Annotated in this window: 59 protein-coding genes and 5 pseudogenes (1 of these 64 only partly in view); 25 read left to right on the top strand and 39 right to left on the bottom strand. The window is 65.8% G+C overall.

Annotated elements, in window-relative coordinates:
* Positions 1–559, bottom strand: partial view of a DNA primase DnaG gene (gene dnaG / locus Q0916_RS01060; RefSeq protein WP_299233154.1) — the start only. Its footprint begins 839 nt before the window's first position; 559 of the gene's 1,398 nt are visible here — the first part of the coding sequence; its start codon is at positions 557–559; its stop codon lies off the left edge, out of view.
* Positions 560–751: 192 nt separating this feature from the next.
* Positions 752–1,432: an HAD family hydrolase gene (locus tag Q0916_RS01055; protein ID WP_299233151.1), complete on the bottom strand. Its 681-nt coding sequence runs from the start codon at positions 1,430–1,432 to the stop codon at positions 752–754.
* Between the two features lie 212 nt (positions 1,433–1,644).
* On the opposite strand from Q0916_RS01055, the gene Q0916_RS01050 reads away from it, so the two are divergent.
* A complete protein-coding gene (locus Q0916_RS01050) occupies positions 1,645–2,421 on the top strand; it encodes an SDR family NAD(P)-dependent oxidoreductase (RefSeq protein ID WP_299233148.1) in 777 nt (258 codons plus the stop codon).
* Between the two features lie 7 nt (positions 2,422–2,428).
* Positions 2,429–3,430, top strand: a complete 1,002-nt coding sequence (locus Q0916_RS01045; RefSeq protein ID WP_299233145.1) for a TIGR04024 family LLM class F420-dependent oxidoreductase — start codon at positions 2,429–2,431, stop codon at positions 3,428–3,430.
* Positions 3,431–3,719: 289 nt separating this feature from the next.
* Here the strand turns inward: Q0916_RS01045 and Q0916_RS01040 are convergent, their stop codons facing one another.
* The 3 genes and pseudogenes from Q0916_RS01040 to Q0916_RS01030 all read right to left on the bottom strand — a co-directional run.
* On the bottom strand, positions 3,720–4,904 hold the full coding sequence (locus Q0916_RS01040; protein WP_299233142.1) for a CaiB/BaiF CoA transferase family protein: 1,185 nt from the start codon (positions 4,902–4,904) through the stop codon (positions 3,720–3,722).
* A gap of 80 nt (positions 4,905–4,984) precedes the next feature.
* A complete protein-coding gene (locus tag Q0916_RS01035; RefSeq protein WP_299233139.1) occupies positions 4,985–5,461 on the bottom strand; it encodes a redoxin domain-containing protein in 477 nt (158 codons plus the stop codon).
* Between the two features lie 141 nt (positions 5,462–5,602).
* Positions 5,603–5,851 (bottom strand): annotated as a pseudogene (locus tag Q0916_RS01030) (hypothetical protein); the annotation flags it as partial.
* A gap of 86 nt (positions 5,852–5,937) precedes the next feature.
* Here Q0916_RS01030 and Q0916_RS01025 point away from each other — a divergent pair.
* Positions 5,938–6,213: a glutaredoxin family protein gene (locus Q0916_RS01025; RefSeq protein ID WP_299233134.1), complete on the top strand. Its 276-nt coding sequence runs from the start codon at positions 5,938–5,940 to the stop codon at positions 6,211–6,213.
* Between the two features lie 47 nt (positions 6,214–6,260).
* On the opposite strand, the gene Q0916_RS01020 is transcribed toward Q0916_RS01025, so the two are convergent.
* On the bottom strand, positions 6,261–6,662 hold the full coding sequence (locus tag Q0916_RS01020) for a cupin domain-containing protein (RefSeq protein WP_299233132.1): 402 nt from the start codon (positions 6,660–6,662) through the stop codon (positions 6,261–6,263).
* A gap of 66 nt (positions 6,663–6,728) precedes the next feature.
* Positions 6,729–7,490: an SIR2 family NAD-dependent protein deacylase gene (locus tag Q0916_RS01015; RefSeq protein ID WP_299233129.1), complete on the bottom strand. Its 762-nt coding sequence runs from the start codon at positions 7,488–7,490 to the stop codon at positions 6,729–6,731.
* 160 nt (positions 7,491–7,650) lie between these two features.
* Here Q0916_RS01015 and Q0916_RS01010 point away from each other — a divergent pair, with 160 nt between their 5' ends.
* From Q0916_RS01010 to Q0916_RS01000, 3 genes are all read left to right on the top strand, one after another.
* Positions 7,651–8,322 (top strand): metal-dependent transcriptional regulator, encoded by a 672-nt coding sequence (locus tag Q0916_RS01010; RefSeq protein WP_299233126.1) that lies wholly within the window; start codon positions 7,651–7,653, stop codon positions 8,320–8,322.
* A gap of 72 nt (positions 8,323–8,394) precedes the next feature.
* Positions 8,395–9,057: a hypothetical protein gene (locus tag Q0916_RS01005; protein WP_299233123.1), complete on the top strand. Its 663-nt coding sequence runs from the start codon at positions 8,395–8,397 to the stop codon at positions 9,055–9,057.
* A complete protein-coding gene (locus Q0916_RS01000) occupies positions 9,054–9,689 on the top strand; it encodes a hypothetical protein (RefSeq protein WP_299233121.1) in 636 nt (211 codons plus the stop codon). The genes Q0916_RS01005 and Q0916_RS01000 overlap by 4 nt, the downstream gene beginning before the upstream one ends.
* Positions 9,690–9,763: 74 nt before the next feature.
* Here Q0916_RS01000 and Q0916_RS00995 read toward each other — a convergent pair whose 3' ends face one another.
* Entirely contained in the window at positions 9,764–10,402 is a 639-nt protein-coding gene (locus tag Q0916_RS00995; RefSeq protein WP_299233118.1) for a DUF6517 family protein, read from the bottom strand.
* 142 nt (positions 10,403–10,544) lie between these two features.
* Between Q0916_RS00995 and Q0916_RS00990 the strand changes: the two genes are divergently transcribed.
* Entirely contained in the window at positions 10,545–11,561 is a 1,017-nt protein-coding gene (locus Q0916_RS00990) for a TIGR04024 family LLM class F420-dependent oxidoreductase (RefSeq protein WP_299233115.1), read from the top strand.
* A 6-nt stretch (positions 11,562–11,567) separates the two neighbouring features.
* On the opposite strand, the gene Q0916_RS00985 is transcribed toward Q0916_RS00990, so the two are convergent.
* Positions 11,568–11,951, bottom strand: a complete 384-nt coding sequence (locus Q0916_RS00985; protein WP_299233112.1) for a hypothetical protein — start codon at positions 11,949–11,951, stop codon at positions 11,568–11,570.
* Between the two features lie 92 nt (positions 11,952–12,043).
* On the opposite strand from Q0916_RS00985, the gene Q0916_RS00980 reads away from it, so the two are divergent.
* Positions 12,044–12,688 (top strand): non-canonical purine NTP pyrophosphatase, encoded by a 645-nt coding sequence (locus Q0916_RS00980; RefSeq protein ID WP_299233109.1) that lies wholly within the window; start codon positions 12,044–12,046, stop codon positions 12,686–12,688.
* Between the two features lie 5 nt (positions 12,689–12,693).
* Here the strand turns inward: Q0916_RS00980 and Q0916_RS00975 are convergent, their stop codons facing one another.
* The 5 genes from Q0916_RS00975 to phoU form a co-directional block, all read right to left on the bottom strand.
* Entirely contained in the window at positions 12,694–13,176 is a 483-nt protein-coding gene (locus tag Q0916_RS00975) for a DUF7384 family protein (protein ID WP_299233106.1), read from the bottom strand.
* Positions 13,177–13,501: 325 nt separating this feature from the next.
* Positions 13,502–14,155, bottom strand: coding sequence for a potassium channel family protein (locus Q0916_RS00970; RefSeq protein WP_299233104.1), 654 nt, complete (start codon positions 14,153–14,155; stop codon positions 13,502–13,504).
* 58 nt (positions 14,156–14,213) lie between these two features.
* Entirely contained in the window at positions 14,214–14,801 is a 588-nt protein-coding gene (locus Q0916_RS00965; protein WP_299233102.1) for a DUF7411 family protein, read from the bottom strand.
* Positions 14,801–15,151, bottom strand: a complete 351-nt coding sequence (locus Q0916_RS00960; RefSeq protein ID WP_299233100.1) for a DNA-binding protein — start codon at positions 15,149–15,151, stop codon at positions 14,801–14,803. The genes Q0916_RS00965 and Q0916_RS00960 overlap by 1 nt, the downstream gene beginning before the upstream one ends.
* Before the next feature lie 59 nt (positions 15,152–15,210).
* Entirely contained in the window at positions 15,211–15,891 is a 681-nt protein-coding gene (gene phoU / locus Q0916_RS00955) for a phosphate signaling complex protein PhoU (RefSeq protein ID WP_299233096.1), read from the bottom strand.
* 352 nt (positions 15,892–16,243) lie between these two features.
* On the opposite strand from phoU, the gene Q0916_RS00950 reads away from it, so the two are divergent.
* A complete protein-coding gene (locus Q0916_RS00950; protein ID WP_299233093.1) occupies positions 16,244–17,239 on the top strand; it encodes a phosphate uptake regulator PhoU in 996 nt (331 codons plus the stop codon).
* 42 nt (positions 17,240–17,281) lie between these two features.
* Here Q0916_RS00950 and Q0916_RS00945 read toward each other — a convergent pair whose 3' ends face one another.
* The 4 genes from Q0916_RS00945 to Q0916_RS00930 all read right to left on the bottom strand — a co-directional run bounded on the left by Q0916_RS00945 (position 17,282) and on the right by Q0916_RS00930 (position 20,536).
* Positions 17,282–17,605 (bottom strand): DUF7126 family protein, encoded by a 324-nt coding sequence (locus Q0916_RS00945; RefSeq protein ID WP_299233088.1) that lies wholly within the window; start codon positions 17,603–17,605, stop codon positions 17,282–17,284.
* On the bottom strand, positions 17,598–18,515 hold the full coding sequence (gene guaA / locus Q0916_RS00940) for a glutamine-hydrolyzing GMP synthase (RefSeq protein WP_299233085.1): 918 nt from the start codon (positions 18,513–18,515) through the stop codon (positions 17,598–17,600). The genes Q0916_RS00945 and guaA overlap by 8 nt, the downstream gene beginning before the upstream one ends.
* A complete protein-coding gene (locus Q0916_RS00935) occupies positions 18,515–20,176 on the bottom strand; it encodes a CTP synthase (RefSeq protein ID WP_299233082.1) in 1,662 nt (553 codons plus the stop codon). Before Q0916_RS00935 ends, guaA begins: the two co-directional genes overlap by 1 nt.
* Positions 20,177–20,254: 78 nt before the next feature.
* A complete protein-coding gene (locus tag Q0916_RS00930; RefSeq protein ID WP_299233079.1) occupies positions 20,255–20,536 on the bottom strand; it encodes a hypothetical protein in 282 nt (93 codons plus the stop codon).
* Here Q0916_RS00930 and tnpA point away from each other — a divergent pair.
* Positions 20,526–20,881: pseudogene (tnpA, locus tag Q0916_RS00925) on the top strand (IS200/IS605 family transposase); the annotation flags it as partial. The gene Q0916_RS00930 and the pseudogene tnpA sit on opposite strands and share 11 nt — an antisense overlap.
* A gap of 554 nt (positions 20,882–21,435) precedes the next feature.
* Positions 21,436–21,525, top strand: a pseudogene (locus tag Q0916_RS00920) (CbtB domain-containing protein); the annotation flags it as partial.
* Between the two features lie 22 nt (positions 21,526–21,547).
* Here the strand turns inward: Q0916_RS00920 and Q0916_RS12120 are convergent.
* Both Q0916_RS12120 and Q0916_RS00915 read right to left on the bottom strand, forming a co-directional pair.
* Positions 21,548–21,658: pseudogene (locus Q0916_RS12120) on the bottom strand (RNA-guided endonuclease TnpB family protein); the annotation flags it as partial.
* Positions 21,659–21,722: 64 nt separating this feature from the next.
* Positions 21,723–22,040: a hypothetical protein gene (locus Q0916_RS00915; protein WP_299233077.1), complete on the bottom strand. Its 318-nt coding sequence runs from the start codon at positions 22,038–22,040 to the stop codon at positions 21,723–21,725.
* Between the two features lie 94 nt (positions 22,041–22,134).
* Between Q0916_RS00915 and Q0916_RS00910 the strand changes: the two genes are divergently transcribed.
* Both Q0916_RS00910 and Q0916_RS00905 read left to right on the top strand, forming a co-directional pair.
* A complete protein-coding gene (locus tag Q0916_RS00910; RefSeq protein ID WP_299233075.1) occupies positions 22,135–22,479 on the top strand; it encodes a winged helix-turn-helix domain-containing protein in 345 nt (114 codons plus the stop codon).
* A gap of 365 nt (positions 22,480–22,844) precedes the next feature.
* On the top strand, positions 22,845–23,222 hold the full coding sequence (locus Q0916_RS00905) for a MarR family transcriptional regulator (RefSeq protein WP_299233072.1): 378 nt from the start codon (positions 22,845–22,847) through the stop codon (positions 23,220–23,222).
* Positions 23,223–23,305: 83 nt separating this feature from the next.
* Here the strand turns inward: Q0916_RS00905 and Q0916_RS00900 are convergent, their stop codons facing one another.
* Entirely contained in the window at positions 23,306–23,527 is a 222-nt protein-coding gene (locus Q0916_RS00900; RefSeq protein ID WP_299233069.1) for a VOC family protein, read from the bottom strand.
* A gap of 248 nt (positions 23,528–23,775) precedes the next feature.
* On the opposite strand from Q0916_RS00900, the gene Q0916_RS00895 reads away from it, so the two are divergent.
* The 4 genes from Q0916_RS00895 (at position 23,776) to Q0916_RS00880 (ending at position 28,793) form a co-directional block, all read left to right on the top strand.
* Positions 23,776–24,216 (top strand): hypothetical protein, encoded by a 441-nt coding sequence (locus Q0916_RS00895; protein ID WP_299233066.1) that lies wholly within the window; start codon positions 23,776–23,778, stop codon positions 24,214–24,216.
* Positions 24,217–24,451: 235 nt separating this feature from the next.
* Positions 24,452–25,045, top strand: a complete 594-nt coding sequence (locus Q0916_RS00890; RefSeq protein ID WP_299233063.1) for a hypothetical protein — start codon at positions 24,452–24,454, stop codon at positions 25,043–25,045.
* A 321-nt stretch (positions 25,046–25,366) separates the two neighbouring features.
* Positions 25,367–27,037 carry a flavin-containing monooxygenase gene (locus Q0916_RS00885; protein WP_299233060.1) on the top strand — a complete coding sequence of 557 codons (1,671 nt, stop codon included), beginning with the start codon at positions 25,367–25,369 and terminating at the stop codon, positions 27,035–27,037.
* Between the two features lie 139 nt (positions 27,038–27,176).
* The gene (locus Q0916_RS00880) at positions 27,177–28,793 is read left to right on the top strand and encodes an acyl-CoA synthetase (RefSeq protein WP_299233057.1); all 1,617 of its coding nucleotides are present in this window, start codon (positions 27,177–27,179) and stop codon (positions 28,791–28,793) included.
* Positions 28,794–28,880: 87 nt separating this feature from the next.
* Here Q0916_RS00880 and Q0916_RS00875 read toward each other — a convergent pair whose 3' ends face one another.
* Genes Q0916_RS00875 through Q0916_RS00865 form a run of 3 tightly spaced genes read right to left on the bottom strand, consistent with a single transcriptional unit; the run spans position 28,881 to position 31,287 of the window.
* Positions 28,881–29,645 carry a phosphate ABC transporter ATP-binding protein gene (locus tag Q0916_RS00875; RefSeq protein WP_299233051.1) on the bottom strand — a complete coding sequence of 255 codons (765 nt, stop codon included), beginning with the start codon at positions 29,643–29,645 and terminating at the stop codon, positions 28,881–28,883.
* A complete protein-coding gene (locus tag Q0916_RS00870; RefSeq protein WP_299233047.1) occupies positions 29,645–30,391 on the bottom strand; it encodes an ABC transporter permease in 747 nt (248 codons plus the stop codon). Before Q0916_RS00870 ends, Q0916_RS00875 begins: the two co-directional genes overlap by 1 nt.
* Positions 30,364–31,287: a substrate-binding domain-containing protein gene (locus tag Q0916_RS00865; RefSeq protein ID WP_299233044.1), complete on the bottom strand. Its 924-nt coding sequence runs from the start codon at positions 31,285–31,287 to the stop codon at positions 30,364–30,366. The genes Q0916_RS00870 and Q0916_RS00865 overlap by 28 nt, the downstream gene beginning before the upstream one ends.
* A 491-nt stretch (positions 31,288–31,778) precedes the next feature.
* Between Q0916_RS00865 and Q0916_RS00860 the strand changes: the two genes are divergently transcribed.
* On the top strand, positions 31,779–33,872 hold the full coding sequence (locus tag Q0916_RS00860) for a hypothetical protein (protein ID WP_299233041.1): 2,094 nt from the start codon (positions 31,779–31,781) through the stop codon (positions 33,870–33,872).
* Positions 33,873–33,891: 19 nt separating this feature from the next.
* On the opposite strand, the gene Q0916_RS00855 is transcribed toward Q0916_RS00860, so the two are convergent.
* From Q0916_RS00855 to Q0916_RS00845, 3 genes are all read right to left on the bottom strand, one after another.
* Complete coding sequence (locus Q0916_RS00855; protein WP_299233038.1) at positions 33,892–34,281, bottom strand: metal-sulfur cluster assembly factor; 390 nt, start codon at positions 34,279–34,281, stop codon at positions 33,892–33,894.
* Positions 34,282–35,379 carry an amidohydrolase family protein gene (locus Q0916_RS00850; protein ID WP_299233035.1) on the bottom strand — a complete coding sequence of 366 codons (1,098 nt, stop codon included), beginning with the start codon at positions 35,377–35,379 and terminating at the stop codon, positions 34,282–34,284.
* A gap of 319 nt (positions 35,380–35,698) precedes the next feature.
* The gene (locus tag Q0916_RS00845; protein ID WP_299233032.1) at positions 35,699–36,010 is read right to left on the bottom strand and encodes a thiamine pyrophosphate-dependent enzyme; all 312 of its coding nucleotides are present in this window, start codon (positions 36,008–36,010) and stop codon (positions 35,699–35,701) included.
* On the opposite strand from Q0916_RS00845, the gene Q0916_RS00840 reads away from it, so the two are divergent.
* Positions 35,979–36,137 carry a hypothetical protein gene (locus Q0916_RS00840; protein WP_299233029.1) on the top strand — a complete coding sequence of 53 codons (159 nt, stop codon included), beginning with the start codon at positions 35,979–35,981 and terminating at the stop codon, positions 36,135–36,137. The two genes, Q0916_RS00845 and Q0916_RS00840, sit on opposite strands and share 32 nt — an antisense overlap.
* A gap of 82 nt (positions 36,138–36,219) precedes the next feature.
* Positions 36,220–36,876, top strand: a complete 657-nt coding sequence (rdfA, locus tag Q0916_RS00835; protein WP_299233026.1) for a rod-determining factor RdfA — start codon at positions 36,220–36,222, stop codon at positions 36,874–36,876.
* A 9-nt stretch (positions 36,877–36,885) separates the two neighbouring features.
* On the opposite strand, the gene Q0916_RS00830 is transcribed toward rdfA, so the two are convergent.
* Entirely contained in the window at positions 36,886–38,859 is a 1,974-nt protein-coding gene (locus Q0916_RS00830; protein ID WP_299233023.1) for an archaea-specific SMC-related protein, read from the bottom strand.
* A gap of 636 nt (positions 38,860–39,495) precedes the next feature.
* On the opposite strand from Q0916_RS00830, the gene Q0916_RS00825 reads away from it, so the two are divergent.
* Positions 39,496–39,885 carry a RidA family protein gene (locus Q0916_RS00825; RefSeq protein ID WP_299233021.1) on the top strand — a complete coding sequence of 130 codons (390 nt, stop codon included), beginning with the start codon at positions 39,496–39,498 and terminating at the stop codon, positions 39,883–39,885.
* A 269-nt stretch (positions 39,886–40,154) separates the two neighbouring features.
* Entirely contained in the window at positions 40,155–40,775 is a 621-nt protein-coding gene (locus tag Q0916_RS00820; protein WP_299233018.1) for a hypothetical protein, read from the top strand.
* Positions 40,776–41,278: 503 nt separating this feature from the next.
* Here the strand turns inward: Q0916_RS00820 and Q0916_RS00815 are convergent.
* The 8 genes and pseudogenes from Q0916_RS00815 to Q0916_RS00785 form a co-directional block, all read right to left on the bottom strand.
* Positions 41,279–42,328 carry a hypothetical protein gene (locus Q0916_RS00815; protein ID WP_299233015.1) on the bottom strand — a complete coding sequence of 350 codons (1,050 nt, stop codon included), beginning with the start codon at positions 42,326–42,328 and terminating at the stop codon, positions 41,279–41,281.
* A gap of 309 nt (positions 42,329–42,637) precedes the next feature.
* Positions 42,638–43,831, bottom strand: coding sequence for an AI-2E family transporter (locus tag Q0916_RS00810; protein WP_299233012.1), 1,194 nt, complete (start codon positions 43,829–43,831; stop codon positions 42,638–42,640).
* Between the two features lie 396 nt (positions 43,832–44,227).
* Positions 44,228–45,754, bottom strand: coding sequence for a phosphoenolpyruvate carboxykinase (ATP) (locus Q0916_RS00805; RefSeq protein ID WP_299233009.1), 1,527 nt, complete (start codon positions 45,752–45,754; stop codon positions 44,228–44,230).
* Positions 45,755–46,218: 464 nt separating this feature from the next.
* Positions 46,219–46,395, bottom strand: coding sequence for a DUF7511 domain-containing protein (locus Q0916_RS12195; RefSeq protein WP_422656516.1), 177 nt, complete (start codon positions 46,393–46,395; stop codon positions 46,219–46,221).
* A 174-nt stretch (positions 46,396–46,569) separates the two neighbouring features.
* A pseudogene (locus tag Q0916_RS00800) lies at positions 46,570–47,822 on the bottom strand (sugar phosphate nucleotidyltransferase).
* Between the two features lie 40 nt (positions 47,823–47,862).
* A complete protein-coding gene (locus Q0916_RS00795; protein ID WP_299233006.1) occupies positions 47,863–48,054 on the bottom strand; it encodes a hypothetical protein in 192 nt (63 codons plus the stop codon).
* Entirely contained in the window at positions 48,051–48,398 is a 348-nt protein-coding gene (locus Q0916_RS00790) for a HalOD1 output domain-containing protein (RefSeq protein ID WP_299233003.1), read from the bottom strand. Before Q0916_RS00790 ends, Q0916_RS00795 begins: the two co-directional genes overlap by 4 nt.
* 79 nt (positions 48,399–48,477) lie before the next feature.
* Entirely contained in the window at positions 48,478–49,119 is a 642-nt protein-coding gene (locus Q0916_RS00785; RefSeq protein WP_299233000.1) for a helix-turn-helix domain-containing protein, read from the bottom strand.
* 188 nt (positions 49,120–49,307) lie between these two features.
* Here Q0916_RS00785 and Q0916_RS00780 point away from each other — a divergent pair, with 188 nt between their 5' ends.
* Complete coding sequence (locus Q0916_RS00780; protein WP_299232997.1) at positions 49,308–49,961, top strand: helix-turn-helix domain-containing protein; 654 nt, start codon at positions 49,308–49,310, stop codon at positions 49,959–49,961.
* 39 nt (positions 49,962–50,000) lie between these two features.
* Here Q0916_RS00780 and Q0916_RS00775 read toward each other — a convergent pair whose 3' ends face one another.
* Complete coding sequence (locus Q0916_RS00775) at positions 50,001–50,444, bottom strand: hypothetical protein (protein ID WP_299233222.1); 444 nt, start codon at positions 50,442–50,444, stop codon at positions 50,001–50,003.
* On the opposite strand from Q0916_RS00775, the gene Q0916_RS00770 reads away from it, so the two are divergent.
* Complete coding sequence (locus Q0916_RS00770; protein ID WP_414689302.1) at positions 50,361–51,158, top strand: glycosyltransferase; 798 nt, start codon at positions 50,361–50,363, stop codon at positions 51,156–51,158. The genes Q0916_RS00775 and Q0916_RS00770 overlap by 84 nt on opposite strands.
* A gap of 54 nt (positions 51,159–51,212) precedes the next feature.
* Here Q0916_RS00770 and Q0916_RS00765 read toward each other — a convergent pair whose 3' ends face one another.
* Positions 51,213–51,812: a hypothetical protein gene (locus Q0916_RS00765; protein WP_299232988.1), complete on the bottom strand. Its 600-nt coding sequence runs from the start codon at positions 51,810–51,812 to the stop codon at positions 51,213–51,215.
* Between the two features lie 515 nt (positions 51,813–52,327).
* Complete coding sequence (locus Q0916_RS00760) at positions 52,328–52,561, bottom strand: hypothetical protein (RefSeq protein ID WP_299232986.1); 234 nt, start codon at positions 52,559–52,561, stop codon at positions 52,328–52,330.
* Positions 52,562–52,735: 174 nt separating this feature from the next.
* Here Q0916_RS00760 and Q0916_RS00755 point away from each other — a divergent pair, with 174 nt between their 5' ends.
* The gene (locus Q0916_RS00755; protein ID WP_299232983.1) at positions 52,736–53,185 is read left to right on the top strand and encodes an NUDIX domain-containing protein; all 450 of its coding nucleotides are present in this window, start codon (positions 52,736–52,738) and stop codon (positions 53,183–53,185) included.
* Positions 53,186–54,024: the final 839 nt, after the last annotated feature.

Raw genomic sequence — 54,024 nt, 5'->3', positions numbered from 1 at the left:
TGATCCCACAGCGCAACAGCGTGAGCACGTCGGCGCGACCCTCGACGACGACGACGGCGTCCGAACCGGCGACCCCCGGTCCCGCCGGGAGCCCCTCGAAGTCGGTGATGTCCTCGACACGAAGGGACTCTCTGACCTCCTCGACGAGGTCGCGGCTGGAACGCATCGGCTCGCCGAAGCCCTCTCGGAGCAGCGCCTTGGCCCGCTCGACGACCTCGCGTCGCTTTGCGGCCCGGACGTCCTCGATGTCCCTGATCTCGATCGTCGACCGACAGGGGCCGACGCGGTCGATCGTCTCGAGGGCCGCGCCGAGGATGGCTGTCTCGACCCGATCGAGGCTCGTCGCGATCGTGATCCGGCCGAACGACTGGCCGTTCTCGGAGTCGATCTCGACGTCGATCCGGCCGACCTTCGAGGCGTCCTGTAGCTCCCGGAGGTCCAACTCGTCGCCGAGAAGGCCCTCGGTCTGCCCGAAGACCGCCCCGACGACGTCCGAGCGCTCGACGATACCGTCGGCTGTGATGTCCGCGTGGACGAGGTATTTGGCTGTGTCTCGCATTGGTGAACTGCCCGTCGCCGGGCGGTGGTGGTGATGGTGATGGGTTCGGCGGCGGCGATCGGCCGCGCCGCCGGTGGCGTTTTAAATACCGCCGGTCGCACTGATAAATGATGCGGCGCGCCGGAGAGCCCAACCCCGCCGGCGACGCGGCGCGCTCCCGTCGGCTCGCACAGCCGGTCAGGGTCGAACGTCTCAGTGATCGACGCCGACGATACCGAGCACCTCCCGGAGGCCGTCGATCTCGTGGTCCGTCTCCGGGCCGTGGGCGTCCGGTCCGTACCCAACCGTCTCGATCCCGAGGGCGGCCGCCCCGACGACGTCGTGGTCGTACCGGTCGCCGATCATGAGCGCCTCGGAGGGGTCGGCGTCCATCGCCGCGAGCGCGTCCCGGAACATCCGCTCGTCGGGCTTCGTGAACCCGATCGCCTCGGACGTCGTGACGTGCTCGAAGCGGCTCCGGACCCCCAGAGCGCCGAGCATCCGCTCGGCTTCGGGCGTGTCGATGTCCGAGACGATCGCCAGCCCGACCCCCGACTCTGAGAGCGCCTCGATCGTCCCGAGAGCGCCGTCCTCCGGCCGGAGCGCGGCCTCGACGGCCGCCTCAAGCTCGGACTCCCACCCCTCCGGCGGATCGCCGTCGAAAAGCGACGCCGTCGCCTTCCGGTAGCCTACACGGGCGAGGCGGTAGCGATCGCCCTCCCGCGCGCGGAAGTGATCGCCGAGCGTCGACTTCCACCGCTCGAACGCGTCGTCGTCGAGCCCGTGGGTCGCGGCGAGTTCCCCGACGAACTCGGCGTACCCCGCGCGGATCGACGCGAGATCGACGATGACGCCGCCGATGTCGAAAAGCACCGTCCGGGGCGCGTCGGTCATGCGCCGACCCGGAAGCGCGCGGCGGTTCCGTGTGCGTTCATACCACGGGAGATCCCTCGGCGGGCTATAAGTCTTCGTTTCGCGCTGTGCCGCCTCGGGTTACCAATGTTCGTGTTAGCCGTCCCGTACTTACCTTTATTAATGCGGCCGCGGTAGCTCGGGGCGTACATGCGAGCCACAGACGCGAGCGTCGGACCGACGCGTGACCGCGGATGGTAGCGCGCTTCTCGGTCGAGGGACAGACGGCCGTCGTCACCGGATCGAGCCAGGGCATCGGCGCGGTGACCGCAAAACAGTTCGCCGCCGAGGGCGCGAACGTCGTCGTCACCTCGCGGTCGCCCGAGGAGATCGACGCGGTCGCGGCCGAGATAAACGACAGCGACCGCCCGGGGGAGGCGATCGCCGTCGAGTGCGACGTCCGCGACCGGGAGGCGGTCGACGCGCTCCTCGAGGCGACCGTCGAGGAGTTCGGCCGGATCGACGCGATGATCAACAACGCCGGGGCGTCGTTCATGGCGGAGTTCGACGAGATCTCGGAGAACGGATGGAAGACCATCGTCGACATCAATCTCCACGGGACCTTTCATTGCTCACAGCTCGCCGGCCAGCGGATGCAACGCCAGGACGGCGGCGGGACGATTATCAACTTCGCGTCGATCGCGGGGACGATGGGCTCGAAGTACATGAGCCACTACGGGGCCGCGAAGGCGGCCGTCGTCAACCTGACGACATCGCTGTCGGCGGCGTACGCCGACCACGACATCCGGGTGAACTGCGTCGCGCCGGGGCTCGTCGGCACCGAGGGCGTCGCCTCACAGATGGGGATCGACCCCGCCGACGTCGACCGATCCGAGGTCGCAAAGGAGATGGGCCTGCCGGCGGAGATCGCCGACATCGTACAGTTCCTCGCGAGCGACGCCTCCTCGTACGTCGTGGGCGAAACCATAACCGCACAGGGCGTCCCGCCGCTGGAAGACGCCCTGCCGTGAGCCGTCGATGACCGATCGGGACGTCTTCCTTCCGGTCGCGGCACAGCCCGGCGTCGACGCGCTCGTCGAGCAGGCCGAACTCGGCGAGGAGCTCGGCTACGACACCGCGTGGCTCCCCGAGACCTGGGGCCGAAACGCCGTCGGAACGCTGAGTTGCATCGCCGAGGGGACCGACGGGATCGGGATCGGGACGTCGATCATGCCGGTGTACTCCCGATCGCCGGCGCTCATCGGACAGACCGCGGCGACGCTACAGGAGATCTCCGGGGGCCGCTTCCGGTTGGGCCTCGGGCCCTCGGGGCCGATCGTCATCGAGAACTGGCACGGCGTCGAGTTCGGGAATCCGCTGCGGCGGACCCGCGAGACGGTCGAGATCGTCACGGAGGTCCTCTCGGGGGAGACGGTCGACTACGACGGCGAGTACTTCGACCTCGAGGGGTTCCGGCTGCGGTGTGATCCGCCGGACCCCGCGCCGCCGGTCGAGGCCGCCGGCATGGGGCCGAAGGCGGTCGAGTTGGCCGGCCGGTTCGCCGACGGGTGGCACGCCCTGCTGTTCACGCGGGCGGGGCTTCGGGACCGCCTCGCCGACTTCGATCGCGGCTCGGAGATGGGCGGTCGGGACCGTTCGAACCAGCGCGTCACCCTCTCCGTGACCTGTTGTGCCCTCGCGGACGCCGAGGCGGCGAGACGGCTCGTCAAACAGCACACGGCGTTTTATATCGGCGGGATGGGGACGTTCTACCGCGACAACCTGGCCCGTCAGGGCCACGAATCGGTCGCAAACGCCGTCTACGACGCCTGGCAGGACGGCGACACGGACGCGGCGATGGACGCGCTGCCCGAGGAACTGCTCGAGCGGATCGCGGTGTGGGGAACGCCCGAGCGGGCCCGCGAGCGTCTGGCGGCGTTCGCCGACATCGACGGCGTCGACGCGGTCGCGGTCTCGTTTCCGAGGGGCGCCGACGCCGATCAGATCGAATCGACGGTGCGTGCACTCGCACCGGCCTGACTCGGATTCGCCCCGCTCCCAGTTCGCCGTCGCTGTTCGCCCTCTACCTGCTTCCCTCGGTTTTCCGCCCGACGGTTTATGTACTCGGACGAGGCCAGCGTGCGTGTGCGCTGATACGATCGCCGACGGGCCGTCGAGGCGGGAGCGAGGCGGGCGGTCTCTCGGTCCGCGCGCCCGTGTGACCCGCGGTCCGTCGACGCGTCCGGTCACCTGCTCGGTGCGTCCACCGAGACACGTCGCCGCGGCAACGCAGCGGCTCGGCTCCGTCGGCCCTCTGTCGGATCGCGGCTCACGCGATCGTCCCCTCGGCGTATAATCGGTCGATCCGCTCCTCGTCGATGCCGGCGTCCCGGAGGATCTCCTCTGTGTGTTGACCCTGGGCCGGAACGTCCGGACGCCCGGACCCTCGCTCCGGTGAGCGGCCGGGCACGTCGGAGCCACACAGCGGGAGACCGACGCGGGGCGATCCGTCCCTCGGGCGGTCGACGTAGCCTCTGGCCTCGATCTGTGGGTGCTCGAGCGCTTCCTGAGGCGTGTAGACGCCCCCGACGGCGGCGTCTACCCCCGAGAGCGTCTCGACCCACTCGTCCCGCGTCCGTCGGGCGAAGATCCCTTCGAGTTCCTCGCGGAGGGCGGCCCGCTCGGCGGGGTCGTCGGTCATGTGGCTGTCGGCCAGTTCCGGGCGATCGACCGCCGAACAGAACGCCTCGAAGAACTTCGGTTCGAGTGCCCCGAGGGTCACGTAGCCGTCCTTCGCCTCGTACACGTCGTACCACGGGTAGCCGCCGACGAGCGGCTGCTCGCCAGGTCGGGGGTTCGCGCCGCGAAGCGCCTGCGGCGCAATGGCCTGTGAGAACGAAACGACGGCGTCGGTCATCCCCACGTCGATGTACTCCCCGCCGCTGTTGCCCAACTCCCGCGAGAGGAGCGCCGAGCAGACGGCGTACGCCGCGAACAGTCCGCCGGCCAGATCGGCGATCTGATACCCCGGCACGCGCGGCGCCTCGTCGGCGTTGGTCCGCGTCATGTCGAGGAGGCCCGCCAGGCCGATGTAGTTGATGTCGTGTCCGACCCGGTCTGCGTACGGCCCGTTCTGTCCGTAGCCGGTGAGCGAGCAGTACACGATGTCCTCGCGGTGCTCCGAGACGGCCTCGTAGTCGACGCCGAGCCGCTCTGTCACGCCGGGCCGGAAGCTCTCGATGAGCACGTCCGCCTCCCGGAGCACCGACCGAAACGCGTCGGTTCCGGCGGGCGTTTTCAGATCGATCGCGAGGCTCCGTTTCCCCCGGTTGACGGCGTCGAACACCGCCCCGATCCCGTCCTCCGTGAGCGGCGGCATCTCCCGCGCGTAGTCGCCGGCCCCGGTGTCCTCGATCTTGATCACGTCCGCGCCCGAATCGGCGAGCAACTGCGTGGCGTACGGGCCGGGGAGCAACCGTGTGAGATCGAGCACGCGAATCCCGTCGAGGCGCATACGCCCGGGTCACGCGGGGCCGACATAACGTTGGCGTCGGGTCGGCGCCGCCGACGGGCGGGCGAAACGCGATCGGGCGGTCACAACCCCCCGACGGCGGCCTCGATCTCTTCGTGAGGGACCGGGGAGATCCACTCGTCCGTCTCCCAGACGTGTCGTACGGTCGCCTCGCTGTCGAGAACGACGACGGCGCGGCGCGGCGTCTCCGTCCCCGCCATCCCGTCGCGCTCGACGAGGAGATCGTACGCGGCGGCGACATCGCCGTTGAGGTCCGAAAAGATCGAAAACGGGCTGTCGAGCCGCCTGAGAAACTCGTTGATCGAGTACGGCCCGTCCCGAACGACGCCGTACACCGGGGCCTCGTCGAACGCGTCCCACCCGTAGGCCTCGTACCGCGTCCACCAGTTCTGCGCGATCGCGGAGAACACGAACCCGTCAAACACGAGAACGCCGCCGCGCTCTCCGAGCGCCGACGCGAGCGAGCGCGACCGGAACGTCTCGCCGTCACAAAGCAGCGCTTCGAACGCCGGGGCGGCGTCGCCGATGGCGGGTCTCATACCGGTATCTCCGGCGCGTCCCACTTAGTTGCGCGGCCCGCCGAACGGTTCGGGGTCGGGATCAGGGTTAGATACGGACCTCCTCGGGTGGTCGCGTCGCTACTCGCGTCGCCCGAGCGCCTGCCCGGCGGCCGTCGTGCCGTGTCGAACGAAGGAGAGATAGAACGCCCGCCCGCAGCCGTCGGCCTCGGGGTCCCGCGTCGAGCCGTCCTCCCCGCAGACGAACCGCACGCCGTCGGCGTCGTCGGCGCCGTAGTCCTCCCGTGCCGACACGTAGTTCCACCCCTCGAGGGGGTACGGCGTCACCGACTTGTCGTCGAGATACCCCTCCCGCTGGAGTTCGACAACCGTCTCACAGTGCGGACAGTAGTACGTAACCGGATGGCTCATGACTACCGGTTGGGCGCACTGCGGTATGGGCGTATCGCTCGGGGCCTAAGCGTCGGGTTTTTGCGCTTCGGTCCGTAGACACGCGTATGTCCGTCACGCTGTATCGCCTGGAAGGGTGTCCGTTCTGTGAGTTCGTCGTCGACGCGCTGAGTGACCTCGGGATCGACTTCGACAGCGTCTGGGTCGAGGGGCTCCACTCGAAGCGCGACGCCGTCAAAGAGGTCACCGGCCAGCGGCAGGTCCCCGCGCTCGTCGATGACTCTCACGGCGTCTCGATGAGCGAGTCGGCGCGAATCACCGAGTACCTCCGGACGACCTACGGCGACGCCGACTCGCCCGCCGACGTCGAGATCAGCTTCTAACCAGAGCCGGGAGACGAGAGCAGAGAGCCGCGAGCCCCGCGCCCGGCTCACTCCTCGAGACTGTGGGGGTCTATCCCCGGATCGTCGACCGACGGCGCGCCGAACGAGAGCACGACGCCCCGCTCGTCGCCGACGTTTCTGTGCCCGTGGCCGATCTCCGGGCCGGCGGCCCAGAACGTCCCCGGGCCCGCCTCGACGAGTTCCTCCTCGCCGGACCGGCCGAGTTTCAGCGAGAACTCGCCCTCGAGAACGAAGTACAGCTCCTCCTGTTCGCTGTGGGCGTGGTACTGGATCTCCTCGCCCGGCTCGAAGTACCACACCGTTGCGCGCATCTCGGAGAGCCCGAGTTGCCGTCCGACGGGTTTGATATCGAGGTCCGGCGGCACGCTGTCGGTCTCCGAGAGGTCGGTGATCGACACGTCGTCGAGGTCGACTACGTCGTACTCCATCGTGGGTGCCCCGAGAAGGGCTGTGAACAAAAAGCTACGCGTGGCCCGCCGACCAGCGGTCGTCGATCAGCGGTCGTCGATGACGGCCTCGGCGAGCGACGGGAGCACGTCGGTCACGTCGGCGCGGAAGTCGTACTCGGCCCGCCCGGAGAGGTCGGTCCGCTCTAAGTTGACGATGACGAGCGTGCCGCCGCGATCGATCGCATACCACGGCAGCGAAGCGGCCGGTTCGACGGTCAGCGACGACCCGATCGCGAGGAACGCGTCGGCGTCTCTGGCCTCCGATTGCGCCCGCAACAGCGCCGCCTTCGGCAGCGCCTCGCCGAACAGCACCACGTCGGGTTTCAGGACGCCGCCGCAGCGCCGACAGGTCGGCGGGATCTCGCCGTCCTCGACGCGTCCGATGACGCGGTCGATACCGGAGCGGCTCCCGCAGTCGGTACAGACCGTCCGCGTCCCGTTGCCGTGGATCTCGAGGGGCGCTTCGCTCCCGGCGGCCTGATGGAGGCCGTCGACGTTCTGCGTGATGAGCGTATCGAGGTGTCCCGCCGCCTCGAGGTCGGCGAGCGCCCGGTGTGCGGCGTTGGGTTCGACGCCGTCGCCGAAGAGATCGCGAAGCAACGCGACGCGTTCGCGCCAAAACCCCTCCGGGTCGGCCCGGAACCGGGAGACGTGAAAGTCCTCGGGGTCGTACTCGGTCCAGAGGCCGTCCGCGGAGCGGAAATCCGGGATGCCGGACGCGGTCGAGACCCCCGCTCCGGTCAGTGCGACCACCGAGTCGGCGTCGCTGATCGCCCCGGCCGCAAAGGAAAGTTCCCTGCCGTCCATACCCGATCTGTGGGCGGGCGGCACAAAAATCACCGCGACGCGGGGGCGGTTACGTCCCGAGGTCGGGCTCCCGGTGGACTCGCCGAGTTCCGAGCCCCGAGTACCGTACGACGAGCGCCCGACAAAAACACTATCCCGACCGACCGCGTACCGCTCGGTAATGTTGAGCGCCGTCATGGAGGACTACATCAAGGCGATATACGCCATCGGGAACGACACCGGCGACCGCGTCGGGACCTCCGAGTTGGCGGAGCACCTGGACGTGACCTCCCCGACGGTCTCCAGTATGGTACAGAAACTCGAAGCGCAGGGCCTCGTCGACCGCGAGGAGTACCGGGGGGTGACCCTCACCGAGGAGGGCACCGTCGTCGCCCTGGAGATCCTCCGGCACCACCGCCTGCTGGAGTCGTTTCTCACGGAGCAACTCGACTACGACTGGGCGGACGTCCACGAGGAGGCCGACCGCTTAGAACACCACGTCTCCGAGGAGCTGGCCGAGCGGATCGCGGAGGTCCTCGACAACCCCGGCGTCGACCCCCACGGCGACCCGATCCCCGACGCCGATCTGAAGCTCCCCGAGGCGGAGGCGACGAACCGCCTCGCGGACACCGCCGAGGGCGACCGCGCGGTCGTCAGGCGGATCCGCCACCAGGGCGACGAGGAGCTCAGATACCTCTCCGACGCCGGCATCGAGCCGGGCGTCGAGATCGAGGTCGTCGAGGTCGCACCCTTCGGTCTGGTGACGGTCCGCACCGGCGACGACGAACAGAGCCTCCCCGAGGAGATCGCCCGCCGCATCGAGATCGCACCGGCGACCGAGGCCGAGCCCTGAATCGGAACCCGAACTGAGGGGCCGTCGAGCGCGGTGAGGGGTTTATTTTCCTCAGCATCTTACTGCCGGTAGATGTCACCGGAGAAGCGACCGTCCGAGACCGAGGCGTCCGAACAGCCCGAGGACCGCCTCGCGGCGCTGCTCCGGAGCGGGCGGGTGAACGCGCTCGTCTCGTGGCTCTTCGTCGGCGTGCTCGGGTTGGTCCTTTTCAACAGCCTGCTCGATGTCGACCTGCTTTGGATCCTGTTCGTGGCGGTCACCGGCGCGATCGTTCTGCTGCCCCCGCTTGCCTACCGGGAGTGGCGGATGATGCTCCCGTGGGAGGTGCTGGTGGTGGCGTTGTTGCCGATCCTCGTCCGCGGGCTCTTCGGCGGGGAGTTGGGGACCTTCGCGTACTACCTCTCGGTGGCCGGACTGGCGCTCGTCGTCACCGTCGAGCTACACACCTTCGGCAACGTCCGGATGACCCACTGGTTCGCCGTCGTGTTCGTCGCGATGACGACGATGGCGTCGGCGGCCGCCTGGACGGTCGTCCGCTGGAACGCCGACGCCCTGCTCGGGACGCGCTTTCTCTCCGAACCGGGAACGGGACAGATGGAGGCGAACGCGGCGTTGATGATCGAGTTCGTCTGGGTCACCCTGGCCGGTATCGCCGCCGGCGTGCTCTTCGACGCGTACTTCAAGCGCCGGGGGCGCGAACTCCGCCGCCGGGTCCGGGGGCTGATCCGGCGGTGAACCTGCTCGTTCGCCCCTCTCAGCGGACCCAACGGCGGCTCACGCGGGGCCTACAGCTCGCGTTGATCGGGATCGCCGTCTACGGGGTCGTCTACACTGAGCCGAAGGCCATCGCCAACGGGAGCATCTCGCTTCTCATCACGATGGTCCCGGCGCTGCTAGAGCGGAACTACCGCGTGCCGCTCGACCCGTGGCTCGGGCTGTGGATCACGCTCGCGGTCGTGTTGCACACGCTCGGGTCCGCCGGCCTCTACGCGCAGTTCGGCTGGTGGGACAGCCTGACGCACGCGATGTCGGCGTCGCTCGTCGCCGGCGTCGGCTACACGTTCGCCCGCGGCGTCGACCTCCACAGCGACCGGGTCAGGCTCCCGAAGCAGTTCTTTTTCGTGTACGTCCTCGTCGTCGTGCTCGCCTTCGCCGTCTTCTGGGAGCTGTTCGAGTTCGGGCTGGACCTCCTCGCCGAGGAGACCGGCGTGACGATGCCGCTCGCGCAGTTCGGCCTCGACGACACGGTCAAGGACCTGATGTTCAACTTCCTCGGGGCGGTCCTCGTTGCCGTCTTCGGGCAGGTGCACCTTTCGGGCGTCGTCGAGCGGATCCTCGAGGAGCGTCTCGCCGCCGAACGAGCGTAAGATACGGGGCCTGCGCGGTCGGCTCGCATTCGCACTCGCACGTGCACCCCGGTCGCGGTCGTGGCCGCCGTCTGTCAGGCGATCTCTTCGACGATGCCGCCGACCAGCGCGGCGATGTTGTCCGCCTCCTGTGACTCGAGTTGCACCGGGTAGACGCCCACCGTGACGAGGTGGTCGCTCGTCGTCCGGACGCTTTCGGTGATGTGGACGTTCAGATCGATCGGCACGCCGCCGACCTGTGCCTCCGCCTCGAAGAGCGCCTCCGTCGTCTCCTGGCCCAGCACCGTCGCCTCGCCCTCCGAGACGAGTTCGGCGTTGTTTATCCGGTCGAAGTCGGCCTCGATCATCCCGATGAGCTCCTCGGCGGACATCTCCGCGATCGGGTTGAACTCCCGGCCGACGAGCGTGATCTGCGGCGACGTCAGCACGATGAACGCCGCCGCCCTCGGCGAGCCGATCGGCCCGAGATCGACCGCCTTCTCGTGTTCGGTCAGGTAGTTCGTGACGGTGATGTCCTCCGAGACGGCGTCGACCGTCCGCTCGACGACGAGCTCCTCGACGTTCGTCTGTTCGTACCCGGTTTCCTCGCGCACCGCCTGCTCGACCCCCGCCGGCGACGCCTCGTGTTCGTCCATCCCGATGGCGCCGAGACAGCCGGACACGCCGAGCGCCGCGGCCGCGCCCGCCGTGGCGAGCAGTTTGCGTCGTCTCATACAACCGAGGAGGCCACCGGCGGGTATGTGTCTGTTGGCCGAGACGGCCCGTACGGACCGAGACCCGCCCGAGCCGACGATCGCGGGGGCGCTGCGCGCCGACGGGAGTCGGTTTGATGTGACAGCGCGCTCACCTCCGGGTATGGCACCCATAGTGAGCCGCGACGTCGTGTTACCCGTCGGCCGGTACGACGACCTCTCAGGGCTGTACGCGCTTGCGAACCACGCCGAGGACCGCGGGTACGGGTTCGTGACCGCGGGCGAGACGACGGGGCGGAACGTCCCGATGGTGCTCGCAACGGTCGCAGGCGAGACGGACGCGATCGGGATCACGAACGACGTCGTCTCGCCGTACTCCCGGTCGCCGGCGCTCATCGGCCAGACGGCGGTCACGCTACAGGAGATCTCCGGGGGCCGCTTTCGGCTCCGCATCGGCGCGTCCTCGCCGGCGCTGGCCGAGGACTGGCACGGCCGCTCGTTCGACAGACCCCTCCGTCGCGTCCGCGAGACGATCGAGATCGTCCGGGCGGTCCAGTCCGGCGATCGCGTCTCGTACGACGGGGAGATCTACACGCCGGACGGGCTCGCCTTGGGCTGTCCTCCGCCCGCCGAGTCGGTCCCCGTCGATGTCGCCGCGCTGGGCCCGAAGGCCACCGAGTTGGCAGGGCGGTTCGCCGACGGATGGGTCCCGCAGCTCATCCCGTACGACGGCCTCCTCGATCGGATCGAGGACCTCCGGCGGGGGGCGCAACTCGGCGACCGGAGCGTCGAGGACATCAGGGTCGCCTACACGCTCCGGTGTTGTGCCCTCGAGGACGGCGAGGCGGCCCGGTCGTACGCCCGCTCGCAGGTCGCGTTCATGATCGCGCGCTACGGCCCCTTCTACCGGAAGGCGATCGCCGAGGCCGGCTGGAAGGATGTCACCGAGACGGTCAGATCGACGTGGCTCGACGGCGACAGGGAGGCCGCGATCGCGGCCGTTCCCGACGCGCTGTTGGACGCGGTCGTCGCCGCCGGAACGCCGGCCGACGTCGAGCGCCAACTCGAACGCTTCGCCGACATCGACGCGGTCGACGCGATCCAGGTCGGGTTCTTCGAGGGCATGGACGACGCCGAGCGGCGGCAGACGCTCGACGTCCTCGCGCCCGCCGAGCCGTAGCCGGACCTACGGCCAGATCCCGTCCGAAAGCGTCGCGAGGACCTCCTCGTCGGCGAACGGCGTCTCCCCGTGTCGCACTGCTTCGAGGTCGTCGGTTCCCTCGAGGTACGCGACGAGCTCGTCCCGGTCGGCGTACTCGCACCCGGAGACGCTCCAGGGCGGCCACACCGAGAGGCGTTCGTACCGCCCGCGGCGGTCGTTCCAGCGGGCGTAGACGTCCGCCGTCCCGTCGGTCGCGGCCACGGCGAGGGCGCCGCCGGTGATGCGGGCGGTTTCGACGTAGTCGACGACGGCGGCCGAACCGGTCTCGGTCCGCTCGCCGAAGACGTTCCGGGCCGCCCGGTGATCCGAGTGCTCCAGAAGTACGTCCCGGATCTCGTCGTCCGTCATCGTCGTCACCTTCGGCGCAGATCGAAATAAGCGCCGGGGTCACCCCCGCGGCGTACCGGAGGCTCTTTTCTGATCGGCCACGAACGTCCGGCGTGCTCAGCTACGTCACGACCAACGACGGAAAGGTCCGGGAGGCCGAGTCCTACCTCGGCGAGGGCGTCTCCAGCGTCGACTACGACTACCCCGAGATACAGGCGGACTCGCTCGAACGCGTCGCGGCGCACGGCGCCAGAGACGCCCACCGGCACGTCGGCGGTCCGGTCATCGTCGACGACGCGGGGCTGTACATCGACGGCTTCGAGGGGTTTCCGGGGCCGTACTCGGCGTACGTGGAGAACACCCTCGGCGTCGAGCGCGTCGGGGCGCTCGCAAGAGAGGACGGAGCGACCCGGGCGGCGTTTCGCTGTGTGATCGCCTACTGCGACGGCGAGCCCTTCGACGCCTCCCCGGAGCCCGTCGACACCGGCGACCGGCGGGGTCGGGACACGGCCGCCGCGGCCCGCGGTTCGGCGAGCACCGACGAGACCGTCGCCGACGGCGAGCTTCCGGTAAAGCTCTTTGTGGGGGCCGTCCCCGGGCGGATCGTCGAGCCCCGCGGCGACGGCGGGTTCGGGTACGATCCGATCTTCGAACACGACGGGACGACGTTCGCGGAGATGCGCCCCGAGGAGAAAAACGCCGTCTCACACCGCGGGCGGGCGCTCTCGAAGTTCGCCGAGTGGTTCGTCGACCGGTAGCCGCCTCACGCCCGAGGGTCGCGGTCGGGGCCGGGGTACTCGTCGTCGAAGCGCAACTCGTAGGCCGTCCCGGGGTCGAACACCGAGACGAACGCCTCGGGGGACCTGACGCTTACGTCCATCGCCGCGCGGAGTTCGGCGCCCGCGGCCGCGCCCGTCAACCGCTCGTCGAGCGAGACGACGTGGGGCGCCTCGCCGCGGTAGGCGGCCGCAAGCGCCGGGTGATCCGTCTCCGGCTGTTCGACGACCGTCGCCAGCGGGTCGATCGCCTCGCGCCACTCGGCCGCGAGCGATCGGTCGGCCACCGTACCGATGACGGACTCGGCGTCGGAGAGAAGCGGCTCGGTCGCGACGAGACCGAGCCACGAGTGCGCCCGGACGACGTCGAGCGCCGCGCGCGAGGGGCCGCCGACGAGGACGTCCGCGGCGAGGACGTCGGCGTCCGCGACGATCCGATCGACGTTCGGGAGCGGGTCCTCACCCGTCATCCCGCCGCGCCTCGAGGGCCGTCCGCACCGTTTCGACCGTCGCCCCGTGCTCGGCTCCCCGCTCGAACAGCTCCGCCCACGACATACGTCCCGACAGCCGCCTCGCGAACAAAAAGCCCCGGTCTCGACCGCGGTTCCGGGGTTCTTCTGTCCCCGGCGGCGAACGGCGTCGTCCGCGCGTCTGACGCGGGTTTATGTGGTCGCGCGGCAACGCTTCTGCCGGGCGCGTCAGTGACCTCGGATTCGGATCTCCCCCCGTTTTCCTCGGCCCGCGCGCCCGGGGCATTCTGCCCCTTTTCGGGAGGCCCGGCGGACACGCCCGGAATCACCCGTGGAGCACTGACTTGACGTCATCGAGCGACGTCTGTTCGGCGATCAACGCGAGTCGATCGCCCGCCTTGAGTTCCGTTTTCGGCATCGGGATCGTCATCGGCTCCCGCCGCCGGCCGTGTGCGTACACGCGCGCACGGTCGGGCAACTCGAGTTCCACGACGCGTCGGCCGATGACCGGGGCGCCGTCGGGTATCTCGAGGCTCGTCGCGGTGAGGTGCTCCGTCAGGTCGCCGAGCACGTTCAGATCGCCGCCCAACAGCGCCGTTTTCGCGCCCGCGGCGCCCATCCGCTCGGGGTAGACCACCTCGTCGACGTCGCCGGCGTACGTCTCGTAGATCTCCTCGCGGTAGTCCTCGTCGATCCGGAGCACCGTCCGGCAGTCGTGGTTGTTCGCGACCATGCAGGCCGTGAAGTTGGCGTTCAGATCCGGGGTGAGCGCGGCGAGAGAGTCCGCCGTCTCGACGCCGGCACGCTCCAGGGCGCGCTCGTCCTCGCCGCCGCCCTCGACGGCCTCGTGTCCGTCGGCGCGGGCGTTTTCGACCCGCTGTCTGTCGTTGTCGACGATCACCACGTCGTGTCCCTCCGCCGACGCGATGGCGGCGGTCCGCGCGCCGACGCGACCGTACCCAACGATAACGAATCTCATGCCCGCCGGTACGAAGCGGTGCGGTAAAAAGGTGTACGCCGCCGGGCGCCCCAACTGGTCACCCGCGGCCGGTGACCCGGGTCTGCTCGTGGTCGGGGAAGGCGTCCTCGACGGCCGTCTGTCCCCACCGCGACCGGATCCGCTCTCTGAGTTCCGTCTCGTAATCGCCCTTCTGTATCGTCTCGCTTGGGCCCGACTCGACGGTGAGGTGTGACTCGACGAGGTCGTCTATCGCCCCCCGCCCGAACCCCGACAGCGGCGCGACGTAATCGACCCCGTGGCGGTCCTCGAGGCTCTGTGCGACGGCCCGCGAGACCGTCGGCACCCGGTCGTCGCGTCTGGTCCCGTCGGCGATCACGTCGTACTCGGCGGCGACGACCTCCAGTGCGGCCTCGTGGACCTGTTGGATGCCCGCCCGGGGGAACCCGTCCTCGTGGATCCGTTCGGCCGCCGCGTCCGCCGTCTCGGCGTCGAGTTCGACGCTGACGAAATCGAACCCGAGCGATTCGGCCGCCTCGCGGGCGTACTTCCAGTCGTCGGTGATGCCGAAATGCGCCGTCACCAGCGTGACGTCGTAGAACTCTTCGAGGAGCAGCGCCGAGAGCGAGGAGTCCTTGCCGGCGCTAAACAGCAGTCCGCACTCCATCAGCGACGCTGAATGTCGAAGCTCTTCGATTCGGGCTTCATCTCCTGTAACAGCTCTTTCATCTTGTCCTCGTCGATCTTCCCCTGGAGCCGCCCGCTCTGTGCGAGGGCGATGATCTGCTGTTCGACCTGTTCGCCGAACTCGGGTTTCGACATCTGAACGGTGTTGAGCCGCTTTCGCGCGCCGTCGGTCAGCGCCTTCCGGAGGGCGGCCTGTCTCTGCGCCTCGGCCTGCTCGCGTTGGGCTTCGGCGGCCTCGGGGTCGCCCTGTCCGTCCTGCTGTTCTTTGAGCTGCTCGAGTCGCTCCTCGCGGAGTTCCTGCAGTTTCTCGTCGTCGGGGTTGCCGCTCATATGAGTACGTAATCGGCGCGAGCACAAAAACCGTTATCACTCGTCCGGCGGAGGGCCGGTCAGTAGATCAACTCGTCGCTGTTTTCGAGCATGTACAGCGTCCGGGCGGCGATGTTCACCGCGTGGTCCCCGACCCGCTCGAGGTCCCGGATCGTCAACAGCAGCCGCGAGACCTCCGTCATCAGCCCCTCGATCTCGTCGTCGCCGGTCGGGTCTTCGGTCTCGGTCTCGATGAGGTCCCGGACGACGGTGTTCGACGCGCGCTCGCACAGCGCGTCGATCTCGTCGTCACGGTCGTCGATGGCGAAACACGCCTCGGCGTCCTCCTCGGCGTAGGCAACCATCGCAGACTCGACCATCTCGACGACGGCGTCGCCGACGCCCTGGATGTCCACGTCCGGGTAGAGGTCCCGCTCGGCCTTGAGGGTGTAGTCGCCGAGGTTGGTCGCGAGGTCGGCGATCCGTTCCAAGTCGGTGATGATCTTGAACGAGGCGGCGATAAACCGGAGGTCGCTCGCGACCGGCTGTTGAAGCGCGAAGAGATCGATGCAGTTCTGCTCTAATTCGAGGTACAGCTCGTTGATCTCGTGGTCGCCCTCGATGATCTCGCGGGCCAAGGCGTTGTCTTTCGTCTCGAGCGCCCGAAGCCCCGTCCGCATCCGATCGAGGACGAGTTCGCTCATGTAGAGGACGTCCTCCCGGAGGTCCGTGAGCTGTTGTTGGTACCCTTTCCGTGCCATTGGTCCCCGTTGTCGGTTCTCCGGTATGTTTCTTCGGGACGCGTCCGACGGCCGTCCGACGGCTACCCGAACTTGCCGGTGATGTAGTCCTCGACGCGGTCGCCCGGGCGTCCCCGCGCCGACGGGGGGAGATCCGGCGTCGTGTCGGTATCGGCGTTCGGAACTATGGACGTAACAGATCGATTTCCCTTTTCTCTATATATCTATATAGTACAACTGCCGGGTACGTTCGTCCGACCCGTCATCCGCGCCGACCGGCCGCTAACCGGCGCGTCCCGTCGGTGATTTCCCGCCGTATCGGGTTTTCTATATATACCGACAGTAATATACGTTCCTACGCGAACGTCACGCTATGGAGACACGGAAAGTGCAGGTGACGGGCGGGTCGACGTACACCGTTTCGCTGCCGAAGGGGTGGGCGACCGACAACGGGATCACCGGCGGGAGCCGGGTCGAGTTCCACCCCGAGGAGGAGACGCTGTTGTTGATGCCCCAGCGCGACGAGGAGCGGATCGAGGGGAGCCTCGACATCACGGGGCAGGACGGCGAGGAGCTGATGCGGGCCGTTGTGACGATGTACGTCAGCGGGTTCGACATCATCACCCTCGAGACCGCACAGATCACCGCCGCACAGCGGCGGACGATCCGCGATGCGACCCAGGGGCTCGTCGGGCTCGAGGTCATCGGCGAGACCGCCGGTCGGGTCCGGCTGCAAGACCTCCTCGATTCCTCCGAGCTGTCGATGGAAAACGCCGTCACGCGGATGCGTCTCGTCGCGACGACGATGCTCTCGGACGCCGTGGTCGCGTTGATCGACGGCGACGACGACCTCGCGGCCGACGTCATCCAGCGCGACGACGACGTCGATCGGCTGTGGTCGATGGTCTCGCGGGTGTTTCGGTCGGTGCTGCGCGATCCCGCCGCGGCCGCGGAGATCGGGCTCGACCGCGAGACGTGTTTCGATTACCACTCCAGCGCCCGACAGCTAGAGCGGGTAGCCGACCACGCCTCGAAGATCGCAACCCACGCACAGACGCTCGACACGCCGCCCGAGGACGCCTCCGAGGCGATCCAGGGCCTGCACGACGAGGCCACCGAGATCATCGAGATGGGCATGGACGCGCTCCTCGAGTCGGACTCCGAGCGGGCGACGCGGCTGGCGAACGACGCCAGACAGCGCGTCGACGGGATCGACGAACTCGCGCGGGCGGTCGACGACCGGATCCGGGAGCTGAAGCCCCAGCAGGCCCAGGCGCTCGGCCTGATCGTCGATTCGCTCTCCCGGAGCGCGGACTACGGCGGCAACGTCGCCGAGACGGCGCTGCAGAACGCCGCGCCGAAACCGTAGGGCGAAATCGCCGTCAAAACAGGCGGCGTCGGGAGCCGGACGCTACCGCAGCAGTTCCTCGGCGACGGTGTCGGGATCGAGAAGCGCCGGATCGACGATGTGGCCCGCCTGCCCCTTGATGAACTCCGGGAGGGAGTCGCGGGCGTACACGACGATCCGGAGCGCGGGGTTCTCATCGAGCGCGACGGTGATCGACGTCGCGAGGCCGGCGTCTGTCAGTGCCAAGACGTCCGCTTCGGCGATGTCGGCCGCCCGCAGCGCCGCCCGGTCGGCCGTCCCCTCGGCGTAGCGCACCGACGCGCCGCGCCGTTCGAGCGCGTCGCCGAGACCGTCCGGGTCGCGCCCGGCGACGACGAACTCACTCATACTCGATCGTCGCCGGCGGTTTGTGCGTCACGTCGTAGACGACGCGGGCGACGTTCTCGTTCTCACCGGTGATCCGGGATTGGATCCGCTGGAGCGTCTCCCAGTCGATCTCCTGTGCCCTGGCGGTCATGCCGTCCCGGGACTCGACCGAGCGCACCGAGACGACCCACCCGTGGACGCGGTTGTCGCCCTTGACGCCCGTCGCCTTCCCCAACACGGCCGCCAGCGCCTGCCAGGGCTCGTAGGCCTCGAGTTCCTCCTCGACGACGTGGTTCGCCTCCCGGGCCACGGCGAGTTTCTCCTCTGTGACCTCCCCGAGGACACGGATCGCGAGCCCCGGCCCCGGGAACGGCATGCGCTCGGAGACGACCGCCTCAAGATCCAGCGCGCGCGCCACCTCCCGGACCTCGTCCTTGTACAGGTCCCGCATCGGCTCGACGAGGCCCTCGAAATCGACGACCTCCGGGAGGCCGCCGACGTTGTGGTGGGATTTGATCGTCCCCTCGCTTTCGATCCGATCGGGGTATATCGTGCCCTGGACGAGGTACTCGGCGTCGACCTCACGGGCGATCGTCTCGAACTCGCGGATGAAGCGCTCGCCGATGGCGTGGCGCTTCTCCTCTGGGTCGGTGATCCCCGAGAGAGCGTCCAAGAACCGCTCGCGGGCGTCGACGATCCGGAGACTCTCCATGTACGAGAAGGTCTCGCGGATCCCTCGGGTCTCGCCCTTCCGCATCAGCCCGGTGTCGACGTACACCGGCGTGAGCCGGTCGCCGATCGCCTCGTAGGCCAACGCGGCGGCCGTCGAGGAGTCGACGCCCCCCGAGAGCGCGATGACGGCGTTGCCGTCGCCGACCGCGTCGGATATCTCTGCGATCTTCTCGTCGATGAACGACTCGGCGTCGACCATCAGGCGGTCACCCCCTCGGACTCGCTTTCGCCCTCGAGATCGGCGTCGGCCGACAGCGCGGCCCGGACGAACCGGAGAAACGGCGGCGACGCCCGCCCCGGCCGCGACCGGAACTCGGGGTGAAACTGGGTGCCGAAGAAAAAGGGGTGATCCGGGAGTTCGAGGATCTCCATCCGGTTGTTGTCCCGCCCCGAAAACACCAGCCCGTCGGCCTCCAGTCGGTCGATGTACTCGGGGTTGACCTCGTAGCGGTGGCGGTGACGCTCCGTACAGGACGTGTCGCCGTAGACCTCGTGGGCGAGGGTGTCCGTCTCGATCGTCGTCTCGTGGCTGCCGAGCCGCATCGTGCCGCCCATGTCCTCGATCTCGTACTGCTCGGGGAGGATGTCGATCACCGGGTGGGGGGTGGACTCGTCCATCTCGGCGGAGTGCGCCCCCTCGAGGCCGCAGACGGCACGGGCGAACTCGACGACCGCCATCTGGAACCCCAAACAGAGCCCGAGGAACGGGACGTCGTTTCGCCGCGCGTGGCGGACCGCGTCGATCTTCCCCTCGGCCCCCCGCGTCCCGAACCCGCCGGGGACGATGATCCCGTCGGCGCGCCGTAGCTCCTCGGGGACCGTCCCGTCCATCTCGTCGGCGTCGATCCAGATGGTGTTGACGCTCGTGTTCGTCTCGAAGCCGGCGTGTTTCAGCGACTCGTGGATCGAGAGGTACGCGTCCTCGAGGGCGTACTTCCCGACGAGCGCAACGTCGATCTCGTTCGTCTTCTCCCGCGTGACGATGTCGCGCCACCCGTTGTCGCGTTCGCCGCGGGGGGCCGCCTCGTCGGCCAACCCGAGTTCGGACATGACGTACTCGTCGAGGCCCTCCTCTTCGACCATCAGGGGCACGTGGTAGATGTCCTCGACGTCGGGGTTCGAGAAGACCGCGTCGACGGGGACGTCACAGAACAGCGCGATCTTCTCTCTTGTCTCCGCGTCGAGTCGGTCCCCACAGCGGCCGACGACAACGTCCGGCTGTAGCCCGATCGACCGGAGTTCCTTGACGGAGTGTTGGGTGGGTTTGGTCTTCTGTTCGCCGTTTTTCGAGTACGGGACGAGCGTGACGTGCACGAAGAGGATGTCCTCGTCGGCTTCCTCGTGGGCGAACTGCCTGAGCGCCTCCAGGTAGGGCATCCCCTCGATGTCGCCGACGGTCCCCCCGACCTCGATGAGACAGACGTCGTGGCCCTCGGCGGCCTCCCTGATCCGGCGTTTGATGTCGTCGGTGATGTGCGGGATGATCTGGACGGTGTCGCCGAGGTAGTCGCCGGCCCGCTCCTTCTCGATGACGTGGCGGTAGGTCTTTCCCGTCGTGATGTTGTGATCGAACGTCATGTCGATGTCGAGAAAGCGCTCGTAGTTCCCGAGATCGAGATCGACCTCGCCGCCGTCCTCGAGGACGTACACCTCGCCGTGTTGGTAGGGGTTCATCGTCCCGGCGTCGACGTTCAGATACGGGTCGATCTTGACCGCCGTCACGTCGAAGCCGGCGTTGGCGAGCAGACGCCCGGTGCTCGCCGCGGTGATGCCCTTTCCGAGGCCCGACATCACGCCCCCCGTTACGAAAACGAACTTGTTTCCCAGGTCGGGATCGTACCCGGTGAGTTCCGTCGGCATACTGACGTTGCGCGAGGGTGAATGAAAACCGTTTCGACCGCGGTGTTCGGCGGCGCTCGGGCCCCGAGCGGTCGGGGGTCAGGCCCCGTCGGCTCCGCCCCTGCCTCCGCTCCCGCTTTCGCTACCGCCGCCGGAGCCGCGCTTCCAGAGGTGCCCCGCCCCGCCCAGCGCGGCCGCGGCGGTGCCGATCCCGAGTCCGGGCTGGTCCTCGATGCCGTTCGTCTGTCCGTCGGTTCCGTCCCCGCTCGTGCCGTCGTCGCCCCCAACGACGCCTTTGAGGTGCTTGTACGGCTTGGCGCTGATTCGGAACGCCACGTCGCCGTCGTCGGCTACGCGGTCGGACCACACGATGTACAACATCAACTCCCACTCCGTATGGTGTCCAAAGTACCGTCACACGATCCTCGAACCGATCGAAGATTCGCTGGAAACGAGTTTCCGTGGCGTGTGCAACGAGTACGGCTACGAGATACTGTCTATCCGCATCTCGCCCGACCACGTGCACCTGTTCGTCTCCGCTCACCCGAACACTCACCGAGTGAGATTGTGCGAACAATCAAGCGCATCACGGCGCGGGAGATGTGAGAACAGCACGAACCGTTCTTGGAAGGTTACCTGCGGGGCGGTGGGTTCTGGGAAGAATCGTACTACGGCGGGACGGCTGGTGACGTTTCGACCGATACGATTGAACAGGACGTTGCTCGGGCTCTGCCCGAAAATTGCCGGGTTGACTGCGTTTGCGACCTTATAAATCTCAAGGAGAATACCTGCGGCTTCAGCCGCAGGATGAATCCGACAACTCAGAGTCAATCTACGCTGCAATAGCCACGCTGAGATTGACAGTCCGTAATTTAAACTGACAGGCAATCCTACGTACAGGTAGGAATCAGGCTGGGAACAGAGCGATTCCGATCAATCCTACGATGGCGGCCTGTCCGCCCCAAGCAATGAGACAATAATCGGAACCAGTCAGGTGAACGGTCGGTTCTTATAATGAATCGATGCAGTGCCCGACTGCTGTACGCACCACAGAAGTAACTCCAAGTCCGTCGAGATCTGCCGGACTCCCCGAGATAAAAACAACTCCGAGAGTCCCTATATGATAGAGGATAGGAGTACCGGGGGCTTGGCACTCCCAGCAGTCCCACCCGCCACAGTCCGTGAACCTCACACGGATTCTCACCGTTTGGGGTTCGGTGAGACTGCAAACCTGAAATCTCCAACGCTCAGGATTCCTCCACGTTTACGCGGAGGAGGATGTCAAGTTTGTACTCGCATTTTTACAAGAGCCACTAGCGCATGATTCGATGCACAACTTCCGACACGCTGCCGGAATCATCTGTCATTAGAGGTGAACTACCCTACCCTACCCTACTCGCTCACGGCTGACGCGGTTCGCTCCTTGAGGGTAGGGCATCCTGCTTCCACGACGCGCTTTGCAGATACAGGCGTATCCACAGGGAGCGCAGTCTCCACAGGCGTTGATGACCTCCGGCTCTTCGATCTCTCCGATATTGTTGCCACTCTTGAGAGTGACTGAAGACGGTCACGCCCAGTCGTGGGTTTCCCAGCCCTCGTAGTGTTTCAGACGGCTTTTGATCTCAAACGGTTCCCAGTCGCACTCGTGGTAGAGGACATCGGCTAGGTGACCGAACTCGCTGTTGTCGAGTTCGATTCCCCGATTCCCTTGATTCGTGATGTAGGACTTGGAACGCAGCTCGTCGAAGACGTCGCTGGCGGTGGGGTAGTCACTCGTCTCGATAGCAGCAATAGAGAGGAGGTTCTCTTCAACGATAGGCGAGCCCCACCGATGCTCGGCTATCATTGCTGCAAGGAGCGCACATTTCACCGACGGCTTACGCATGTTCCTTTTTTTCTATGCCTCTTTGATAAGAGTGTGTTAATGCGCATTAACGCCCGGGACAACAGTTATGTATTATCACCGATAAACCAGCAGTATGAGCGAGTCACCTCAGAAGCATCCAGCAGCGGAGAAGGACACCAAGGAAGCCCGCCTGGAGAATCCGAGCGGCGTCTTGTATCTCTTTCAGCACGAGAGTGTCCCAATCCTCATTGACGCCATTCTCACGCTCCCGCCAGGCCGAGAGTTCACCAAGACGGAGCTCGCGGATCATGCTGGCGTTACCCGGCAGACAGTGAGTAAGTACATCGACCTTCTGGTAGAAACCGAGATCGTCGAGGGAGTAGCGAACTCGTCACCCCGCCGGTATCAGGTCGCCAAGAGCGATGCCGTTCAGGAGCTTTTCGAGCTGAACAGTGCGCTGAACGCAGCCGGTGGGTGAGGAGACGTTACAGAAACTATTTATAAATATATTGGCCACTATTGGTGTTTCCGGTACTAAATCAAAATAGCGCGGCGAGTGATTGTACCATCTCAACTACTCGGGACCGCTGGAACTGGATCTAGATACACATCTTCCTTGACCTTTCAGGGTCGTATACAACAATTTTTCTCCGCCAATTCGTTCAGAAACACGCATTCAGGCCCTCTATACCGGGCGTGGTCTCAGCTCTCCCGGAGACACAGTCGGTGAGACTGGCTGCCCGATGCATACGGTCTTCGCAATTGACAGCGATTCATCTTCAAAAATTTCGTGACTTTCATAGCTAACACTGTTTACAGCAGACGACATACCTATTTTCAACGATGTTCATCGACCGAGACACATTCGAGAACACGAGCGAGGACGAGCTCGCCGATCTTTCGGTCCCTAATCAGGTCCATGGCTTCCTCATAGCAAACGACGACTTTGCGTTCAAGGCCCGCGAGATTGCGTCTCAGACCGGTCTTGACGAAGGCGCGGTTAGTACGGCACTCTCTCGGTTGAAGGATCGTGAGCTGGTCGAGCACAAGGCAACGTACTGGGCAGTGACGGACGATGAAGAACGTCTTGAGGGATACAGCGGGTACGAGCGGGCGACTACCCTGTTTAATGGACAGCTCGGACCGGAGGACAGGAGTGCTTGGCGTGAACACACGGTTGGGGAGTCGCATCCAAGCGTCGATACTGAGGACGACCAGTGAGTGCTCTGTCTCAGCCGGTCTAACGACGGGAGATGCCGTCCGGTGATAAGGACATCAAGCGAGCGGAACACGTTTAGCCGAGATTACAGCCTCCTCACTCGGGGCTTGACCCCGGGGCACTCGGCCTGTCCCGCCTGTAGATCGCCGAACGTCGTCGGTTCCATGAGAAATTCGCCGCCGGAATTGCGCAGCTCGTCGCACGCCGCACCGACATCGGGGACGGCGAAGCCATAATGCAGGAATCCGGGCGCGACGTTAGCAACCAACCCCGCCGCCTCGTAGGGCGCCTCGTCGAAGAGATACACCAGTTTGTCGGCAACGTCGAGGACGACGTGGTTTACGCCGGCACAGCCCCGCCGTCGGCGGCGTTCCCCCGGTCCGCTACCTCGCCACCGAACCGGTCAGAATCAGTGGTTTTGAGCGTGCACCGTCCGAGTCTCGACAGAGAACCACCGTCGGGTTGCGACGCGCTCGCTGGTATCGGTCGATACACGTGTGAGCGGTCCCCGCACAGCCCCGGGTGGCTCAAGTGATCGGAGGTACACGTACGCCTGTGTCCGACTCGTTTCTCATCTACGACGGGCGAAACAGGCTGTTTCGGGCGGTGGCTCGCCGGGTCGAGCGCTTCTCCGGGACGGTTCGTCTCGTGCCGTGGCGCGCCGCCCCCGCCCGACGGTTCTTCGAGGCCCAGTTCGGCGATCACGTCTTCGCGTTCGCGCTGATCGATCCGGACGCGGACGCGGTGCACGTCGGGACGAGAACGGTCCGCCGGCTCCTCCGCGACAGGGGGGTTCCGGAGGTCGTCGTCGCCGGGGCGGAGCGGGCGTACGCGGCGGCCGGCGACCGCTTCGGTCGGCTCGTGCACGGACGGGCGCCCGCCGACATCGACGGGACGTTTCCGATCGCCGACGCCGCCCGTCCGCATCTCGGGTCGCTCCGTCGGGAGTGTTCGGCGGCCGCCTGTACGCCCAGCGGGAGCGAAACCGGTCGGTGACGCGGGGACGAACGAATGAAGATATGACCCGTTGAAATCCGCAACAACTGACAGGAGCTGTGTGCAGAGTACGGAGAATGTGTGTAATATACGAATTTCACTTGTTCCGATCGTTCCGTGTTGAATCAACTGACAGATACGAGCAAGAACCCAATAACTGTACCGTTGAGGGTTCGTTGATTGAATATAGTAACTCATCAGTAGAATTATTTGGTTGGGACAAACCGAATGTGCTATGGCGACAACGAGCACGCCGACGTCGCACCGAGAAGAACTCGGAATTGTCGTTGAGTTGGCCGATAAGCAGTTCACGATCGCTGCCGTTCTCATTACTATCGGCACTCCAGTTCTTGCGTATCTGTCAGGGATCACGTCTCTGATGTTCTACACCCACGTCGCGCTCGGAGCGTTCTGGTTCGGCCTCGATTTCTTTTTCAAGTTCGTTCTCGGCCCGTCGTTAGATGCCGCTCCCGACGAGGCTGCGGGCGCTATCAATCATCGGCTGATCCCGAAGATGATTACCGTTGCTGAACCGCTCAGCGTCGGCGTCATCGGCTCTGGAATCGGGCTCACGTCGCTGTTGGGCTACTGGGCAAACCCCACGGTGTGGCTGTGGGGGGCCCTCGGAATCAGTGTGCTGATGCTCGTCAACGGATTCGGTCCACTGCACGTCGTCACGACGAAGATGGCGGTTGAACTCAACAAGGACAGTCCCGACGGTGAACGCATCGATGCGTTGTTCGCCAAAGCCCAACAGTGGGGCCTGCTCCAGACCGTGTTTATGCTGGCTATTATCGTGATGATGGTCGGCCTCCGTGGCCTGTTGTAACGAAACTGGCTTCGATCTCGTCGTGTGTATCGGGCGATTCGAGAAATCCCTCTATCGAGCGGTCACAACTGCATCCGTCGAACCGGTTCCTCGTGCGGGGTTCGCGCCCGCTATGCAGCACAGTCGATACAACATACCACCGTTTGAGGGTTTCGACGGAGCCAGAACATACCATCGCCGGCCAGCGACCCAACGATGAGGTCGTTCCGGAAAGCGGCGAAGATCCACCACTACCGGCTCTCGCCCGGATCGGCGACCGCCCCGGGCGGTACGTCACCGACGACCACAATTGTATTGTGTGCGTGCACACAGTCACAGAACATGTCGGCCTCGTCGCCTGGCACCAGGAGCGATCCCGTCGATACGGACGCCGTCGTCGTCGGCGCAGGGTTCGCCGGGATCTACGCGATCTACCACCTGCGGGAGCAGGGGCTGTCAGTTCGGGGGATCGAGCGCGCGGACGACGTCGGGGGGACGTGGTACTACAACCGGTACCCCGGCGCTCGCTGCGACACCGAGAGCCACCTCTATCAGTACCAGTTCTCGGACGCGCTGCGAAGCGAGTGGCAGTACTCCGAGCGGTACCCCGAACAGGGGGAGATACTGGAGTACCTGCGGTTCGCCTCGGAGTTTCTCGGCGTCAGAGACGAGATCAGCTTCCGGACGGAGGTGGAGTCGCTTCGGTTCGATCCCAGCTCCGGGACGTGGGCGGTCTCGACCGACGACGGGGCGGTGACAACGAGTCGGTACGTCGTCTTGGCCCTCGGCTTCCTGTCGGAGCCGTACGTGCCGGAGTTCGACGGGATGGACGGGTTCGACGGCGAGTTGTACCACACGGCCACGTGGCCGCGCGAGGAGGTCTCGTTCCGCGAACAGAGCGTCGGACTCGTCGGAACGGGCTCGAGCGGGATTCAGATCGCCCCGCGGATAGCCGAGGACGCAGAGCGCCTGACGGTGTATCAGCGAACGCCGAACTACATCGTCCCGGCCAACAACCACCCGGTAAGCGACGCGGCGTGGGAAGCGTGGAACGACGGGTTCGCCGAGACGTGGGAGCAAGCGAAGACGACCGACTCCGGGTTCCCCTACGAGAGCGATCTCCCCTCCGCGGAGGGGCTGTCCGACGCCGAGGTGGAGCACATCCTAGAGAAGCGCTGGCGGATGGGCGGGTTCAAGTTCCTGACCGCCTTCGAGGACCTCCTCTCGAACCGGGCGACGAACGAGCGGGTGTGCGAGTTCATCAGATCGAAGATCGCCCAGCGGTTCGACGATCCGGAGTTGATCGATGCGCTCAGACCCGAGGGGTACCCCTACGCCGCGAAGCGGCCGCCGCTCAACTACGAGAACAACCGGTACGGGTGGGACTTTTACGAGACGATCAAACAGCCCCACGTCGAGTTGGTTGACGTGGACGAGGCGCCGATACAGCGGCTGACCCCGGAGGGCATCGCGACCGCCGACTCGGAGTACGCCCACGACGCGATCGTGCTGGCGACGGGGTTCGACGCCGTCACCGGCTCGTACAACAACATGGAGATCGTCGGAACGGGCGGTACGACGCTCGAATCGAAGTGGGGGAGCCGTCCCCGGACGTACCTCGGGATGGTCATCGACGAGTTCCCCAACATGTTCATGATATCCGGGCCCCAGAGCCCCTCGCCGATAACCAACCAGGTCCTCTGCATCGAGAACCAAGTCGAGTGGATCTACGACCTCATCGAGTACGCCGAAGAAAACGGCGGCGACGTCATCGAGGTCGAACGGGAGTCCGTCGAGTACTGGATCGAACACACCTCCGACGTGGCGGACAGAACGCTGTACACCGACGCCGAGTCGTGGTATCAGGGGGACAACGTGCCCGGCAAGCCGAGCGTGTTCCTCCCCTACCCCGGGGGGTATCCCGCCTTCGCCTCGAAACTCGAAGCGGAGGCGGCGGGCGGGTATCAGGGGTTCGCGATACGGGACTCGCCGGCGCGAGTCCGATCGGAGTAAGCTACCCTACCCTACTTCGCTTGGGGCCTAAGGACCCACTCGCTCCTTGAGAGTGGGGCCTCCGCCCAGAATTGGGTGAGAACCCGCCCCGCCCGGCACCCCCGGTATTATGAACGCCGAGATCGAAGATGGGGCGCAAATGGACGTCGATCTCAGCCGATTCGAGACCTACGAGGCGGCGTGCGAGGGCTTCGAGTGGGACGTACCGGAGACGTTCAACATGGCCGACGCCCTCTGTGGCCGGTGGGCGCGTCGCGACGACGGCAAACAGCGGGTCGCGCTGTTCTACGAGGGCAGCGACGGGACCCAAGAGACGTACACGTTCTGGCAGATCCAGCGTCTCGCCAACCGCGTTTCGAACGCGCTGGCCGATCTCGGCGTCGGCCCGGGGACCAGAGTCGCGATAGTGCTCCCCCAGCGGCCGGAGACGCTGATCGCGAACCTCGGCGTCCTGCAGTTGGGCGGCATTGCGGTCCCGCTTTCGGTGCTGTACGGCACCGAGGGCCTGCGATACCGGCTGGGACACTCCGGAAGTGAGGTGGCGATCGTCGACAACGAGCAGGCGGAGACGGTGGCCGAACTCGAGGGGGAACTCGACGCGCTCGAGACGGTCCTCACCGTGGGCGACCCGAGCGCCGAGGGACGCTCCTGGGAGGACGTGACGGCCTCGGCGTCGCCGGCGTTCGAGACCGTCGAGACCGACGCCGAGGAGTCCGCGTACATCATATACACGAGCGGGACGACCGGCGATCCCAAGGGCGCCCACCACGCCCACCGGTCGCTGCTGGGGTACCTCCCGGGCTGGCAGATGATAAACGAGTTCCCGGGGGACGGCGCCGTCCACTACACCCCCTCGGGCTGGTCGTGGGTCGGCGGCCTCTTCGCCGTGTGTTGGGGCGCGTGGTACCACGGACAGCCGGTGGTCGGGTACGGCGGGCGGTTCGAACCGGAGTCGGTCTACGAGGTCTTAGAGCGCTACGGCGTCACCAACACGCTTTTGACCTCGACGATGGTGCGGATGCTGCGCGAGACGGATCACGCCGAGTACGACCTCGACGTCGAGGTCGTGCCGAGCGGCGGCGAAACGGTCACCGAGGACGTCATCGCGTTCGTCGAGGACGAGTGGGACGCGGTCGTCAACGAGATCTACGGACAGACGGAGTGTAACTTCCTCATCGGAACGAACAGCGCGCTGATCGGGGAGAACCGCGAGGCGACCGGTAAGCCGTGTCCCGGCCACGAGGTCGCCGTCATCGACCCCGAAACCGGCGAGCGAAAGCCCCCCGGCGAGATCGGTCACATCGCCGTCAGGCGCCCGGACCCCTCGATGCTGCTCGACTACTGGAACCAGCCCGAACTGACCGCCGAGCTGTTCGTCGGGGAGTGGATGAAGACGGGCGACGCGGGCTCGTTCGACGAGGAGGGGTACATCTACTACGAGGGGCGGGCCGACAGCGTCATCGTCACCAGCGGGTACCGCGTGAGTCCCCTCGAGGTCGAGGAGTGTCTCCGCGACCACGGGACGGTACGCGACGCCGTCGTCGTCGGCGTCGATCACGACCAACGGGGCCAGGCGATCAAGGCGTTCGTCACGCTAACCGAGGGGGTCGAGCCCTCGGAGGACCTCTCGGCGGAGCTCCAGGCGTTCGTCAAAGAGCGGGAGGCGGCGTACAAGTACCCCCGCGAGGTGGCGTTTCGCGACGCGTTCCCGACGACCGCCTCGGGGAAAGTCCAGCGCCACAAGCTCGTCGAGTGACCCGGCGAAAGGCACGCGGCTGTCCGCCGCCGAAGCGAAAATAGGGGTCGCCGACGGGTCTCAACCCGGCGGCGGATCGTCGGTCGCTCAGTACACCAACTCCCCGGAGATGAACTTCCGCGTGCGCTCGTCTCTCGGGTTCTCGAAGACCGACCCGGTCGGCCCGACCTCCGCGATGTGCTTGCCGAGCAGCACCGCGACCCGATCGGCGATCCGCTCGGCCTGGTGCATGTCGTGCGTCGCCACGACGACCCCGATGTCGCGGTCCCGCGCCTCGGCGATCGCGTCCTCGATGACGGCGGTGTTCCGCGGGTCCAGATCCGACGTCGGCTCGTCCAACAGCAGCACGTCGGGGTCGTACGCCAGCGCGCGGGCGAACGAGAGACGTTGAGCTTCGCCCCCCGAGAGCGAGCCGGCGTGTTGGCCTGTTTTCCCCGTGAGCCCGACAACCTCGAGGGACTCGCGAACGGCGTGAGGGTGTTTCTTCGAGCCCGCGATCGACCGGAGTTCGTCCCGGAGTCGGTCGCGCCAGGACCGACGGACGCGCAGCCCGTACTCGACGTTGCGGGCGACCGAGGCGTCGAAGAGGCTCGCCTCCTGAAACACCATCCCGGTGCGCCGCCGCAGCGACAGCCGCTCGGAGTCGTCCGCTTTCCACGCGTCGGTGCCGTCGAAGGCGACGCGTCCGTCCTCGGGTTCGAGCGACAGCGCGAGCGTCCGAAGGAGCGTCGTTTTCCCGACCCCTGAGGGGCCGATGACGGCCAGGACCTCGCCGGCGTCGACCCCGACGGAGAGGTCCCGAAACACCGCCTCCTCGCCGCGGGACTGTGACACGCCCACAGCCCGGAGCATCAGCGCCGCACCCCCTGGTCGCCGAACCGGACGACGATCGCGTTGACGGCCAACACGAGCGCGACGAGGACCGCCCCGAGCGCCATCGCGGTCCCGTACTGCCCCTGGCGCGCCTCGAGTTGGATGGCGGTCGTCAGCGTTCGCGTCTTCGAGACGCCGTCGGCGCTCGTGATGTTGCCGCCGACGATGAGGACCGACCCGACCTCGCTGATGGCGCGGCCGAAGCCCGCCAGGATCGCCGTTGCGATCCCGTAGCGGGCCTCCTTGAGGACGACGAGCGCCACGTCGAGCCGCGTCCCGCCGAGGACGCGCGCGGCGTCGCGGACGTTCTCGCGAACGCCGCTGATGGCCGCGAGGCTGATCGCCGTGATCGGCGGTGTCGCGAGCACGAACTGCGAGATGATCATCGCTTCCGTGGTGAACACGAGTTCCAACGGTCCGAGCGGGCCCTGATTGGAGACCGCAAACAGCACCACTAACCCGACGACCACGCTCGGAAAGCCCATCCCGGCGTTGATCACCGACTTCACGAACCGCTTGCCGGGGAACTCGCTAAAGCCCATCGCGACGGCGACCGGGACGCTGAACAGTGTGCTCAGCGCCACCGCGGTGAGGCTCACGTACAGCGACACGTAGACGATACTCGAGACGTAGCCCTCCGGGAACGGGAGATCGAGAACGCCCGCGAGCGCCTGTGGGATCGCCTCGAAGGACACGGTCAGGCCTCGGATGCGTCGCCGTTCCATCCCTCGGGGACGTACTGCCGGAAGTCCGGGTTCTCGGAGACGGCCTCGGGGAAAAACAGCTGTTCGCCGTTGACCTGGTACTCCGAGATGGCCGCCTGGACGCCGGGGCTGGTGATCCAGCCGATGTAGGCCATCGCGAGGTCGTAGTTGACGCTGTCGTGGACGCCGGGGTTGACCGCCATGATCCCGTAGGGGTTCGCGAGGATCTCGGGGCCGTCCTCGATCGGCCCCTGCACGAGGACGACCAGATCGATCGCCGAGCGCTGTGAGATGAACGTCCCGCGATCGGAGAGGGTGTAGGCGCCCTGCTGGGTGGCGATGTTCAGCGCCTCGCCCATCCCGGTACCGGTCTCTTGATACCACTCGCCGCCCGGTTCGGTCCCGGCGGCCGCCCAGAGGTTCAGTTCCTTCGTGTGGGTTCCGGAGCTGTCCCCCCGCGAGACGAACGTCGCCTCCGCGTCTGCGATCGCCGTGAGCGCCTCGGTCGCCGAACTCGCTCCCCCGATCCCCGCCGGGTCGTCCTCGGGGCCGACGACGACGAAGTCGTTGAACATGAGGTCGCGGCGGTTGATCCCGTAGCCGTTGCGCATGAACTCGTCCTCGAGACCGCGCGCGTGGACCATCACGACGTCGGAATCGCCGTTGCGGGCCGACTCGAGCGCCGCGCCGGTCCCCTGTGCGATCGCGTCGACGGACGCGCCGTACATCCCTTCGAAGTCGGTGTGGATCTCGTCCAACAGCCCCGTGTCGTACGTGCTCGTCGTCGTCGTGAGCGTCAGGCTCTCCCCCGATACCGCCGGTCGGTCGTCGTCGACCCCGGACCCGGCGCATCCGGCAGCACCAGCGAGCGCCCCGGCACCGATCGCCGCGATGAACCGTCGTCGTTGTATCGACATGGATACACCGTCGGACTGATAGTAATTATAGCTTCTGCCGTTCGATGAACCGAAACCGGTTACGGTCGTCGGCGCGTGGAAGGCGAGATTCGGGCTGCAGGTCGGTTAGCGGCCCCGAACGAGACGGGTGTGACGATCGAAGCGCGTCGCGGACGCATACCCGAAAGCGGTTACGTGTCCGTGACGGATGTCGGTCCACGCTCGAACTTCCCGATGGGATCACGACGGGGTGACGCCCCCCGATTACACGGCGGGGGCCCCGTTGCACTAACTGAGGGCGTCGACGGCGGCCGACACCGTTCGAACCCCGGACTCGCCGCCGCGTTCGGCGAACCGCCCGACGGTCACCCGGCGACCGAAGACCGCACCGGCGATCAAAAGCGCCATGTCCGTCGAACGTGTGAAATGAAAAAATGTGCCGACGAACAGCGAAGCGGTGGCGGCGATGAAACCGACGACGACCCCGACGCTCGACGGCGGTGGACGGTAGGATGTCGGACGAGAACCATTCGAGTATCGACCGACGGGCGTACCTCGCCTCGGTCGCCGGCGCCGGAGCCGCCTCGCTGGCCGGCTGTTCGCTGTTCGATACCGGCAGCGACGGCGAGGTCTCGACGGTCGAGGACGACCGAGCGCGGGAGCTCGCCGAGCGGTTCGCTCCGACGCTGTACTTCGACGAACACGAGCGGTGGTTCCCGACGGACCCCCGGCCCTACGAGAGCGAGCGCGACGGCGAGACGGTCGTCGACGGGTTCGACGCCCTCGAGGGCTACGTCGGCCAGGGCGGCGCGGACGATCCGCCCGCTCCGACCGGCTTCTACAACGTCGTGGAGTACGCGGAGTCGCCGCTGACGGTCGTTCAGTTCTGGTTCTACTCGGCGTTCGATCAGTTCACCGCGAACTTCCATTGGCACGACTGGGAGCTCCTGCAGGTGTTCGTGGACACCGACACCGAGGAGCCGCAGCTCCACGTCGCGAGTTCGCACTCGCGGAAGGTCCCGAACAACGAGTTCCTCGACCCCGAGCGCACCAGACCGCGGATCCTCTCGGAGCTCGGATCACACTCCAGCGGCCTCTCGGTCAACGACGACGCCGAGCACTTCCAGCGGCTCCCGCTCGACGGCAGCGTCGCCGACATCACCAACAGCGTCATCGACGGCATCGACGCCGTCGCGGCCGTCCCGCTCGCGTACGGTCTGCCGCGGGACGAGGGCTTCGGGCTCCCGTACGCGGTCCCGGAACTCGACGGGGCGCCGTTCTACGAGGACGACCGCCTGCCGTCCGTGGACGCCTCGAACCTCATCCCCGAGGAGCTGACGGTCCGCTCGCTCGAGGAGTTGCGATCGCCGCCGGAACTCTCGACGCGGGAGACCGGCTACCGGTTCGACTACCGCGACGCGCAGGCCGAGGGGACCGACGTGCCCTACGATCTGCGCCCGAGTTCGGACCTCGAACACATCGACGACTTCGTCGGGCCGCAGTTGAGCTTCGAGTTCTCCGTGCCGGCGTTCGCCGAGAACGCCGTCGCCAGCCACATCACGACCGCCGGCGTGCCCTGGATGGATCCGCGCTACGAGAACCCCGCAAACGACATCAGCGAGCCGGTCCACCGGCAGGCGCTTGCCGATCGCTACGACGCCATCGGCGAGCCGTCCCCCGTCAGCCAGGTCGTCGCCGGCGTGACGAACGCCGTCTCCGACGAGGACGCCCCCGAAGACGAGGGCGTAACGACCGTCCCCTCGCCGCTCGAGATGTTCGCGCTGCTGCGAAGCGACCCCGAAGCCGTCCCGACGTTCAACGGTATCGCCGTCCTCAACGGCGTCCCTGCCGGCGATCACGAACTGACCATCAACGGCGCCGGCGTTGCGCCCCACACGGAGACGGTGACCGTCGCCGAGGGCGAGGCGACGGCGGCCGGCGTCGAGGGCGAAATCCCCGTCGTGGCCCGCGAGAACGCCGTGAAAATGGAGATCGACCCGAGCGAAGCGGACAGCGAACTCCGCGCGCTCGCGGTCGAGGACGACTTCGCGGGGCGGCTGTACGACGCGCCGCTTTCGGGCCCCGAGGCCGTCTACGTCCACGGTGGCGGCGCGTACACGACGGAACTCAGGGACGAAAACGACGAGATCGGCGCGTTCCGGGTCAACCCCGGCGACGAAGGGCGCGTGCGGGTGGCCGATCCGCGCACCGGGAAGTCCCCGCTCGCCGAGTACCTCGCGGACATCGTCGCGGAGACCCGAGACGAGATAGCGGCCCTCGAGGGCGACGGCGACAGCGACGACGGCGACGATGACGACAACGACCGACAGGGCGGTGGCGGTCGGGCAAACTCGGTGACCGGGCTCGCGAACGCCCTTGAGGCGGTCGCGGAAGCCGCACAACGCGCGGCCGAGGCCGCGGACAACGGGAACCGAGGGCGGGCCGACCGGAGTCTCGACAACGTGATCGAGCGGCTGCGCCGCGTTCGGACCAGGCTGGACGAGGCGAGAGGCTCGCTCCCGGACGGTCTCGCTCGGGCAACGGGCAACCGCTTAGAGCAGGCCGACCGTCGGAGCGACCAGGCGAAAAACGCCGAGAAGCTGTAGCCGTCGGCGACGAGAGAACTCAACGCTCCGCAGAGACGGACGGCGCCGGCTGTTGGCTCGCTTCGTACCGATCGGCGAGCGCCTGTTGGTGTTCGCGGCGGCGCCGTTTCGCCTCCGGTGCCATCATGTCGTCGCGCCACTGCATCCCGGCGTCCGTTTCGAGCGTGACCTCCTCGACGCCCTCGAGCCCGCCGACGCGCTCTTGGGCCTGTTCGATGAAGTACCCGACCATCATACAGGAGGGCGACGTGATCCGGAGTTCGATGTGAACCGTTCCGTCCTCGATCTCGATCCGTTTCAACAGCCCCATCTCGACGATGCTGATGCCGGTCCCTCTGGCGTCGCTACACGGGTCGATGATCTCGTCGAGGCACTCCCGGACGGCGAGCGGGGCGGGGTCGCCCGACATTCAGTACACCTCCGCGGCGGCGTCGGTCGTCGAGAACGGGTCGGCGAGCCCCGACTCTCGAACCCGCTTGCTGAACCCGTCGTTCTCGAGTGCCGCCCGCGCCTTCTCGATGTCCAACCCGACGAGGTCGGCGTAGTTTCGCCCGAGGATGTTCCGCTTGTGCTCGTCGGTGATCTCCGGCATGTCGCTGAACTCGGTCCCGCGTTGGCGGATGTCGTCGGGCCACCCGAAGTCCCGCAGCGCCTCGAGTTCCGGCTGTGGGTGGTACGCCATCGCGGCCGAACCCCAGTACATCCGGTCGAGGACGGCTTCGCCGCCGATCGAGATGATCTTCGCCATCGTCTCGGCGAAGGCCCGCTCGTTTGCGGCCAGTTGCACCCCGAGCGTCTCCATGTTGATGTGGAGGTTCGGGAACCGGGCCATCTGCCAGGCGGTCTCCTCGGTGAACGCCAACCCGCCGTGAACGAGGCCGAACTGCAGTTCGGGGAAGTTCGCACACGCGTTGTCGACGTCGCCGGGGTGGTAGGGGTCCCGCGGGACGGGGCCGAACGGGATCGCCTTGTGCACCTCGATCAGTTCGATCCCGAGGTCCTTCGCCTTCTCGAAGACCGGATACGCGACCGACTCGTCGTCCATCCGCCAGCCCTCGTGGTACTCCTCGCCCCAGTGTGAGGGGTACAGCTTCAGTCCGACGGGGTCGACCGCCTCCACCTGCTCTTCGAGCGACTCCTCCCACCCGTCCCGGAGCGGGTCGATGTTCGCGAACCCGAGGAACCGCTCCGGATACGTCTCGACGGCCTCGACGCAGTTCTGATTCGCCGTGAGCCCGTCGTGGAAGGCGTACAGCGGAAGCGACTGGAACGTCGCCATGTCGGTGTCGCTCTCCAAAAACAGCATGTTCGCCGTCTCTTCGACCGACCAGTTCCTGACGTAGCCGTCGCGGGTGACCCGGTAGCCGGGCGGCGACGCCGCGTCGACCGTCCCGAAGATCATCTCGGTTATGCCCTCGGCGTGCTGTTCGTTCCGGTAGTTCGCCGGACTGAGGTTGTAGGCGTGTACGACCGCGTCGAAGATGAACGTCTCCTCTAAGTCTATCATGGTTCGTGTCTCGGTTTCGTCGGTGTTCCGGCTTCGGTCCCCCGACTCTGGCCTCGTCGACAACTGGTATCAATAACCGTGTTAGTTTGTGTCGTATTAACTGTTTTCCACGCGATCGAAGCCCGCGCCGAACGCGACAGTCACCGCGTTACCCGTCCGCGAGGAGCGTAAACTACGTAGAACGTCGAAGGGGTGTGGCGGTCGGTACGGGAACACAGCGGCCGCACGCACCACGAGAACAGGCCGAGCGTATCACCCACGGCTCACCGACAGCCAACCGACTCCCGCCGGAGGGGTTCGCCCGCGGCCGAACCGTCGCTCAGATCGGGTCCGCGTCGGTGAGTATCTCGACGAGCGCGGGGCCGTCGTACGCGATGGCGTCCTCGAGCGCCTCGTCGGGGTCGTCGGCGTCGTCGACGAAGACGCCGTGTCCGCCGCAGTTCTCCGCGAACGCGGCGAACTCCGGGTTGACGAGATCGGTCTGCCAGACGTCCCACCCGCCCGTGCGCTGCTCTTTGCTGATCTTCCCGAGTTCGTCGTCGTTGAGGAGGACGTGCGTGACGTCCATGTCGTACTTGACGGCGGTCGTGAACTCGCCCATGTACTGGCCGAAGCCGCCGTCGCTGGACACCGAGGAGGCGTCCGAAGCGGAGGCGGCGGAGGCGACCCCCTCACAGAAATCGACCGAGACGCGCGATCCGACGAGTGAGGCCGCCTTCAGCTACGAGGCCGCCGAACAGCGCCCCTCGATCGGATAACAGTCGTATTACCGTTACGTGCAGGACAGCCCCTCCGCAAAGCGAGGGATTATAGCTTCGGTAGGCACTAACAGACCCATCGATGACGTCAGCCGACGATTCGGGGAAGGCGGTGTCCGCGGACGAAACGAACAGCGCCAAGCCGTCGAGCAAGGTCGCGCGGCTCATCGGGGAGTACGACCTCGGGCCGTCGGTCGGCGACCGACTTGAGGCCCTCTGGACGGCCGACGGGGAGCGACGCGAGAGCCTGCGGTCGCTGGCCGACCGGTTCAACAAGCGGCTGCTGTCGACGGCGATCGCCGACGCCGGGACCACGGTGCTCGACGGCGAGGTCGATAACCTCTACCGGCTGCTGACGGACGAGGACGCCACCGGCGGCCAGCGCGCCGCGGCGCGGAACCGCCTGCGCCAGGAGGGTATCGACGTCGACGGCCTCGAAACGGACTTCGTCACGTACCAGGCGATCCGATCCTACCTCACGCAGTACCGCGGGGCGGAGTACGAGAAACCGAGCGACACGGCGCGCGTCGAGAGCACCCGGGAGACGGTCCAACAGCTCACCGCCCGCCTGCGGTCGGTCGCCGACGACGGCCTCCGTCGGCTCCGAAAGACGTCGGCGCTCTCGCTCGGCGAGTTCCGGATCCTCGTCGACGTGAGCGTCCTCTGTGAGGACTGCGGCTCGCAGTACGAGATCACCACGCTGCTGAGTGAGGGGGGCTGTGACTGCGACCGCGAGTGACGTCTCGCGTCAGATGTCGGTAATGCGCGCGTCCGCCGCGGAGACCGCCTGTGCGTCCTCCGGGAGAAGCGCGACGAGCAGGTACTCGGCGTGATCGGCGATGTACTCGACCAGCGCGGCGATCCGTTCGGAATCGATGGCCTCAAGCGAGTCCAAGAGCATGATCGGAACCCGATCGTGAACGTCGTGAACGAGGTATCCGGCGAGTGCGAATATCAGCCCGGTCACCTCCCGTTCGCTCTCGGAGAGATGCGCCACCGTGTCCTCGTAGGCGACGTTCGCGTCGGTCGTGCGGACGACGTGAAGCTCGAAGGCGGCCTGCTCGGACGTGCCGCGTCCCTGACGAACCGTCGTTTCGACCCGTTCGATCCAGATCCGAGCGAGGTTGTCGTACTCGAGTATCCCGAGTACCTCCTCCATGCGGTCGTTGAACTCCCGGACCGACTCCCGCTCGATGCGGTCGATGCGCGTTCGTTGCTCCTCTAACCCCGTCTGGATCTGCTCGCGTCGCGCCTGCAGGTCCTCCTTCTCGCCGAGGCGGTCCTCTATCGTTTCGATACGGTCGGTCACGTCCTCTAACTCCGACTCGATGCGGCCGAGATCGAACTCGAGTTGGTTCGCCTCCTTGTGGAGGTCCAACACCGAGGAGACGTCCTCGGACTCCAGCTGTTCGGCCTCCCGCTCGGCGGCTTCGACGTCCTCGCCGAGGCGGTCGCGGCGAGCGCGGAGCTCGGTTAGCGTCTCCTGGCGCCGCTGGAGTTCGCTCTCGGTCGTTTCGAGCCTCCGTTGGAGCTTCTCGCGTCGGCGCCGTTGTGCCTTGCGCTCCTGTTGTCGTTCGCGCACCTCCTCGAGGTCCGCTTCTATCTCGCGAACGTCGTCCAGATACCCCTGTCTGACGCCGCGCAGTCGCTCGAGGGTCTCCTCGATGCGCTCGCGGCTCACGTCGCTCCCGCAGGTCCAACAGGTGACCGAATCGCCCGCGAGTAACTGCGCCGTGGGCTCACCGTCCTCGCCGCCCGCACCGCTCGCATCGCCCACACCGCCCGCGTCGAGTGCGTCGGTGACGGCCGTTTCGCGGTCGTCGAGCACGTCGTTGTTGAACTGGATGACGTTCTGGAGGGCGCTCATCTCCGTCTCCAGGGACTGCTTGCGCTCGCGCAGACGGGCGATCTCGTCGTCGAGGTGCTGGTGGTCGCCCATCGGGACCTCGGGCAGTTCGGCCAGCTTCTGGTTCAGCTCCTCCCGCTCGCGGCGCAGCGACGCGATGCTCTCGGTTTGCAGTTCGATCTCCGAGCGAACGTCGTCCAGTTCGGCGCGCAGCTCGCGGAGATCCTCGAGGTGCGCCTCCAGTTTTTCATTTTCGGCGCGCGTCTCGTCGATCGCCGCGTCCGTGGACTCGATTTCGGCCTCCGTGTCGGCCAAGCTTTCGCGTTTCGCTTCGATCCGGGCGGTGAGGTCGGTGCGTCGCTCCTCTAAGCCGGGCAGTTCCCGCTTCAACTCGTCGAGTTCCTCGATCTCGTCGTCGATCCGATCGCGTTCGCGCTCGAGGCGATCGATCTCGGCCCGTATCTCGTCGGTGTCGACCGGCCGCATGATTATCTCACGGAGGTCGCGTTCCTGCGCGACCGCCCGCCGGGCTTCGTTGGATTCCAACAGAAACGCGAACAGGTCCGCGAGCGTCGGGTCGGCCAGGTACGGATCCCCGCTCGACGCGACCCCGTCTTCGGTCCGGCGAAGCACTCGAGTGTAGGTTTTGCCGTCGAGAGTCAACTCGATGCGGCCCTCGTCTGCGTCGCCCTTGAGCGCGACGGCATCGCTTCCGATCGCGCCCATCACCGCCTTCAGAAACGACGTCCGGTTGGTGGCGTTTCGCCCTTCGAGAACGGTGACTCCGGGGGGGATCTCGACGTCCGTCCGCGTGATCCCTCCGATGTTTTCGGCGCGGACGGTGGCAACAGCATCAGTTGCCTCGGTGTTCGACATGTTCACGCACAGACCGGTAGCGGATAAATAACTGTCTTTTCCGACGCGTCGTCCGTCGTAAGATAGTCCTCGCAAATATATAATATATATTTTATTTCTGATTTCTTCTAAATCTGCTTTTATTTTGCGTTCGGAGGATACACCGGTCGGACCGGATCGGATCGCCCGCGCTCTGAACTACCCAAACAGCCAGTCGTAACTCGTGGAGATGTCGAAAGACATGTCGGGACTCCTCACGTCGATCGATGCAGGTAGGTCGTTCGCCTCTCAGAGTTATCCTAAAACAGACGGGTGGAATGCGCCGTCCGGTCCAAAGTATAATTATATCGTTTCGTTTTATATGTCGGTACACACTTGCCGTACCAGGCTGTTGCGCGGGGGGCAACTCCGATTTCGCGCGCAATTACTGTATTTCGTATATGTTTTGTAAACTGATACTATTTGTTTACCGGGAACACTACCTGGATCGAACCGAAGGAGGGTCTCGGACGGACACAACTCGCGTCCGGAGTTTGTTCAGGTCGTTAGCCCGGCGGCCACAGAAGGCGGTGTATCGGGAACGCCTCCGTCGGTGACGTGTCACACTACCGTTTCGACCGAGGGAACGCCTTTGTGTGCTGTCGAGCGATCCGGTGTATGGAGCGAAAACGAGTGTCTTCCGGAACACAGTGGGAGTCGGACGTCGGATACTCTCGTGCGGTTCAGGCGGGCGCGGAGGTCCACGTGTCGGGGACCACGGCGACCGACGACGCGGGGAACGTAGTCGGAACGGGGGAGCCCTACGAGCAGACGAGACAGGCGCTCCGAAACGTCGAGAACGCCCTCGGAGAGACCGACGCCTCGCTCGAAGACGTCGTCAGGACCAGAATATACGTCACCGACATCGACAGGTGGGAAGCGATCGGTGACGCCCACAGCGAGGTGTTCGGCGCCATCAGACCCGCCACCAGCATGATCGAAGTGAGCCGTCTCATCGACCCGGAGCTGCTGGTCGAGATCGAGGCCGTTGCGATCGTCCCAGAGTGAGCGCCCGCGCCTCGCTTCGGCCCGCCCGTGTGTCGCGCGTCTGTCGATCCGTGGGATCGCAGCGGTCCGACGAACTCGAAGGTGATGCCAACGTGGTCGGCCGGCGAGATAAGATAGATCACATTGCCAACAACTGTTAATCGTGGGCTCACAACCCCGAACAAACGCTCTCCGGCCCGATTAAACCGTTTTGATCCGAACAAACTCGGCGAAACTCCGTCTAACGGTGTCCCCGGTTTATGTCCCTCACAGCCGTCGTACCGATCGCAATGTCAGTCTCGAAATCCCTGCTGGCCGTACTGGCGGTTCTGCTCGTCGCTGGAACCGGCGCTGCGGCGACGGGACTCGCACAGACGGAGTCCGACGCGTCGTCTGCGTCCGTATCCGAGTTGGAGATGGACGCAGCGCTCGATAACGAGACGGTCACCGTGACCGCGACCGACGGCGGCGAGCCCGTAGAGAACGCCTCGATCACCGTCGAGGGCGAAACGGAAACGACTCTCAGTACCGGCCCCGATGGGACCGCGACGGTCGGCCTGTCGACTCTCATTGAGTCCGGCGAGTCGCTCGAGGAACTCGAAACCGAGTACGAGTCCGACGACGTGGAGGGCGAACTGGAGTACGTCGTCGAGGACGGCTCGCTGACGCTCGTCGAGGAGACGTACGAGTACGAGATCGACGATGAAGCGGACGACGAAGCGGACGAAACGGACGACGGGGTGGACGACGACGACCGCGGGGCGGACGACGAACGCGAAGAGAACGAGCCAGACGAGGACGAAGACGGAGAGGACGATGAGGAAGATGAGGATAATGACGAAGACGACGAAGAGGTCGACACGGAGGACGAAGAGAGCGACGACGATGACGACCCCGAAGCCGACGCCTGATCGCCCCTCTAACAAACAGTATTGAGAGTAGCGTTATCTGAAATAGACGGGATCGCGTTTTTACATTCCAACCCAGAAACGCAGCGACGGACCGAACGCATCTACTGGTGTACGGCTATCGGTATGCCGAACGGGGCGTCGGAGAAATCCGCGGTAAAGTACATTTTGAATACTGTCTTATCTTCTGATACTTAGCTCCAGACGTGCCTGATCAGCCGCTCGTACGTGGACTGACAACGTTGGCTCACGGCCCGAAACGGGCCGGTATTCGGGTCACGTTGCGGTCGACGAAACTGTGATCCAGCCCGACGGTGGACGATGTTAGCTGTATGCACTGTCGGTCTTGAGACGAATGATCTGCGTCGCACGAATCCTGTACCGACGACACGACCGTTCTCGCTTACTCGTTTCCCGCCGGACTCTCGGAGAAACACGACGACTCCGACGCCGCGTTCCTCGTCGGTGCGCCGTAGAAGTAAATTCATGCCGTGGGCCTGCACTCGCTATCGCCAGGAAAAGCCCCGAGACCTCGTTGGCGGCGCGAGCGGACTCGTCGGGAGGTCATCGCTCGGATCGGGCTCGTTGTACCCTTTTGGAGCCACGTCGTTCGGCGCGTCGGGATAGAACAGCGAAGCGACCGCGTGGATGTGCTCGCGTCCGACGCCGAGTTCGAACTGTCCACCCCCGAACATCCGAATGTTACGCTCCCGGCAGTAATCGACCGTGTCGAGAAGCGACCGAACCGAGCCGAACCGTGAGGGTTTGATGTTGAGCCACTCGGGCTCCCACGGGAGGTCCTCGATCGTCTCGACTCCGCGGATCGGGTAATCCCACGTCACGCGCGCCTTTTGGCCTTCGAACAGTGCCCGCGTCTCGCCGTTCAGTTCCGGGTCCTCGATGAGCGCCTCGGGAAAGTGTTCGATGATCCGCTCGTAGAGCTCCGGGTCGGCCGGCTGATCGACCGTCGTTCCGTGGTACTGCCCTTTGAGATCGAGTGTCCGGACGGCGCCGGTCGCCGCGAGTCGCTCGATGACCTCCGTGGTCCACCCCGATGTCGGGTCGAGTTTGAACTTTAGCTCGGGGTTGCGCTCGAGCCACTCGAGTACGACGTCGCCGGTCGGTGGGTCCTCCAGGCGTGTACTCACGACGAACCGAACGGGGTCGTACGTGCGGCCGAGACGGTCGGCGAGGGTGGTGTCGGCCTGCTTCAATGCGAGATCGAGCGCGGCGCTCTCGAAGGCCCACCGTCTGTAGTTACGAAACACCGACTGGCTCGGTTCGGCACCGTCGAAGAGATCGAACTCGGACGCGTGGCTGGAAAACTCCTCGAAGACGTACTCGCCCGATAGGGGAAGGTCTCCCGCGGACCCCTCGACCCTTTCGTGTGCGTCGTTGTCGTAGGTAACGTCCTCGCCGCGTCCGGTTTCGCCGTCGCCGTGTAACGAGACGACGGTCGTCGCCCGGGTGAATCCGCTGGACGTGTCCCGCTCGCGGTGCTCGAACTCGTAACCATCCACGTCGAGTTCCAGGCCGGAGACGTGATCGTACAACATCGTGGCCCCACCTTCGTCTCGGTCTCATTTATAAATGTGAGATGACTGCAGCAGTTAGTAACGCTCCCGTGCCTCTTGCTGTCGCTTTTATATACCACTCGGCCCCCACGTGGCCTCTGCGAACCCCACGGTCGCCCACGCGACCGCCGGACGACCTCGGGGAGATCGATCCTCCCGGAAGTAGGTTCTAAGCGGACATACCAATCGTGGGAGGGCGCTGCCGGGCACTGATCTAGGTGGACAGCCAGTTGTGACACGGACGGTCTCCGCGCGAGCACGTCGAACGGCGCCTGACGGCGAGCGAGGTGTTCACTCCGAGTCGGGGTCCTCGTCGGAGTCGTTGACCCGTTCCGACTCGTCGCCGCCGGGTGCGGTATCGGGCTCGTGAGTACCGTCGTCGGCCGTCACAGTGTCCGGTCCCCGATCGGATCGGTCACCGATTGGCTGGGTCGATACCGTCTCCGTGTCCGGTCCGAAGAGATCCGGAACGACCTCGCGTGCGAAGTCCGTGATGACGACAAGGAGCAGGGGGCCGAGAAACAGCCCGTACCATCCGAACAGCAACGGGCCGAAGATGTACGCGAACATCACCGCCCCGACGTGGAGGTTTCGCCCCGAGACGTACGGACGGATGATGAAATCCGGGATCGTGTCCACGACGACGAACGTGATGCCGAAAAAGACGAGCGGGAACCAGAGCAACTGGGGATCGGAGATCACCGCCAAGCCGGCGAGATAGAGAGACACCGGGATGTAGATTATCTTCATCCCGACGACCGGAATAAGACTCCCGGCTCCGGCGAGCAGACCGAGCAGGATCGGGACCGGAACCGGGACGGTCGGCGGTGCGATCGCCCCGAGAGCCGAAAACACGATCGCGCTGGCGGTCCCCGTGAGCAGCGCGTTCAGGATGTTCCCGAAGAAGACGGTCTTGAGGTCGGCGTCCACCGCCCGCCCGTAGCTGACGAGCGTTTCATCGGGGAAACGACCGCGGATCCACGCGGCCAACCGCTCACCGTCACGAAGCAGATAGAACGCCAGCGCCAGCACGATGAACAGGTGGAGGAGACCGCTGAGAACGACCCCGAGGTACGTCGTTATCGCCGCGGTGAAGTTCACCCCGACGGTCCGTAGGCGCGACTCCGTCAGAAGCCGTCCCGGATCGGAGGCCAGCGTCCGGAGAACCACCTGGAGTTCACCTATCAGACCGGCGAAGTCGGTGTACGGGGTCAAGAGCCCTTCGTAGCCGGACAGGTTCAGTTCGGCGAGCGACCGGAGTTCGCTGATACCGAGCGCGGCCGTGTACCAAAACAGCAGGATGACGGGGAGTACGAGCACGAACAGGGCCACCGCCGCCGCCAGCGTCGGCGGTCGGATTCGCCGCCGGAGACGGACGTAGATCGGGCGGGACGCGTAGTACAGAAAGAGGCCGAGGACGAACGTTCTGATGAACGAGTAGATGACGAACAGCAGGACGCCTGCGAGGACGACCGCTAGTCCCATCCAGACGGTGCGAGCGTTGTCACCGGAACTAAACATGGAGTTCCCCCGGCGCGTTGACGACGGTTGTATTGACCTTCATCGGCGCACCGGTAGTTATTCAGTGCTTACCGGCCGAGCGGGACGAGGCCAGGGCCGTGAGGCGACGCTGACTCTGTCTGTCCCGTGTGGACCTTTGCTGGAGTGGTGGTCTCAGTTGAGCCACGGGGGCTCGCGTTTGAACCGGTGGCTGCACGAGGGACACGCGATCACGCGGCGGTCGGCGCCGATGACGACGACTGTGAAACGGTGGCTCCAGGTTCTGACGCCGCACTCGGGGCACTGACGGGTGAGAGGTGGTAGCACGGTGAATACGAGCCCCGTACGCTAACCGCCGTTCGGTCGGGATCGCGGAGGCATCTAATACACCGCGTCCTCGATCGATTCGTCGAGCTCCTCGAACTCCGAGAGGTACTCGGCCCGATCGGCTCGCAGCTCGCGGAGCTTCGTTTCGTAGTTTTCGACGTGATCCGGCACGGCGAACTCGTCGATGTCCATCCCCGGCACGGAGCGGGGAACCGTGAGCCCGGTCTCCTCGCTGTCGGTCCACTCGACGGTTCCGCGAGCGATCTCGCGAAGGAGCGTCACCGACTCCTCGACGCCGATGTCCTTCGCTCGCTCGCCGAGGTACCCGGTGTTGAGGACGAAACAGTCCGCGTCGAGATCCGAGATGAGCTCCCGAAACCGGTTCCCTTCCGCCCCCTCCGGACCGGTGATAAACGGGTTGGTGCCGACCACGCGGATCGACTCGCCGGCGCTTTCGGGGTCGCCCGCGCTGGTCTGGACCGATTCGCCGAGCATGAACGCCGCGGCGGCCTCGGTCGTCGAGAGCTTTGCCACCGGGGGCATCACCGGGTTCCGCGTGATGAAAAACACCTGATCGACGGTGTCGAGATCGATCCCGTTGTCCGCGGAGGTGAGGTGCTCCCGGAGGATCGCCGCCCGCCCGTTAGCGGTGTGTTCGTCGCTGTCGAAATCGACGGTGCCATCGCCGGTGACGGCGACGTTTTCCAGAACGGCCGACTCGTGCGTTGCGGCCGCGTACGTTTCGGGCTGTTCGTCGGCGCTGAGACCGATCGTCTTCACGTAGAGCCCGTTGCCCTCGCTGCCGGCGACGGTTCCGTCGGGCAGGAGTGCGCAGATGTCGTCCTGCAGCATCGTTGCCGACTCGGGCTCCTCGAGCCACAGCCCGTGGGCGGTCAGCGTCGACTTTCCGGTCGCCGAGAGGCCGAGAAACACCTGGCCGACGTCCTCGAGGCCGTCCTCGTCGGTGTGCAGCGTGACCCGCTTGCTGCCGGCGTGGATGCCCAATCCTCCGCGCTCTTTGACGCGGCGCATGAACAGCCGGAGGAACGACTTTTTCGCCTCGCCCGAGTAGTCGCTCCCGAGGACGGCGGTCACGCCGGTATCGGGGAGCACGCGGATCGCGATTTCGTCGTGATCGGGGATCTGAACGGTGACGAAGTCCGGGTCGACGCCGCGTTCGGCCGGTTCGAACAGGTTGGTCATCGTCAGCGCGATCCGGGCGTACCGCGTCGGAACGTAGTACCGGCCGACGTACGAGTGATCGGGATGACGGGCGATCCGTCGGTCGAGACAGATCGTTTTCCGTTCGCGAGCGCACTGCAGGGCGGTCTCGATGTGAGCGTGGTCGGTCGCGTCGAACGCGTCGTCCACGGCGTTTTTCGTCCGATCGGCACACCGGGAGCGCTGTTCGGTCACGTGCGCTAGAGAGCCGAACTCAGTCTCCGTCTCCGTTCCCGTCTCGAACTCCCGCGAGAGCGCCAGGAGTCGATCGGGCGAGGGGTTATAGATCACGCTGTCCGCTTCGATCGGGTCGGGAAGCGTCGTTTTCGGCGCCGGAGGGATCAGTCTGGGATCCGACATTGTGAGCGAAGGGAGCCGGGCGCTTATAAATATAGACGGGTTACCGGCGTCGTCCGGACGCGCCGATTCCGAACGAGGACAAGCGCTCGAAAGCACTCGTTAACAGGTCCTCGTTCGGCGCTACTCGGTCGGATTACGCGACCGTCGTATCTGTGTGTTCGACACGCGACACCCCGCCACCGGTCCGGACGGCGCGTGTTCGCACCTCAGATCCGTAGGTGGTCTGCCCCACCGGGCGCAGCATACCACGTCTATAACAGAGGTATGCCTGTTATATACTACACGACGCACAATGCACACCGACCCGTCCTCTCGACGGGACGACCCCCTGCGGTGTCGCGCGTTCGCAGCGACGACGTGACGTCCGACCTTCGGTGCGGGTCCCGTCGCCTACGCAGCTTTCATCGGACGTGCGGCTGGTACAGACGCCTGCCGTGGGGTCGGGTTCCGCGGTCGCCGTCGGGTTACTGTCGGGAGGTGATCGGACAGAACGAACCTTCCTTCGCTGTTATCCACGCGGTCGTTCGCTCCTCGATGTCGCTGTCGGCTGGGTATATCGTGCACTCACTCGGCGCGTCGTCGTAATCGACGACGACCGATTCGAGCAGGCCCGGCCCGGAGCTTCGTTTGATCAATGACATCTGCATCCGGGCTACGGACGGACGTGGTATTGTTATCCTCCGGCTACCGGCGCTTTCAGGGCCTCTATCCCGGCAGCGTTCCCGCCGGCGCGTCGGGCTCCGAGTGGCGCTCCGAACGTGGGTCTCGGGCTGTCGACCGTCCGCGCATCGACGTCGTCGCGCTTCGGCGCTGTCTCACCGGTCGCGCGAGACGATCTCTCCGGGATCGGTTCGGGTGTCGGCCGAGAGCGTCACGCCCGGATTGAACCCCGGTGTATCCCGGTCTTGACCCCGGGGCCGAGCACCACGCCGAACGTCCGCCGCTCCGTGGAGACCCGGGTACCGTTGACGGTAAGGGAGACGCACTCCCCGTCGTGACGGAGGTTCGAAACGTTCGTTCCCGCTCCGAGGTTCACGTCGCGGCCGAGAACGCTATCGCCGACGTACGAGAGGTGTCCCACGGTTGCTCCGGGCATCACGACGCTGTTTTCGATCTCGACGCCGTGTCCGATGTGTACGTCCTCGCCGATCAGACTCGCGCCGCGGACCAACGCGTTCGGCCCGACGGAGCTTCCGGACCGAACGAGGGTGGGTCCCTCGATAACGGTGCCGGGGCCGATCGAGGCGCCCGGGTGAACGACGACGTCACCCCGGAGCACCGCGCTCGGATGGATCTCCGGCGCTTGGCGCGCATCGCCTGTTCCGGTCGCTCGGTCTCGGTCGGCGGTCACCACCGCTCCGCCGTCGGGGATCGTCACTCCGTCGGCCGCGCCCGGCAGCCGGCGTTCGTTCGCCTCCAACAGCTCCCAGGGGCGCCCCACGTCCATCCAGCCCTCGAAGGTCACGGGCGTTAGTTCATCGCGCTCGATGAGCCGATCCAGAACGTCGGTCAGTTCCCGCTCCCCTCGCTCGCTCTCGGGGACGTCGAGCAGCCGGATGGCCGCCTCGGGGAAGGTGTACGCGCCGGCGTTGATCAGGTCGCTGGCGGGGTCGTCGGGTTTCTCTCTGACCGCCGTGACCGTCCCGTCGTTCGTGATCAAGACGCCGTAGCCCGACGGATCCTCGACGCGGGCGGCGCCGACCTGCGGGACGGCCGAAAACAGCCGGGAAATGTCTTCGGCACGGTACAGCGAATCGCCGTTCATGACGGCGAAGTCGTCGTCGAGAAGATCGGCCGCCGCGTTCAGCGCGTCCGCGGTCCCGAGTTGGTCCGGCTGCTCGGCGTACCGGATCGGAACGCCGGCGTGCTCCGAGCCGAAGTACGACCGGATCCGATCGCCGCGGTAGCCGACGATGAGTATCAGCTCGTCGGCCCCGGCCGCTGCCGCGGCGTCCGCGACGTGTGCGACGAGCGGGCGGTCGGCCACGGGTACCATCGGTTTCGGCATCGTCTCCGTTATCGGCCCCATCCGGGTTCCCCGTCCTGCCGCGAGAATGACTGCTTGCATGGACCGCCGTTCGCCCGGGGCCGGATTTAGTATGCGGTCGTTACTCGTCGTGGTCCGGCTTTCGCAGTTCCGTGACGACCACGTCCCAGTCCGGATACCGGTCGCCGTTTCGGCAGTCCCAGCCGCCCGTGACGTCGACGCCGTTGCCGTGTGCCTGCTTGAACAGCAGCCGTATGCCGACGGCGAGTTCCTCCGGCGTCTCCGGCGGTCGTCTGTCGGGATCGACCGTCATTCGTCCGGATCACTCCCGTCCGTGTCGCGTTCCGAGGGGGTGATCGAGATCACACCGCGGTCGTTGACGGTGATCGAGTGCTCCTCGATAGTGAACCGGACCGAGACCTCTCGTTCGGTCTGCTCTCGGCCGCGGAGCAACTCGTCAAGGGCGTCGCTGTCCACGGCGTAGTGGAGCTGCTCCAGTTCGGTGGGGCCGACGTTCAGCGCCTTGGACACCGACGCGATGACGGCCAAACTCGGAGGCGTCGTTCCCCGGTCGTACCGCGCCCGGTGCGTGTCCGATTCCGGATGGTACTCGAAGGACTCCAGATCGACACCCGCTCGTGTAGTCACCCTACTCATACGTAGAACTAACTCCTCTGGGTCGGTTCAGTATTGGCTCTGATCATACAGGAGGTATATATACGATCCCGGATCGCGGTCAGCGATCGATGACGGCACCCCCGATCAGTCGTCGGTGGCCGCGCCTGAGCCGCGAGGACAGCGACTGTTGGGTGATACCGAGTTCGGCGGCGATCTCCTGGAGCGACGACTCGCGCGGCGAATCGAAATACCCGTGTTCGTAGGCCAACACGAGCGCCTCCCGCTGTGCGTTCGTCAGTTCGTAGTTGTCGTCCTGTATCGGGAGCAGCGCGTGGACGGCGGTGATCTCGATCGGGATGTCGTGGTCCTGACAGCTGGTCCGGAACTCGCTGATGGTCTCGTGATCATCCCCGCGCACCTCGAAGTGCCAGCCCTCGACCGTTCCGATCCCGGAAAGCACGGTGACGTTGGCCGCCGCGAGCGCGTCCAGAATCCCGAAGTACTCGGAGTGCCACTCGGCGCGCAGGAGGTACTCGTCCTCGACGCTGTCGATGAGTTCGATGTTCACCACGCCGGCGTGGGTCTCGAAGACCGCTTCGATGTCCTCGACCGACGCGCCACGTACCCAAAAGTACGGGATGAGAAGCGTCTCCTGGGGAACGAGTCGCTCTAGCTCGACGGTCACGCCCGGCACGTTCTCGAAGACCGTCCCGAGCGGGAACTCCTCGGCGGGGCTCGAAAACTCCATCACGGTGGCCATGTCTAACGGTCCGGTGCGCGCGAGTGTAACACGTCGGTATGACAACTCGGGGTGAGAACGCCCCCGACGCGGGCGCCGCGGTGCCCCGACGAGCGGGAACCGGCGTCTACCTCAGCGTCTCGCGCGCTCTCAGCTTGGTGAACAATGGCTTGCTATTATCTGGCACGCGAAGACGGGTAGACGTAAGGATGAGTGTGATCGTAGAATTCCAGACCGAGTCTGCGGACTTCGAACTCGGCCGGATCCTCGACGTGGGGGGGATGTCGTCCGTCGAACTCGAACGTCTGGTCCCGATCAGCAGTCGTACCGTCCCGCTCTTTTGGATTCACGACTCGGACAGAGGGTCGTTCATCCAGGGGATCCAGGACCATTCGGCCGTGATCACGGCCACCGAGATCGACGTGTTCGACGACCGGGCGCTGTTTACGCTCGAGTGGGACGCGAGCAAGGACTCCGTTATTCGAGGCCTCGAGACGCACGGCGGACAGCTGTTGAGCGCCCTCGGCACGTCGGAGATATGGGAGTTCGAGGTGCGGTTCTCCGATCACAACGCGCTCTCCGAGTTCAACAAGTACTGCAACGACGTCGGAACGCCGACGACGATAATCCGCATCTATAACCCGACACAACCGGAGAGCGAACCGTGGTACAATCTGACGAACCCACAGCGCAAAGCGCTTCTCCTCGCGGTCGAGTCCGGCTATTACGACATCCCGAGGGGCTGTACGACGAAAGAACTCGCCGCGGAGTTGGGCATCTCGGATCAGGCCGTGACGGAACGGCTCCGCCGCGCTATTTCGACCCTCGTCACGAACGCGCTCGTTTCGGTCGACGGTGCGTAGCCGCTCGGTCCGTTCGAAGCGGATCCGGCGACGAAACCCTCAGCCCCACCGAACGTGATAGGCGAGGACGGTCACAACGCCGATCAGGACCACCACGGCTCCGGCGCCGAACCCGACTCTGCGCTGGGTTTCCGTCCCGTCCGGCGTCTCCGGGGCGGACGTTCGCGTCGACGTCTCCTGTGGCGACGTGTCGGTTCCCGTCGGATCGGCCGTCGAATCGGAGGGGTCCGGCGAGGACGGCGACTCCGTTCCGGCTTCGAGCGCGGCGCGTTCAGCGGTATCCGCTCGCTCCGACGACCTGTCGGTCGCGTTGATCAGGACCGTCGTCTCCGCTCGTTCGTCGCCGACGCCGGCGGTGAGCGTCCACTCGCCGGCGAACGGGCGGTCACCGACGACGACGTGGACTCGCGGTCGATGCTCGATTACGTCCGGTTCTATCGACGGGTCCGTCGGCGCTCGAGAGAGCCGTACGACGTCGTTCACGCCAACTACGGCCTGACGGGGCCCATGGCGCTCGCCCAGTCGATCCGCCCGGTGGTCGTCTCGTTTTGGGGGTCCGATCTGCTGGGGAACGTCGGTCGGATGAGCCGCCTGTGCGCCCGGCTGGCCGACGCCGTCATCGTGATGAGCAACGAGATGGACGGGATGCTGAAGACCGAATCGCACGTCATCCCACACGGCGTGGATCTCGACCTGTTTCGGCCGTTCTCGCGGGAGGCGGCCCGGAGATCGGTCGGCTGGCGATCCGATGCGACGCACGTGCTGTTTCCGTACGCGTCCCAACGCGAGGCCAAGGACTACCCGCGGGCCGAGCGCGTGGTCGATCGGGTCCGCGGCCGGATCGACGGGGACGTCGTCTTACAGACGCTCCACGACGTGCCGCACGCCCTGATGCCGCTGTACATGAACGCCGCCGACGTTCTCCTGTTAACCTCGAAGAGCGAAGGATCGCCGAACTCGGTCAAGGAGGCGATGGCGTGTAACCTGCCGGTCGTCGCGACCGACGTCGGGGACGTCAGCGAGCGTCTCGCCGGCGTCGACCCGTCGTTCGTCTGTCGGACCGACGGGGCGCTCTGCGACGGCCTCATCGACGTTCTCGGGGCGAGACGCCCGTCCAACGGCCGGGAAGCCGTCGAGCCGCTCGGGATCGATCGGATGGGCGAACGGATCAAAGCGGTGTGCGAGTCGGTGCTCTGACGTCCGGCCGCCCGAGACCGAAACGAGACGATCGATCGGGACTCTCGTAGGGCCCTATATACCGAGCCACTCGTCGTTCCGGATTTCGTACCCGTTCGCCCGACAGAACTTCGCCGCCTGCCGTCGCACGCTGCGGGATCCCGGGAACGCCCCGTTCAGTTGGGCTTGCGTGATCACCCAATCGCCGATCACCGCCACCCCCTCGTCGTCGTCATCGGCGTCGATCGCCCGGAGTTCCTGCAGCGTCCGCTCGTAGGCGTCCCGCTGTGATTCGTCGGGATCGACGCCCCGAACCGTCTCGCCGGTCTCGACGATCCGTTTCATCACCGCGGCGACGCTCGGTCGTTTCACCCGCTGTCGAACGGCCGACGGAGACCTGAAGCTCTCTCCGTCCGTGTCGGGCAGGAGCTCCGCCACGGTGTGGGTTTCGTCGGGCGATTCGATCCTGTTGTCGCCGACGGCCGCAACGATCGCCGATCCGGTCGTCGGAAACCGCAGCGCGCCGAGATCCGCTTCGAGGCGCGCGAGCGAGTCCGGGTCGATCGGTGGTTCGGGCTCGTCGCGGCGTTTCAGCTCGGTGGCGAGGTCGCGTTCGCGCTGGCGTTTCTCGCTGTCGTCCGCCTGCTCGTCGCGGCCGCTCTTGTTGTCTGCCACTCGTTCTCGTAGGCGATCCGACCGCATAACCCTGCGGCATGACCCGCGGCCGCTGTCGGTGACTGAGAGGGGTACCGACGGCTATTCACCACACTCCGTCCACTACCCCACGAGGGTTTGTTATACAGCATCTGGATCTGGGATCGGTCGGCTTACAAAACGGGCAGTCGAACGGAGCGCGTCGTGCAGTTCTCCCGAAACCCCGTGCCACGAGAGGGTATGGCTCAGTTAGTTCGCGGTAGTACCGTCGTACACGACCGGATACGCCCGATCGCGTCCGTCAGCGAAGCGTAGGCGTCGTTACGATCGCTCAGTGCAGGACAGTCCGTTCGGCCTGATCGGATCCCGTTTGCGACCACCGTATCAGGCTTCGATCCGACGGAGCCACACTCCGAGACCGACCAGCGCCGTTCCCGCCGCCGCTACCCAGAGCACGCGTGTTGCAGTGCGTAACAGCGGCTCCGTGCTGCCCCCTACGCCGTTCCAGTACAGCTCGAACACGAACAAACCGGTCATCACCCGACCCCGTACGCGCCGGCCGCCACCGTCTCCTGGCCCGTCGGTCGGGTGTACAGAAACGTTGCTAACCCCGCCGCGAGAACCAACACGAGGACCCCGTAGTTGGCGAGAAGTTCGAACAGCACCGCGAATGTGACCGGGATCCCAACGACCACCGCCAGGCGGCGTCGCTCGGTCCCCGAGACGAACGCAACGACGTGACCGACGACGGGTCGCGGCCGCTTCGACATACGTCCCACAGGTTCGCCTCAGGGAAATCCCTTCGCTACGTCCGTACCTTCGGCGAGCAGTCGTTTCAGAGGACTGCATCGGGAGTTCGGATCCGACAGAGTCCGTCGTAGAACGAAGGGTCGACGTGGTAGTAACTAGCATTTACTTATTCGGTAGGGCCTGCCCTCTCGGGTATGTTCAGCCATCACGCGGACTCCTACGAGAACAGCGCCGGCGCAACGCACACCGAGAACCCGGTCAGACGCGGCGCAAAGACGATCGTTTCCTCCGGCTCTCGAGTGCTTCTGATCAGAGAGCGCCACTCGGACGGCAGGACGTTTTGGACGCTCCCGGGCGGCGGGGTCCGGTCAGAGGAGTCGCTCACGGAGGGCCTTCGTCGGGAGCTGCTCGAAGAGCTCCGCTGTGATTCCGTCGTGATCGATAGCGCGGGGACGTTCTGGTACGCCCATCACAGCTCGCCGGGCGTCGTCTCTCATCATACGGTGTTTTCCTGTTCTGTTGTGCCCCCCGTACGACCCGTTCGGGGCGAGGGCATCTTGGAGTCGCGGTGGGTGTCCCCGGAGCGCCTGCCGCCGGAAACGGTTCCGCAGGTCCGGCGACTCCTCGTGGATCGTTCGCCGTGAGCGCGGCGACCGCTCCGGTGTGATAGTCACCCGGCGGAAGCGCCCGGGTGGTGACCGACAGTCCACCGTGAAAGCGCTGTTTTGATGCGTTAGGCCGCACCCGTGTTATCGCGTCCGCCGAACGCGTCGTAGCGGTAGCGATCGGTGAAGGACGTCAACCGGTAGAAGCGGCCCACGGGACCGACGGCTGTCCGCGGCAGAGTGGCTTCTATCATTCCCCATATATATGACATGGTGTACTATACCGAAATACTATGATTCGATACCGAGTGCTAACAGATGACTTCCAGAGAGACAACGTGTCTCGCTGACGCACGTCTGATGCTGGGAGTCATCCGAGGCCGAACCCCCTACCCACCATCTCCACCGGAATCCACCCCTTCCGGTGATTTTCGACGACCCCGTGTACGGAACCGTAGAGGTGTCTCTACACGACGCGAGTCCCGCCCGGGAGAGAGGCATCGGCGGGAGATGCACACGAACCCCTGACACGCGCAACAATGACATCCTCCGCGCCGTGAACGGCGCGGTTTCCACCATGGGCGTCTCAGTCGGTCTAAGATTCCCCGGCGACAACATTCCCGTCGCTGTTGACGGTACTTGGGTCTGTGCGCTGTTGTTTGGGACGATGGGAGTGTGATGAAAAAGAATTGCGGCGATAGGGGCATTCACGCGCTCCGTTGACCGGTTCGTAAACTACCCCACCCTACTCCCTCGGCGCATACGCGCCTCGGTCCTTGAGGGTGGGGCTTTGATGTGGACTCCCGGCAATCAGTCACCAGCAATAGGCCGGTGACTCTCGCCGTTCAACGTCCCACCATTCACACGCAGGTCTACTT

It is taken from the genome of Natronomonas sp., assembly GCF_028274965.1.
Classification (GTDB): domain Archaea; phylum Halobacteriota; class Halobacteria; order Halobacteriales; family Haloarculaceae; genus Natronomonas.
This window is presented reverse-complemented; position numbering and strand designations above follow the sequence as displayed.

Coding starts and splice junctions, on each gene's coding strand:
- Q0916_RS00880 (WP_299233057.1), top strand. CDS start 27,177: ATGGACGTCGATCTCAGCCGATTCGAGACCTACGAGGCGGCGTGCGAG.
- Q0916_RS00945 (WP_299233088.1), bottom strand. CDS start 17,605: ATGAGTGAGTTCGTCGTCGCCGGGCGCGACCCGGACGGTCTCGGCGAC.
- Q0916_RS00865 (WP_299233044.1), bottom strand. CDS start 31,287: ATGTCGATACAACGACGACGGTTCATCGCGGCGATCGGTGCCGGGGCG.
- Q0916_RS00950 (WP_299233093.1), top strand. CDS start 16,244: ATGGAGACACGGAAAGTGCAGGTGACGGGCGGGTCGACGTACACCGTT.
- Q0916_RS01045 (WP_299233145.1), top strand. CDS start 2,429: ATGACCGATCGGGACGTCTTCCTTCCGGTCGCGGCACAGCCCGGCGTC.
- Q0916_RS00805 (WP_299233009.1), bottom strand. CDS start 45,754: ATGTCGGATCCCAGACTGATCCCTCCGGCGCCGAAAACGACGCTTCCC.
- Q0916_RS00985 (WP_299233112.1), bottom strand. CDS start 11,951: ATGACGGACGACGAGATCCGGGACGTACTTCTGGAGCACTCGGATCAC.
- Q0916_RS00990 (WP_299233115.1), top strand. CDS start 10,545: ATGGCACCCATAGTGAGCCGCGACGTCGTGTTACCCGTCGGCCGGTAC.
- rdfA (WP_299233026.1), top strand. CDS start 36,220: ATGACGTCAGCCGACGATTCGGGGAAGGCGGTGTCCGCGGACGAAACG.
- Q0916_RS01025 (WP_299233134.1), top strand. CDS start 5,938: ATGTCCGTCACGCTGTATCGCCTGGAAGGGTGTCCGTTCTGTGAGTTC.
- Q0916_RS00795 (WP_299233006.1), bottom strand. CDS start 48,054: ATGACGGTCGATCCCGACAGACGACCGCCGGAGACGCCGGAGGAACTC.
- Q0916_RS00855 (WP_299233038.1), bottom strand. CDS start 34,281: ATGTCGGGCGACCCCGCCCCGCTCGCCGTCCGGGAGTGCCTCGACGAG.
- Q0916_RS01010 (WP_299233126.1), top strand. CDS start 7,651: ATGTTGAGCGCCGTCATGGAGGACTACATCAAGGCGATATACGCCATC.
- Q0916_RS01040 (WP_299233142.1), bottom strand. CDS start 4,904: ATGCGCCTCGACGGGATTCGCGTGCTCGATCTCACACGGTTGCTCCCC.
- phoU (WP_299233096.1), bottom strand. CDS start 15,891: ATGGCACGGAAAGGGTACCAACAACAGCTCACGGACCTCCGGGAGGAC.
- Q0916_RS00825 (WP_299233021.1), top strand. CDS start 39,496: ATGGAGCGAAAACGAGTGTCTTCCGGAACACAGTGGGAGTCGGACGTC.
- Q0916_RS00820 (WP_299233018.1), top strand. CDS start 40,155: ATGTCAGTCTCGAAATCCCTGCTGGCCGTACTGGCGGTTCTGCTCGTC.
- Q0916_RS00875 (WP_299233051.1), bottom strand. CDS start 29,645: ATGCTCCGGGCTGTGGGCGTGTCACAGTCCCGCGGCGAGGAGGCGGTG.
- Q0916_RS00915 (WP_299233077.1), bottom strand. CDS start 22,040: ATGCGTAAGCCGTCGGTGAAATGTGCGCTCCTTGCAGCAATGATAGCC.
- Q0916_RS01035 (WP_299233139.1), bottom strand. CDS start 5,461: ATGAGACCCGCCATCGGCGACGCCGCCCCGGCGTTCGAAGCGCTGCTT.
- Q0916_RS01050 (WP_299233148.1), top strand. CDS start 1,645: ATGGTAGCGCGCTTCTCGGTCGAGGGACAGACGGCCGTCGTCACCGGA.
- Q0916_RS00995 (WP_299233118.1), bottom strand. CDS start 10,402: ATGAGACGACGCAAACTGCTCGCCACGGCGGGCGCGGCCGCGGCGCTC.
- Q0916_RS00850 (WP_299233035.1), bottom strand. CDS start 35,379: ATGATAGACTTAGAGGAGACGTTCATCTTCGACGCGGTCGTACACGCC.
- Q0916_RS01020 (WP_299233132.1), bottom strand. CDS start 6,662: ATGGAGTACGACGTAGTCGACCTCGACGACGTGTCGATCACCGACCTC.
- Q0916_RS00760 (WP_299232986.1), bottom strand. CDS start 52,561: ATGTCGAAGCGGCCGCGACCCGTCGTCGGTCACGTCGTTGCGTTCGTC.
- Q0916_RS00970 (WP_299233104.1), bottom strand. CDS start 14,155: ATGAGATTCGTTATCGTTGGGTACGGTCGCGTCGGCGCGCGGACCGCC.
- Q0916_RS00815 (WP_299233015.1), bottom strand. CDS start 42,328: ATGTTGTACGATCACGTCTCCGGCCTGGAACTCGACGTGGATGGTTAC.
- Q0916_RS00890 (WP_299233063.1), top strand. CDS start 24,452: ATGGCGACAACGAGCACGCCGACGTCGCACCGAGAAGAACTCGGAATT.
- Q0916_RS12195 (WP_422656516.1), bottom strand. CDS start 46,395: ATGTCATTGATCAAACGAAGCTCCGGGCCGGGCCTGCTCGAATCGGTC.
- Q0916_RS00930 (WP_299233079.1), bottom strand. CDS start 20,536: ATGTTGTACATCGTGTGGTCCGACCGCGTAGCCGACGACGGCGACGTG.
- Q0916_RS00810 (WP_299233012.1), bottom strand. CDS start 43,831: ATGGGACTAGCGGTCGTCCTCGCAGGCGTCCTGCTGTTCGTCATCTAC.
- Q0916_RS00910 (WP_299233075.1), top strand. CDS start 22,135: ATGAGCGAGTCACCTCAGAAGCATCCAGCAGCGGAGAAGGACACCAAG.
- guaA (WP_299233085.1), bottom strand. CDS start 18,515: ATGGTCGACGCCGAGTCGTTCATCGACGAGAAGATCGCAGAGATATCC.
- Q0916_RS00790 (WP_299233003.1), bottom strand. CDS start 48,398: ATGAGTAGGGTGACTACACGAGCGGGTGTCGATCTGGAGTCCTTCGAG.
- Q0916_RS00785 (WP_299233000.1), bottom strand. CDS start 49,119: ATGGCCACCGTGATGGAGTTTTCGAGCCCCGCCGAGGAGTTCCCGCTC.
- Q0916_RS00905 (WP_299233072.1), top strand. CDS start 22,845: ATGTTCATCGACCGAGACACATTCGAGAACACGAGCGAGGACGAGCTC.
- Q0916_RS01015 (WP_299233129.1), bottom strand. CDS start 7,490: ATGGACGGCAGGGAACTTTCCTTTGCGGCCGGGGCGATCAGCGACGCC.
- Q0916_RS01005 (WP_299233123.1), top strand. CDS start 8,395: ATGTCACCGGAGAAGCGACCGTCCGAGACCGAGGCGTCCGAACAGCCC.
- Q0916_RS00965 (WP_299233102.1), bottom strand. CDS start 14,801: ATGGAGTGCGGACTGCTGTTTAGCGCCGGCAAGGACTCCTCGCTCTCG.
- Q0916_RS00755 (WP_299232983.1), top strand. CDS start 52,736: ATGTTCAGCCATCACGCGGACTCCTACGAGAACAGCGCCGGCGCAACG.
- Q0916_RS00870 (WP_299233047.1), bottom strand. CDS start 30,391: ATGGAACGGCGACGCATCCGAGGCCTGACCGTGTCCTTCGAGGCGATC.
- Q0916_RS00960 (WP_299233100.1), bottom strand. CDS start 15,151: ATGAGCGGCAACCCCGACGACGAGAAACTGCAGGAACTCCGCGAGGAG.
- Q0916_RS00840 (WP_299233029.1), top strand. CDS start 35,979: ATGTACTGGCCGAAGCCGCCGTCGCTGGACACCGAGGAGGCGTCCGAA.
- Q0916_RS00780 (WP_299232997.1), top strand. CDS start 49,308: ATGAGTGTGATCGTAGAATTCCAGACCGAGTCTGCGGACTTCGAACTC.
- Q0916_RS01055 (WP_299233151.1), bottom strand. CDS start 1,432: ATGACCGACGCGCCCCGGACGGTGCTTTTCGACATCGGCGGCGTCATC.
- Q0916_RS00975 (WP_299233106.1), bottom strand. CDS start 13,176: ATGACGGGTGAGGACCCGCTCCCGAACGTCGATCGGATCGTCGCGGAC.
- Q0916_RS00885 (WP_299233060.1), top strand. CDS start 25,367: ATGTCGGCCTCGTCGCCTGGCACCAGGAGCGATCCCGTCGATACGGAC.
- Q0916_RS00830 (WP_299233023.1), bottom strand. CDS start 38,859: ATGTCGAACACCGAGGCAACTGATGCTGTTGCCACCGTCCGCGCCGAA.
- Q0916_RS00860 (WP_299233041.1), top strand. CDS start 31,779: ATGTCGGACGAGAACCATTCGAGTATCGACCGACGGGCGTACCTCGCC.
- Q0916_RS00935 (WP_299233082.1), bottom strand. CDS start 20,176: ATGCCGACGGAACTCACCGGGTACGATCCCGACCTGGGAAACAAGTTC.